The sequence below is a fragment of the Kitasatospora sp. NRRL B-11411 genome (assembly GCF_000721345.1).
Lineage (GTDB): Bacteria > Actinomycetota > Actinomycetes > Streptomycetales > Streptomycetaceae > Kitasatospora > Kitasatospora cineracea.
In genome coordinates, this window is the sequence record NZ_JOGH01000085.1 from 1 (window position 1) to 56,399 (window position 56,399).

50 protein-coding genes, 1 tRNA gene, 3 pseudogenes and 1 riboswitch (1 of these 55 running past the window's edge) are annotated in these 56,399 nt (G+C 73.5%); of the genes and pseudogenes, 22 read left to right on the forward strand and 32 right to left on the reverse strand.

Annotated features, from left to right (window positions below):
- Both IH44_RS44675 and IH44_RS0128470 read left to right on the forward strand, forming a co-directional pair.
- Positions 1-124, forward strand: a pseudogene (locus IH44_RS44675) (acetyl-CoA C-acetyltransferase); the annotation flags it as partial.
- Between the two features lie 278 nt (positions 125-402).
- Positions 403-1,362, forward strand: a complete 960-nt coding sequence (locus tag IH44_RS0128470) for a hypothetical protein (RefSeq protein ID WP_051817421.1) — start codon at positions 403-405, stop codon at positions 1,360-1,362.
- Positions 1,363-1,465: 103 nt separating this feature from the next.
- Here the strand turns inward: IH44_RS0128470 and IH44_RS0128475 are convergent, their stop codons facing one another.
- Together IH44_RS0128475 and IH44_RS0128480 are read right to left on the reverse strand one after the other, a co-directional pair.
- Positions 1,466-1,804, reverse strand: coding sequence for a hypothetical protein (locus IH44_RS0128475; RefSeq protein WP_051817422.1), 339 nt, complete (start codon positions 1,802-1,804; stop codon positions 1,466-1,468).
- A 51-nt stretch (positions 1,805-1,855) separates the two neighbouring features.
- Positions 1,856-2,725, reverse strand: a complete 870-nt coding sequence (locus tag IH44_RS0128480) for a Bax inhibitor-1/YccA family protein (protein ID WP_030462619.1) — start codon at positions 2,723-2,725, stop codon at positions 1,856-1,858.
- A 169-nt stretch (positions 2,726-2,894) separates the two neighbouring features.
- Here IH44_RS0128480 and IH44_RS41560 point away from each other — a divergent pair.
- Positions 2,895-3,340 (forward strand): annotated as a pseudogene (locus IH44_RS41560) (peptidylprolyl isomerase).
- Positions 3,341-3,402: 62 nt separating this feature from the next.
- Here the strand turns inward: IH44_RS41560 and IH44_RS0128490 are convergent.
- Positions 3,403-5,967, reverse strand: a complete 2,565-nt coding sequence (locus tag IH44_RS0128490; protein ID WP_030462620.1) for an ABC transporter permease — start codon at positions 5,965-5,967, stop codon at positions 3,403-3,405.
- A gap of 61 nt (positions 5,968-6,028) precedes the next feature.
- Complete coding sequence (locus tag IH44_RS0128495) at positions 6,029-6,802, reverse strand: ABC transporter ATP-binding protein (RefSeq protein ID WP_030462621.1); 774 nt, start codon at positions 6,800-6,802, stop codon at positions 6,029-6,031.
- 386 nt (positions 6,803-7,188) lie between these two features.
- On the opposite strand from IH44_RS0128495, the gene IH44_RS46750 reads away from it, so the two are divergent.
- Positions 7,189-7,270, forward strand: a tRNA-Leu gene (locus IH44_RS46750).
- A 57-nt stretch (positions 7,271-7,327) separates the two neighbouring features.
- Here IH44_RS46750 and IH44_RS0128500 read toward each other — a convergent pair.
- Together IH44_RS0128500 and IH44_RS0128505 are read right to left on the reverse strand one after the other, a co-directional pair.
- Complete coding sequence (locus tag IH44_RS0128500; RefSeq protein ID WP_030462622.1) at positions 7,328-8,944, reverse strand: FAD-binding oxidoreductase; 1,617 nt, start codon at positions 8,942-8,944, stop codon at positions 7,328-7,330.
- Positions 8,945-9,138: 194 nt separating this feature from the next.
- Complete coding sequence (locus IH44_RS0128505; protein WP_157852499.1) at positions 9,139-9,555, reverse strand: hypothetical protein; 417 nt, start codon at positions 9,553-9,555, stop codon at positions 9,139-9,141.
- Between the two features lie 317 nt (positions 9,556-9,872).
- Between IH44_RS0128505 and IH44_RS0128510 the strand changes: the two genes are divergently transcribed.
- The 5 genes from IH44_RS0128510 to IH44_RS0128530 all read left to right on the forward strand — a co-directional run bounded on the left by IH44_RS0128510 (position 9,873) and on the right by IH44_RS0128530 (position 17,685).
- The gene (locus IH44_RS0128510; RefSeq protein ID WP_030462624.1) at positions 9,873-11,216 is read left to right on the forward strand and encodes a sugar phosphate nucleotidyltransferase; all 1,344 of its coding nucleotides are present in this window, start codon (positions 9,873-9,875) and stop codon (positions 11,214-11,216) included.
- 116 nt (positions 11,217-11,332) lie between these two features.
- A complete protein-coding gene (locus IH44_RS0128515; RefSeq protein WP_030462625.1) occupies positions 11,333-12,025 on the forward strand; it encodes an SDR family oxidoreductase in 693 nt (230 codons plus the stop codon).
- 7 nt (positions 12,026-12,032) lie between these two features.
- Complete coding sequence (gene glgX / locus IH44_RS0128520; protein ID WP_051817423.1) at positions 12,033-14,168, forward strand: glycogen debranching protein GlgX; 2,136 nt, start codon at positions 12,033-12,035, stop codon at positions 14,166-14,168.
- Positions 14,165-16,339 carry an AGE family epimerase/isomerase gene (locus IH44_RS0128525; protein ID WP_030462627.1) on the forward strand — a complete coding sequence of 725 codons (2,175 nt, stop codon included), beginning with the start codon at positions 14,165-14,167 and terminating at the stop codon, positions 16,337-16,339. The genes glgX and IH44_RS0128525 overlap by 4 nt, the downstream gene beginning before the upstream one ends.
- A 95-nt stretch (positions 16,340-16,434) precedes the next feature.
- On the forward strand, positions 16,435-17,685 hold the full coding sequence (locus tag IH44_RS0128530) for an IS701 family transposase (protein WP_051817424.1): 1,251 nt from the start codon (positions 16,435-16,437) through the stop codon (positions 17,683-17,685).
- Positions 17,686-17,769: 84 nt separating this feature from the next.
- Here the strand turns inward: IH44_RS0128530 and IH44_RS0128535 are convergent, their stop codons facing one another.
- The 9 genes from IH44_RS0128535 to IH44_RS0128575 all read right to left on the reverse strand — a co-directional run bounded on the left by IH44_RS0128535 (position 17,770) and on the right by IH44_RS0128575 (position 25,395).
- Positions 17,770-18,597, reverse strand: coding sequence for an SDR family NAD(P)-dependent oxidoreductase (locus tag IH44_RS0128535; protein ID WP_030462629.1), 828 nt, complete (start codon positions 18,595-18,597; stop codon positions 17,770-17,772).
- A 72-nt stretch (positions 18,598-18,669) separates the two neighbouring features.
- Positions 18,670-19,044, reverse strand: coding sequence for a nuclear transport factor 2 family protein (locus tag IH44_RS0128540; RefSeq protein WP_030462630.1), 375 nt, complete (start codon positions 19,042-19,044; stop codon positions 18,670-18,672).
- A gap of 41 nt (positions 19,045-19,085) precedes the next feature.
- Positions 19,086-20,294 (reverse strand): MFS transporter, encoded by a 1,209-nt coding sequence (locus tag IH44_RS0128545; RefSeq protein WP_030462631.1) that lies wholly within the window; start codon positions 20,292-20,294, stop codon positions 19,086-19,088.
- Positions 20,295-20,441: 147 nt separating this feature from the next.
- Positions 20,442-21,629, reverse strand: coding sequence for a low temperature requirement protein A (locus IH44_RS0128550; protein ID WP_051817425.1), 1,188 nt, complete (start codon positions 21,627-21,629; stop codon positions 20,442-20,444).
- A gap of 94 nt (positions 21,630-21,723) precedes the next feature.
- The gene (locus IH44_RS0128555; RefSeq protein WP_030462633.1) at positions 21,724-22,170 is read right to left on the reverse strand and encodes a VOC family protein; all 447 of its coding nucleotides are present in this window, start codon (positions 22,168-22,170) and stop codon (positions 21,724-21,726) included.
- Between the two features lie 7 nt (positions 22,171-22,177).
- The gene (locus tag IH44_RS0128560; protein WP_030462634.1) at positions 22,178-22,549 is read right to left on the reverse strand and encodes a nuclear transport factor 2 family protein; all 372 of its coding nucleotides are present in this window, start codon (positions 22,547-22,549) and stop codon (positions 22,178-22,180) included.
- A 48-nt stretch (positions 22,550-22,597) separates the two neighbouring features.
- Complete coding sequence (locus IH44_RS0128565; protein ID WP_030462635.1) at positions 22,598-23,401, reverse strand: ester cyclase; 804 nt, start codon at positions 23,399-23,401, stop codon at positions 22,598-22,600.
- A 21-nt stretch (positions 23,402-23,422) separates the two neighbouring features.
- A complete protein-coding gene (locus IH44_RS0128570; protein WP_030462636.1) occupies positions 23,423-24,970 on the reverse strand; it encodes a GMC family oxidoreductase in 1,548 nt (515 codons plus the stop codon).
- Positions 24,970-25,395, reverse strand: coding sequence for a hypothetical protein (locus IH44_RS0128575; RefSeq protein WP_030462637.1), 426 nt, complete (start codon positions 25,393-25,395; stop codon positions 24,970-24,972). Before IH44_RS0128575 ends, IH44_RS0128570 begins: the two co-directional genes overlap by 1 nt.
- A 320-nt stretch (positions 25,396-25,715) precedes the next feature.
- On the opposite strand from IH44_RS0128575, the gene IH44_RS0128580 reads away from it, so the two are divergent.
- From IH44_RS0128580 to IH44_RS0128610, 7 genes are all read left to right on the forward strand, one after another.
- A complete protein-coding gene (locus IH44_RS0128580) occupies positions 25,716-26,552 on the forward strand; it encodes a type 1 glutamine amidotransferase domain-containing protein (protein ID WP_030462638.1) in 837 nt (278 codons plus the stop codon).
- Between the two features lie 100 nt (positions 26,553-26,652).
- Positions 26,653-28,317: a thiamine pyrophosphate-binding protein gene (locus IH44_RS0128585; protein WP_030462639.1), complete on the forward strand. Its 1,665-nt coding sequence runs from the start codon at positions 26,653-26,655 to the stop codon at positions 28,315-28,317.
- Between the two features lie 53 nt (positions 28,318-28,370).
- The gene (locus tag IH44_RS0128590) at positions 28,371-28,907 is read left to right on the forward strand and encodes a DJ-1/PfpI family protein (RefSeq protein ID WP_030462640.1); all 537 of its coding nucleotides are present in this window, start codon (positions 28,371-28,373) and stop codon (positions 28,905-28,907) included.
- 43 nt (positions 28,908-28,950) lie between these two features.
- Positions 28,951-30,966 carry an alpha-1,4-glucan--maltose-1-phosphate maltosyltransferase gene (locus IH44_RS0128595; RefSeq protein WP_081967183.1) on the forward strand — a complete coding sequence of 672 codons (2,016 nt, stop codon included), beginning with the start codon at positions 28,951-28,953 and terminating at the stop codon, positions 30,964-30,966.
- Position 30,967: 1 nt separating this feature from the next.
- A complete protein-coding gene (locus IH44_RS0128600) occupies positions 30,968-32,428 on the forward strand; it encodes a phosphotransferase (protein WP_081967184.1) in 1,461 nt (486 codons plus the stop codon).
- A 35-nt stretch (positions 32,429-32,463) separates the two neighbouring features.
- Positions 32,464-34,671, forward strand: coding sequence for a 1,4-alpha-glucan branching protein GlgB (gene glgB / locus IH44_RS0128605; protein WP_051817426.1), 2,208 nt, complete (start codon positions 32,464-32,466; stop codon positions 34,669-34,671).
- Complete coding sequence (locus IH44_RS0128610) at positions 34,661-36,016, forward strand: phosphomannomutase/phosphoglucomutase (protein WP_030462643.1); 1,356 nt, start codon at positions 34,661-34,663, stop codon at positions 36,014-36,016. Before glgB ends, IH44_RS0128610 begins: the two co-directional genes overlap by 11 nt.
- An 81-nt stretch (positions 36,017-36,097) precedes the next feature.
- Here IH44_RS0128610 and IH44_RS0128615 read toward each other — a convergent pair whose 3' ends face one another.
- Positions 36,098-37,453: a helix-turn-helix transcriptional regulator gene (locus IH44_RS0128615; RefSeq protein WP_232795123.1), complete on the reverse strand. Its 1,356-nt coding sequence runs from the start codon at positions 37,451-37,453 to the stop codon at positions 36,098-36,100.
- 229 nt (positions 37,454-37,682) lie between these two features.
- On the opposite strand from IH44_RS0128615, the gene IH44_RS46755 reads away from it, so the two are divergent.
- Together IH44_RS46755 and glgA are read left to right on the forward strand one after the other, a co-directional pair.
- Entirely contained in the window at positions 37,683-37,838 is a 156-nt protein-coding gene (locus IH44_RS46755; protein WP_157852500.1) for a hypothetical protein, read from the forward strand.
- 49 nt (positions 37,839-37,887) lie between these two features.
- A complete protein-coding gene (glgA, locus tag IH44_RS0128625) occupies positions 37,888-39,078 on the forward strand; it encodes a glycogen synthase (RefSeq protein WP_030462645.1) in 1,191 nt (396 codons plus the stop codon).
- A 23-nt stretch (positions 39,079-39,101) separates the two neighbouring features.
- Here glgA and IH44_RS0128630 read toward each other — a convergent pair whose 3' ends face one another.
- Complete coding sequence (locus IH44_RS0128630; RefSeq protein WP_081967185.1) at positions 39,102-40,361, reverse strand: cation:proton antiporter; 1,260 nt, start codon at positions 40,359-40,361, stop codon at positions 39,102-39,104.
- Positions 40,362-40,546: 185 nt separating this feature from the next.
- Between IH44_RS0128630 and IH44_RS0128635 the strand changes: the two genes are divergently transcribed.
- Entirely contained in the window at positions 40,547-40,999 is a 453-nt protein-coding gene (locus tag IH44_RS0128635) for a hypothetical protein (RefSeq protein WP_030462647.1), read from the forward strand.
- A 203-nt stretch (positions 41,000-41,202) separates the two neighbouring features.
- On the opposite strand, the gene IH44_RS0128640 is transcribed toward IH44_RS0128635, so the two are convergent.
- The 7 genes and pseudogenes from IH44_RS0128640 to IH44_RS0128670 form a co-directional block, all read right to left on the reverse strand.
- On the reverse strand, positions 41,203-42,570 hold the full coding sequence (locus IH44_RS0128640; RefSeq protein ID WP_030462648.1) for an NAD(P)/FAD-dependent oxidoreductase: 1,368 nt from the start codon (positions 42,568-42,570) through the stop codon (positions 41,203-41,205).
- A gap of 459 nt (positions 42,571-43,029) precedes the next feature.
- Entirely contained in the window at positions 43,030-43,965 is a 936-nt protein-coding gene (locus IH44_RS0128645) for a Ppx/GppA phosphatase family protein (RefSeq protein ID WP_030462649.1), read from the reverse strand.
- A gap of 146 nt (positions 43,966-44,111) precedes the next feature.
- Positions 44,112-44,639: pseudogene (locus tag IH44_RS0128650) on the reverse strand (DUF501 domain-containing protein); the annotation flags it as partial.
- A 41-nt stretch (positions 44,640-44,680) separates the two neighbouring features.
- On the reverse strand, positions 44,681-45,121 hold the full coding sequence (locus tag IH44_RS0128655) for a septum formation initiator family protein (RefSeq protein ID WP_232795124.1): 441 nt from the start codon (positions 45,119-45,121) through the stop codon (positions 44,681-44,683).
- A gap of 87 nt (positions 45,122-45,208) precedes the next feature.
- Positions 45,209-46,489: a phosphopyruvate hydratase gene (eno, locus tag IH44_RS0128660; RefSeq protein ID WP_030462652.1), complete on the reverse strand. Its 1,281-nt coding sequence runs from the start codon at positions 46,487-46,489 to the stop codon at positions 45,209-45,211.
- Positions 46,490-46,779: 290 nt separating this feature from the next.
- Complete coding sequence (locus tag IH44_RS49530; RefSeq protein WP_030462653.1) at positions 46,780-47,445, reverse strand: transglycosylase family protein; 666 nt, start codon at positions 47,443-47,445, stop codon at positions 46,780-46,782.
- A 3-nt stretch (positions 47,446-47,448) separates the two neighbouring features.
- Positions 47,449-47,647: riboswitch (cyclic di-AMP (ydaO/yuaA leader) on the reverse strand.
- A 232-nt stretch (positions 47,648-47,879) separates the two neighbouring features.
- A complete protein-coding gene (locus IH44_RS0128670; RefSeq protein ID WP_030462654.1) occupies positions 47,880-49,124 on the reverse strand; it encodes a cytochrome P450 in 1,245 nt (414 codons plus the stop codon).
- Between the two features lie 156 nt (positions 49,125-49,280).
- Here IH44_RS0128670 and IH44_RS0128675 point away from each other — a divergent pair, with 156 nt between their 5' ends.
- A complete protein-coding gene (locus IH44_RS0128675) occupies positions 49,281-49,700 on the forward strand; it encodes an SDR family NAD(P)-dependent oxidoreductase (protein ID WP_081967186.1) in 420 nt (139 codons plus the stop codon).
- Positions 49,701-49,715: 15 nt separating this feature from the next.
- Here IH44_RS0128675 and IH44_RS0128680 read toward each other — a convergent pair whose 3' ends face one another.
- From IH44_RS0128680 to IH44_RS0128705, 6 genes are all read right to left on the reverse strand, one after another.
- On the reverse strand, positions 49,716-50,711 hold the full coding sequence (locus IH44_RS0128680; protein ID WP_030462656.1) for a MazG family protein: 996 nt from the start codon (positions 50,709-50,711) through the stop codon (positions 49,716-49,718).
- A 74-nt stretch (positions 50,712-50,785) separates the two neighbouring features.
- A complete protein-coding gene (locus IH44_RS0128685) occupies positions 50,786-51,661 on the reverse strand; it encodes a JmjC domain-containing protein (RefSeq protein WP_051817430.1) in 876 nt (291 codons plus the stop codon).
- Positions 51,662-51,716: 55 nt separating this feature from the next.
- Complete coding sequence (locus IH44_RS0128690; RefSeq protein WP_051817431.1) at positions 51,717-52,586, reverse strand: JmjC domain-containing protein; 870 nt, start codon at positions 52,584-52,586, stop codon at positions 51,717-51,719.
- Positions 52,587-52,684: 98 nt separating this feature from the next.
- Positions 52,685-52,888 (reverse strand): hypothetical protein, encoded by a 204-nt coding sequence (locus IH44_RS0128695; RefSeq protein WP_030462659.1) that lies wholly within the window; start codon positions 52,886-52,888, stop codon positions 52,685-52,687.
- Positions 52,889-52,979: 91 nt separating this feature from the next.
- Positions 52,980-53,390, reverse strand: a complete 411-nt coding sequence (locus IH44_RS0128700) for a hypothetical protein (protein ID WP_030462660.1) — start codon at positions 53,388-53,390, stop codon at positions 52,980-52,982.
- 183 nt (positions 53,391-53,573) lie between these two features.
- The gene (locus IH44_RS0128705; protein WP_030462661.1) at positions 53,574-54,605 is read right to left on the reverse strand and encodes a helix-turn-helix domain-containing protein; all 1,032 of its coding nucleotides are present in this window, start codon (positions 54,603-54,605) and stop codon (positions 53,574-53,576) included.
- Between the two features lie 161 nt (positions 54,606-54,766).
- Between IH44_RS0128705 and IH44_RS0128710 the strand changes: the two genes are divergently transcribed.
- Both IH44_RS0128710 and IH44_RS0128715 read left to right on the forward strand, forming a co-directional pair.
- Complete coding sequence (locus IH44_RS0128710) at positions 54,767-54,946, forward strand: hypothetical protein (protein WP_030462662.1); 180 nt, start codon at positions 54,767-54,769, stop codon at positions 54,944-54,946.
- A gap of 45 nt (positions 54,947-54,991) precedes the next feature.
- Positions 54,992-55,258 (forward strand): response regulator transcription factor, encoded by a 267-nt coding sequence (locus IH44_RS0128715; RefSeq protein ID WP_051817433.1) that lies wholly within the window; start codon positions 54,992-54,994, stop codon positions 55,256-55,258.
- Positions 55,259-55,272: 14 nt separating this feature from the next.
- Here IH44_RS0128715 and IH44_RS0128720 read toward each other — a convergent pair whose 3' ends face one another.
- Both IH44_RS0128720 and IH44_RS41565 read right to left on the reverse strand, forming a co-directional pair.
- Entirely contained in the window at positions 55,273-55,896 is a 624-nt protein-coding gene (locus IH44_RS0128720) for a SurA N-terminal domain-containing protein (protein ID WP_051817436.1), read from the reverse strand.
- 135 nt (positions 55,897-56,031) lie between these two features.
- Positions 56,032-56,399: part of a hypothetical protein coding region (locus tag IH44_RS41565; protein WP_030462665.1), annotated on the reverse strand (this coding region is incomplete at its 5' end). Its footprint extends 284 nt past the window's final position; the window shows 368 of its 652 annotated nt.

Consider the following 56,399-nt stretch of genomic DNA (forward strand, 5'->3'; position numbering starts at 1 on the left):
CGGCGCCCGCATCACCACCACCCTGATCAACTCCCTCCAGTGGCACGACAAGCAGTTCGGCCTGGAGACCATGTGCGTCGGCGGCGGACAGGGCATGGCGATGGTCATCGAGCGCCTGAGCTGAGCGGAGTGACGCGCGTCTCATCCATTCGGAGTGACACTGCGTGATTGAGGGCCGGATCACACCGAGGGTGCGATCCGGCCCGTTTTTCGGCCTTCCGGGGCCGAATTGTCGACGCACCGGATTGGATCAACTCCGCAGCGTAGAAAGGTATTACCTAACAATTTGAGGACAAGTAGGAAAGTCCACAACAAATCCGACATCAGCCACTGCAGTAACGGCCGCCGATACGGCAGTGTGGAGACGTAACCCCGTTCCGCTCCTCGTTGGGAGTACGTTCCGTGAGCGCCGTCTTCCTCTCCCTGCTGCTGGTACTGATCGTCCTGACCACCGCCGTCCTGCTCCACCTCCGCACGCTGGCACGGAAGTTGGACGCCCGGCAGCCAGCCCCGCAGGTGGACGAGGCGCTGATACGCCGCGCCGTCGCCGAGGCCCTGGCCGCCGACCGGGAGCGGGAGATCACCGAGGCCCGGGCGTTCTGGGCCGAGCAGGAGGCGCGCGCCGCCGAGGACTCCCCGCTGTTCGACACCCCGTTCACCACCATCGGCGAGGACTGGCCGATCTTCTTCCCGCGCCCGACCGGGCCGCAGGAGGCCGCCGACAACAACGGCGTGATGGACCCGGAGTTCGGCGAGGCGCTGCGGCACGCGCTGGAGGACCTGATCAAGGACGGCCCGGCGGACGGCGGCCCGGCCGGCGGCGCCCTCGGCGGCCACCCCGCGCACCCCGCGCACCCCGCCCATCCCGCGCACCCCGCCCACCCCGCGCAGGGCGGCGGCTTCCCGGCCCCCGGCGACAACGGCGACGTGCAGGCCCGCCGGGAGGCCGACCTGCTGGCCACCGGCCTGGAGGCCGGGCTGCTGGACGCCGAGGCGGAGCCCGCGACCGCGCCCGACCCGCGCCGGCACCCCTCGCACCCCGACTTCGTGCCCAGCCCGACCCCGTCCCGCGAGTGGACCGACGACCGGCTGGCCGCGCTCGCCGAGGAGCGGATCGGACTGACCGACGTCCGCCCCGGCCCGCTGGGCACCCTGGACGTGTACGCCTTCGCCGACGGCACCACGCTGTGCGTCGCCCCTGGTGACCGGGAGGCCGCCTACCGGCTGATCGACGCCGTCCGGGCCGGCGAGGACGTCCGGCTGCTGGGCGGGTCCCGGTTCTCCGGCTCGTACTCGCTGACCTTCTCCACCGACGACGAGACGGTCTACGTGCTCGCCGACCGGGTGGTCGCCTCGATCTGAGGCCGCCCACGCGCCCGCGACGGGGCGCCGGAGCGCACGGCAAGGGGTTGCCCGTGCCGCTCCGGCGCCCCGTCGGCGTTCTGACGGTCCGTCAGGGGGCGCGTCAGGCGGTGAGCCGGTCGGTGTGTTCGACGTCGGCCAGCGCGGCGGCCAGTTCCTGCGGGTGGCCGTCGCCCACGGCGAGCGCCAGGTCGTGCCCGGTGACGGCGAGTTGGTCGCCGACCGCGAACGCCCCGCTGTCGGGCACCTCCAGCGCGGGCAGGCCCTCCAGCGCGCGGGCCCGGTCGGCCAGCCGGCGGGCCAGCGCGAGCCCGGCGGCGGCCCGGGAGGGGTGGCCGGGGACGGCGTTCAGCAGGCGGCTCTGCGGCATCGCCCGGAAGCGGTCGGCGAGCCGGTCGACGGCGTCGGTCAGCCGCGCGGCGGCGGGGAGGTGCTCGGACATGCCCCGAGCGTAGGGCCTGCCGGGCCCCGCAACGGCCGCGGCGGGGCGCGGTCAGTCGTCGCCGCGCAGGATGGCGATCAGGCGCAGCATCTCCAGGTAGATCCAGACCAGCGAGAGGGTCAGGCCGAAGGCGGCCCGCCAGGCCTCCTTCTCGGGGGCGCCCCGCCGGATGCCCTCCTCGATCTCGGCGTAGTCGAGGGTGAGGAAGAAGGCGCCGAGCGCGATGCCGACCAGGCCGACCACGATGCCCAGCGGGCCGGAGCGCAGGCCGAAGTCGGCGCCGAAGAGCACGGCGACCATGTTGACCAGCATCAGCAGCACGAAGCCCATGGCGATCGTGAGGCCGATCCGGGTGTACCGGGGGGTGACCCGGATCCGGCCGCTCTTGTAGGCGATCAGCGTGGCCGCGAACACCGCGGCGGTGCCCAGCACGGCCTGGATGGCGATGCCCGGCAGGAAGGTCTCCAGGGCCATGCTGATCGCGCCGAGGAAGAAGCCCTCGAGCGCCGCGTAGGCCAGGATCAGCCCCGGGTTGACGCTGCGCTTGAAGCTCACCACCAGGCCGATGACCATGGCGACCAGCGCGGCGCCGATGGCCGGCGCGAAGTTGTCGACCGGCACGGTGAACCAGGCCAGCGCGCCGAAGGCGACCAGGGTGAGCAGCGTCATGGCCGTCCGGGCCACCACGTCGTCCATCGTCATCCGGCCGGTCTGGGCCGGTCCCGCGGACGGTGCGCCGTACATCGCGGCGAGCTGGTCGTCCGTCAGCGGCGGCTGCTGGCCGGCGTACGGGCCGCCCGCGTACGGGGAGCCGTACGCGGGTTGGCCGGGCTGAGCGGCCGTCTGCGTGCCGAATCCCGCGTACTGGTTGTCGCGGGTGAAGGACCCCTCCCGCGAGAAGACCGGGTTCCTGCTTCTCATCACATTCCCTCCGGGGCGGCACGGCACCACCCACACAGGGGACAAGAGTAATGGTTTGGCAAAGTATTCCGCGTCGGTCGTGAGGATGATCCCGTGTCGCCTGCGCGGGGGGCCGCCGAGCGGGCAGGGTGGGGGGCGCAACTGACGCTTACCCAGAAAGGCGGCCCCGATGGCCGAGGAGCTGTACGCCGTCCTGAAGACCAACAAGGGCGACATCGAGATCCGGCTGCTGCCGAACCACGCCCCCAAGACGGTCAAGAACTTCGTGGAGCTGGCGACGGGCGAGCGCCAGTGGATCGACCCGAACACCGGGCAGCCGAGCAACGCGCCGCTGTACGACGGCACGGTCTTCCACCGGGTCATCGAGGGCTTCATGATCCAGGGCGGCGACCCGCTGGGCAACGGCACCGGCGGCCCGGGCTACAAAACGGTTCGCAGTTCTTCATCACGGTCGGGCCGACCACCTGGCTGACCGGCAAGCACAGCATCTTCGGCGAGGTCACCGACCCGGCCAGCCAGAAGGTCGTGGACGCGATCGTCGGTGTGGAGACCGGGCGCAACGACCGCCCGGTCGAGGACGTGGTGATCGAGAAGGTCGTCATCGAGACCCGCTGACCGGCCGGCACGCGGAAGCCGCCCGTCCCCGCGGAGGGGACGGGCGGCTTCCTGACGCCGGGTCAGTCGGTCTTGATGCTGGTCAGGATGTCCATCCGGGAGGCCCGGCGGGCCGGCCAGAGGGCGGCGACCATGCCGACCAGGGCGGCGAGGCCGAGGAAGAGCAGCACGCTGCCGTACGGGATCACGGTGGTCAGTCCCTTCAGTTCGGAGGCGAGGGTCCGGGTGGCGGCCCAGGCCAGGAAGCAGCCGAGCAGGACGCCGACGAAGGCGCCGAAGACCGAGATCACCACGGACTCCAGGCGGATCATCCGCTTGATGCCGCGCCGCTCCAGGCCGATCGCCCGCAGCATGCCGATCTCGCGCTTGCGCTCGAACACCGACATGGCGAGCGTGTTGATCACGCCGAGGACGGCGACGATCACCGCCATGCCGAGCAGGCCGTACATCAGGTTGAGCATGGTCGAGATGATCCGGCTGAACTCGTCGACCATGTCCTTCATGGTCCGGACCTCCATCACCGGGTTGCGGCCGGTGGCGTCCTTGATCGACTGCTTCAGCTCGGCGCTCGGGCCGTCGGTGCCCTTCACCAGGATCTGCTGGACCAGCGGGTGGGCGTCGTGGCGCTCGATCAGCTGGTTGGGGGCCACCACCGGGGAGACGCCGTCGTTGCGCTCGAAGACGCCGCCGACGGTGAGCGTGACGGCCTCGCCCTTGCCCGTGGTGGCGGCCAGGGTGGAGCCGGCCGAGAGGTGGTGGGTGGTGGCGAACTCGTCGTTCACCAGCACCTGGCCCTGCTTGAGCGCGCCGGTGGAGCCGGAGGCCATGGTCAGGTTGACCAACTGGTCGAAGGCGTCTGCGTCGTAGCCCTCGATCGCCTTGGCCTGGTCGGAGCCGTCCAGGTGCCACCAGACGTTGTCGACCTGGCTGACCGCCTTGACGCCCTTCGCCCCGGCGACCAGGCCGGTCAGGTCGGGGGACAGCTCGCGGCCGTTGGCCATGCCGACCACGTAGTCGGCCTTCATCGAGCCGGCGACCATCGAGGTGACGGCGCTGGTGACCGAACTGCCGATCACGGTCAGCGCGGTGACCAGGGTCAGGCCGATGGTCAGCGCGGCCGCGGTGCTGGCGGTGCGGCGCGGGTTGCGCACCGCGTTCAGCCGGGCCAGCTTGCCGGGGGTGCCGAACAGCTTGGCCAGCACCGGGCCGACCAGCGCGATCACCGGCCGCGACAGCAGCGGCAGCAGCACGAACACGCCGATCAGGGTGAGCGGGGCGCCGAGCTCCAGCAGGTGCTGGGCGCCCGAGCCGCTGCCGTTCGCCCCGGCCAGGATCAGGCCCAGGCCGGCGCCGGCCAGCAGCACGCCGATGCTGTTGCGGATCAGCAGGCCGCGCTGGGTGCTGGGCTGCTCGCCGCTGCTCATCGCCGCCACCGGGGGGATCCGGGAGGCCCGGACGGCCGGCAGCAGCGCCGACAGCACGGTGACCACCACGCCGACCACCAGGGTGGCGACCACCGTCACCGGGGCGACCACCAGCGAGCCGGTGGGCATGCCCTCGTCGAAGGCGTGCAGCAGGGACTGCAGGCCCGCGCCGATGCCGATGCCCGCGAGCAGGCCGCCGACCGAGGCGATCACGCCGATGGCGAGCGCCTCCACCAGCACCGACTTGGTGACCTGGCCGCGGCTGGCGCCGACCGCCCGCAGCAGCGCCAGTTCCTTGAGCCGCTGGGCGATCAGCATGGTGAAGGTGTTGACGATGATGAAGATGCCGACGAACAGCGAGATGCCGGCGAACACCAGCAGCATGGTCTTGGTGTTGGCGACCGAGGAGGCGACCATCTTGGTCTGCTCGTCCTTGAGCTCCTGCCCGGTCTGCAGCTCGACGCCGTCGGTGCCGGTCTTCGCCCGGGCCTGCTCCAGCAGTGCCTGCTCGGAGGTGCCGGCCTTGGCGGTCAGCACCACCGAGCTGAACCGGCCCGGTTCGAGCAGTTCCCGCTGGGCGGTGGCGGTGTCCATCAGCACCAGGGTGCCGCCGGAGGTGACCTTGGGGTCGTCGGTGGTGAAGACGCCGGTCAGCACCGCGTCCCGGGCGGCGCCGTTGCCGGCCACCCGGACGGTGTCGCCCACGTGGTAGCCGGCCTTCTCGGCGGCCTGCCGGTTCAGCGCGACCTCGTTCTCGGCGCGCGGGCCGCGGCCCTCGGCCATCGGGTAGCGGGTGTCCGCACCGGCGGCGTCCGGGACGAAGTTGGCGCCGCGGGCGCTCCAGGCCTCGCCGACCAGGTTGCCGTTCTTGTCGGCGACGCCGGTGAAGCCGGAGACCACGCCGCGGGCCCGCTCGGTGCCGGGCAGCGCGGCCAGCTGCTTGACGGTGTCCGGGGTCAGCGAGGTGCGGTCCTCGGGCTGCGCGTCGCCGTCGGCGGGGCCGCCGTCGTCCGCGCCGGAGGCGGAGACCAGCACCGAGACGTCCGAGAAGCTGGTGGAGTAGCTGTTGCGCATGGCCTGGCCCATGGTGTCGGAGAACACCAGGGTGCCGGCCACGAAGGCGGTGCCGAGCAGCACGGCCAGTACCGTCATCAGCAGGCGGCCCTTGTGGGCCAGCACGTTGCGCAGTGCGGTGCGATACATGGGGTCAGTCCTGGGGAGTGGGTGCGGTCGGTTCGACGTGGCTGACGGGTCTGACGGGGCGTCAGCTGGTGCGGCCCTTGGCGTCGAAGCGACGCATCCGGTCCAGGACGGTGTCGGCGGTCGGCCCGAACAGCTCGTCGACGATCCGGCCGTCGGCCAGGAACACCACCCGGTCCGCGTACGAGGCGGCCACCGGGTCGTGGGTCACCATCACCACGGTCTGGCCGAGTTCGCGCACCGAGTTGCGCAGGAAGGAGAGGATCTCCGCGCCGGAGCGGGAGTCCAGGTTGCCGGTGGGCTCGTCGGCGAAGATGATCTCCGGCTTGGAGGCCAGCGCCCGGGCGCAGGCGACGCGCTGCTGCTGGCCGCCGGAGAGCTGGGCCGGGCGGTGCGAGAGCCGGCCGGACAGGCCGACGGTCTCCACCACCCGGTCCAGCCAGGCCCGGTCGACCTTGCTGCCGGCGATGTCCATCGGCAGCGTGATGTTCTCCAGCGCGGTCAGCGTGGGCAGCAGGTTGAACGCCTGGAAGATGAAGCCGATCTTGTCCCGGCGCAGCCGGGTCAGCTGCTTGTCCTTCAGCCCGACCAGCTCGGTGTCGCCGATGGTGGCCGACCCCGAAGTGACTTTGTCCAGCCCGGCCATGCAGTGCATCAGCGTCGACTTGCCGGAGCCGGAGGGACCCATGATCGCGGTGAACTCGCCCCGCCCGAAGGAGACCGAGACGTCGTCGAGCGCCACGACGCGGGTCTCGCCCTCGCCGTAGACCTTGTTCAGGCCGGTGGCGCGGGCCGCCGCCAGGCCGGTGTGGGCTGCGTACGCGGTCGAGGTGCTCACGGTGGGGACTCCTGTCCGGAGGGTCGGTGTTCGGCACGGCGCGACCGGACCGGAAGACTCCTCCGACCGCTACTCCATCCTCACGGCCGCCCGGCCCCGCCCACGTCGCTCCGCCGAACGGTTGCCCCACCACCGCCAGGCGTACGGCCTCCGCCGCCGTCTCCTCCTGCGGTATGACCCCGCCCCCGACCCCCGCCCCGGGCCCCGCGCCGGGGGCGGTCCGGGGGCGGTCCGGGGCCCGGGGTGGCCGAGAACCGCCGCCCGGTGGCCGAAATGCCGGACGCTTCGTCAGATGGCATGGAAGCATGACAACTTCCGCGCCGGGAAATATGCGAAACACTCGCCCGGCCGACTAGGCTCAGTGCCTGAGTTCGCCGCGCTCCCAGGCCCAGATGGTGGAACGCAGACACGGGCAGCTTAAAACTGCTTGGCCGCGAGGCCGTGCCGGTTCGAATCCGGCTCTGGGCACTCTCCTGCCCGTCCTCCGTCACTCCTGGTGACCGGAGGAGTGCGGACCTCCCCCGGTCAGCCGGCCGTGATCGACAGGGCGTGGTGGAAGGCGCCGGTCGGATCCCAGGTGGCCTTCACCCGCTGCAGCCGGGGGTAGTTGTCCTTGTAGTAGAGCGTCTGCCAGGGCACGCCCGAGGTGTTCCACTGCGGGTCGGTGAGGTCGACGTCCGGGTAGTTGATGTAGGAGCCGTCGTTGGCCGCGTTGCTGACCGGCACGCCGCCGGTGGCGGCGTACACGTCCCGGTAGAGCGAGCCCATCCAGGCCAGGTGGCGGGCGTCCTGGGCGGGGTCGGGCCAGTAGGTGGTGAAGTTGGCCTTCAGGATCGAGTCGCGCTGCGGCATCGCGGTGGCGTCGGGGGCGACGGTGTTGGCCCGGCCGCCGTAGGAGTAGAGCAGGATCGAGCTGTGCCCGTCGTAGCCGGGGTCGGAGAGGTAGCGGTACAGGGTGGCGATCTGGCCGTCGTCCCAACCCCGGCGCAGGTAGGCGCCCTTGGACTTGGTGCGGTTGAACGCGCCGGTGTCGTACGGGTCCTTGAGGGTGGCCTTCAGCCACGGCGAGGTGGACTGGCTGCGGGCGGCGGGTGCCCGGACGCCGGCCGCGACCGCGTCGAGGTAGCGGGTCATCAGGTCGGCCGCGTCGGGGAGGGTGTTGTCGATCTGGGCGCTGAGGGTCACGGTGCCGACGGCGGCGTTGCCGAGGATCAGCACGCTGTGCAGGCCGGCGTAGGGCGAGCCGTCGGCGCTGTTGGCGGCGTGCCAGGCGCCGTGGTTGCGGACGACGGCGGCGAAGTCGGCCGCGTCCAGGTCGCTCCACTTCCACACCGCGGCGGCCTTCAGCAGGGTGGCCGGGGGCTTGGGCAGCAGTCCGGACGGGTCGGTGCCGGTGGCGCCGGGGGTGCGGAACCAGTAGCGGGTGACCACGCCGAAGTTGCCGCCGCCGCCACCGGTGTGCGCCCACCACAGTTCGCGGTTGGGGTCGCCCTGGTCGCTGGTGGCGACCACCGCGCGGGCGGTGCCGGAGGCGTCCACCACGACCACCTCCACCGCGTACAGGTGGTCGACGATCGCGCCGTGGGCGCGGCAGAGCGCGCCGTAGCCGCCGCCGGTGACGTGGCCGCCGACCCCGACGGTCGGGCAGGTGCCGCCGGGGACGGTGACGCCGTGGTCGAGGTAGAGGGTGCGGTAGACGTGGCCGAGGGTGGCGCCGGCCTCGACCATGAAGGCGCGGCGGGCCGGGTCGTAGCCGACCGCGGTCATCTCGGATATGTCGATGAGCGTGCGCACCGCGGGGTCGTCGACCAGCCCGTCCAGGCAGTGGCCGCCGCTGCGGACGGCGATCCGCCGCCCGTTCTGCACCGCCTCGGTCACCACCGCGACCACCTGCGCGGTGGTGTACACCACCCGCACCGAGTCGGGCTGTCCGACGAAGCGGCCGTTGTAGCTGCGCGAGGTGAGGTCGAGGTAGCGCGGGTCGCCGGGCGAGACGGTGCGGGCGGCCGGGGTCGGCACCGCGACCGAATCGACAGCGCTGTTGACAGAGTCGGCGGCATAGCTGTCAATCACGGGGAGCGCCACGGTGCCGCCGAGTGCGGCGGCCACTCCGAGGAACCCGCGACGGGTCGTTTCAGCCAAGGTCAACACCAAGCCCTTTCCCGTTGTCGCGGCCGTCCCGCCGAATGGCCGGAATGCGCGCGATCGGACCGAATACCGGGCACGATACGCAGCCCCGCAGACGGGATGTCGCCCACCGCGTACCGGGTGCGGTACTGCGTCACGTGCGGTGGGCGACTATCGAATACCGGGATTTTCGGAGGTGCGAGTTCCGGTCAGTACTGCGCGGTGTGCAGGATGGGCCAGCCGCGGTCGCGGGCCAGTTCGGTCATCAGCGGGTCGCGGCCGACCACCCGCGGGTTGCCGACCACCCGCAGGATGGTGAGGCCCTCGCGGCGGTCGCCGTAGGCGAAGCACTGGGCGGCGTCCAGCCCGAGCCGGGCCATCGCCTCCACCACCACCTCGGAGCCCGCGGCGTCGGGCGAGTCGGCGTACAGCACCAGATCGGCGGCGAATCCGGTGCCCGAGGTGGTCGGGCGGCCGGCGGCCGGCCAGTCGGCCGCATCGCCGGGCGGGTCGCCGGGCGGCGGTCCGCCGGCGATGCAGACCAGCAGGTCGCCGGCCGAGCGGTGGCGGGCCGCCGCCTCCAGCACGGTGAGTACCGAGCCGGCCGACAGCAGGTTGTGTCTCACGTCGAAGAATGCCGCGCGGCGGCCGCTCCGGTTGATCACGCTCCCCCGTTCCCGTACTGCTCTCGCTCTGTTCGCGCGCGGAGCGCGACCGACCGGGATAATCATGCCGCAAGCATTTGCAGTCGTGAAGTCTCAACTTTGCCGACGACCGAATTCCTATTCCCGAAAGAATAATATTCCTTTCGGAATCGATCCACCCCCGACCACCGCCCCGGTAGATGACATGTGCACGTCCATTAACTTTACAGCTCCCTTGACACGATTTGACACCTGGTGTTGTATCTGCTTCGACAAGGTCGCCTAGCAGGGGAAGCGAGATGGCCGAGCGAGACGGCGGGACGGTCGGGATCATCCTGGCCGGCGGACGGGGAGAACGCGCGAAGCCCATCACCCTCGAGTCCGCGGACTACATCCGGAGCAAGGCGCTGATCCCGTTCGCGGGCCGACGGCTGATCGAGTGGGTCGTCGACGCCTGCCGGGACCAAGGCATCCGCCGCTTCTACGTGGTGGCGCAGGGCCTGGAGAACCGCAGCCAGATCAAACTGCTGCTGGGCCACGGCGAGCAGTACGGGGTGGAGGTGCGCTACTCGCGCTCCAGCTTCGACCGCTACAACGTCGGGTCCGGCGCCGCCACCCTGCACAACCTGGAGCAGTGGGACCTCACCGGGCGGGCGCTGGTGCTCCCGGTCGACTCGGTCTTCGACTTCTCCCTGGCCGAGCTGGAGGCCACCCACGAGGAGAGCAACGCCGTGGTCACCGTGGCCGCGGTGGCCCGCAGCCCGCTCGAGGTGGCCGGCAAGTACGGCGCGATGCGCACCGGGGCCGACGGCCTGGTCTCCGGCTTCGTCGAGAAGCCCAGCCTGGCCCGGGTGCACGAGGTCTTCCCGGAGGCGACCAGCGACAACTGCGCCCTGGTGCCCACCAACGCGGGCATGTACCTGGTGGACTGCCGCCGGCTGCGGCTGGCCGCCCGGGAGCCGCAGCTGATGCGGCAGGCCCAGCAGCGCCTGGACTGGGGCGGCGACCTGCTGCCCTGGCTGGTCGGGCACGGCCGCACGGTGGCCGCGCACCACATCGCCCGGCTCGGCGACCTCGGCAACGTCGAGGACTACCTGGCGACGCTGCGCCAGGTGCTGTCCGGCGACTTCCACCAGATGAACCGGCTGATGCCCGAACCGCACAACGACCGCCCGCGGTACTGGATCCACGAGAGCAGCCTGCACACCAAGGACGACGCCTCCGGCACCACCCTCGCCGACAAGATCGCCAGCGGCGACGTGGTGATCGGCCCGGGCGTCCGGATCGGCCGGCACGTCACCGTCGGCTCCGGCGTCCGGCTGGAGCACGCCGACATCGGCGACGGCGCCGAACTGCGCGAGGGCGCCCGGCTGAGCGGGACCTCGCTCGGCGACTCCTCGCTGGTCGGCCCGTACGCCCGGATCAGCGACTCCTACATCGGCCCGATGGCCGACATCCGCTCCACCCGGGACGACCCGGTCCGGATGGACGGCTACTGCGCGGTCGGCGACGGCGTGCACGTCCGGCAGGGCACCCGGCTCACCGGCGTGAGCATCTACCCGCGGCTGCGGGTGCCGGCCCTGGCCAACCTGCCCTCGGGCACCCGACTGACCAGCTCCGACGACATCCTGCGCTGGATCTGAGCGCACCCCGACGGTCCGGCGCGGCCCGAGCACCCCGAGCACCCCCGAGCACCCCGAGCACCCCCGAGCGGACCCGGGCAGGACCCGGGAAGCCCCCCAGAGACGAGGAGCAAGCGATGGACAACCCCGTGGCGGTGATCGGCGGCTCGGGACGGCTGGGCCGCCTGGTCGCCCAACGACTGCTGGACCGCGGCGCGCCGGTCCGCGCGATCGGCCGCAGCGTGCAGCACGCCCGGCGCAGCCTGCCGCCCGGCGCGCTCTTCTTCGAGGGCGACGTCCGCCGGCCGGAGACCCTGCGCGAACCGCTGGCCGGCGCCTCGGCCCTGGTCTACTGCGTCGACCCGGGCACCGCCGACAGCGGCCCGGACCGGCCGGAGACCACCGCCTACCAGGGCGTGCGCAACGCCCTGGCGGCCGTCGCGGAGGGCGGCCACCGCCCCCGGGTGGTGCTGGTCAGCCAGATCCACGCCACCCACCTGGCCCACCCGCTGAACGCCTACGGCCGGGTGCTGGAGTGGCGGCTGGCCGGCGAGAACGCGGTCCGCGACTCCGGCCTGCCGTACACCGTGATCCGGCCGGGCTGGCTCACCGACACCCGGGAGGCCGGCGAGCGGGTCCGGCTGGAGCAGGGCGACCTGGGCTCCGGCCAGGTCTCCCGGCCGGACCTGGCCGAGGCCTGCGTCCAGGCGCTGCTCCACCCGGCCGCGGACGGCGTCACCTTCGAGATCTTCAACGAGCCCGGCAGCGCCTCCCCGGCGTGGAGCGAGGCGTTCGCCGGGCTCCAGGGCGACCGGACGCCGGTGGGCTGACGACGACATGAGCCAACACCACGAGGCCCGCAGGGCCGCGATCGAGGCGGCCGCGATCGGACCCGGCCGCGCCCAGCCGCTCGGTGCCACCCTGGACGCCGACGGGGTCAACTTCTCGCTCTACTCCGAGCACGCCACCCGGGTCGACCTGCTGCTCTTCGCCCACCACGAGGACCTGGCCCCGGCCCGGGTGGTCCCGCTCGACCCGGAACGGCACCGCAGCTACCACTTCTGGCACTGCCACCTCTCCGGCCTGACCGAGGGCCAGGTGTACGCGTACCGGGTCGACGGCCCGCGCCGCACCAGGGAGTCCGGCACCTTCTTCAACCCGCGCAAGGTGCTGATCGACCCGTACGCCCGGGCCAACGTCAACTCGCTGTGGGACCGCACCCGGGCGGTCGGCACCGAGGACAACTGCGCGTACTCGATGCGCAGCATGGTGGTCGACCTGGACGGCTACGACTGGGAGGGCGACGAGCCGCTGCGCACCCCGCTGGCGGACACCGTGATCTACGAGCTGCACGTCGGCGGGCTCACCGCCTCGCCGTCCTCGGGGGTGGCCCATCCCGGCACCTTCAACGGGGTGGTGGAGAAGATCCCGTACCTGAAGGAGCTCGGCGTCACCGCGGTCGAGTTGCTGCCGGTCTTCGACTTCGACGAGCGGCAGGTGCTGCGGATCGGGCCGAACGGCGCGCCGCTGCACAACTACTGGGGCTACGACCCGTTCGGGTTCTTCGCGCCGCACACCGGCTACTGCTCGGACCCGTGCGAGTGCACCCACATCACCGAGTTCCGCGACATGGTGAAGGCGCTGCACCGGGCCGGCATCGAGGTGATCCTCGACGTGGTCTTCAACCACACCTCGGAGGGCAACGAGAACGGCCCGGTGATCAGCTTCCGCGGCCAGGCCAACGAGGTGTACTACCACCTGTGGCCGCAGGACCGCCGGCACTACATGGACTTCACCGGCTGCGGCAACGCGATCAACGCCAACCACCCGGCGGTGGCCAAGTTCGTCATCGAGTGCCTCGAGTACTGGGTGACCGAGCACCACGTGGACGGCTTCCGGTTCGACCTGGCCTCGGAGCTCTCGCGCGGGGCCGGCGGCTACGAGATGGACGTACCGCCGGTGCTGTGGGGGATCGAGCTGTCCGGGATCCTCTCCGAGTCGAAGATCATCGCCGAGCCGTGGGACGGCGGCGGCCTCTACCAGGTCGGCCGCTTCCCGGGGAAGCGCTGGGCCCAGTGGAACGGCCCCTACCGGGACGACGTCCGGCGCTTCGTGCGCGGCGACGCCGGCCTGGTCGGCACGGTGGCGACCCGGCTCGGCGGCTCGCCCGACCTGTTCGGCAAGGACGGCGAACTGCCCACCAACAGCATCAACTTCATCACCTGCCACGACGGCTTCACGCTCAACGACCTGGTCAGCTACGACGAGAAGCACAACTGGGCCAACGGCGAGGCCGACGCGGACGGCGCCCACGAGAACTTCAGCTGGAACTGCGGCGTGGAGGGCCCCAGCGACTCGGCGGACGTCGAGCGGCTGCGGGTGCGGCAGATCAAGAACCACGCCGCCGTGCTGCTGCTCAGCCGGGGCGTGCCGATGCTGCTGGCCGGCGACGAGTTCCGCAACAGCCAGGGCGGCAACAACAACGCGTACTGCCAGCACAACGAGACCGCGTGGCTGGACTGGAACCAGGCCGAGAAGGAGACCGAGGTCCGGGACTTCTTCCGGAACATGACCGCGCTGCGCCGGCGCTTCCGCGCGGTGCGCGAGGCCCGGTTCTTCTCCGGCCGCACCAACGCCCGCGGCCTGCCCGACGTCACCTGGCACGGCACCCGGCTGGAGCAGCCGGGCTGGGACGACCCGCAGGCCCGGGTGCTGGCGCTGACCCTGGCCGGCTTCGAGGGCGACCCGGACCTGCACGTCATCCTCAACATGTTCCACCTGGGCCTGGACTTCGAGCTGCCGCCGGTCGACGGCCACCGGTGGGCCCGCCTGGTGGACACCGCGCGGGGCCCCGGCGAGGACGTCCTCGCCCCCGGCGCCGAGGAGCCCGTCCACGGTCACGGCTTCCACGCCCAGGGCCGCAGCGTCGTCGTCCTGGTGGCGCTGCCCGACGAGGGAGGAACGCACCGATGAACGCACCCGACACCCGGCGGATGTACTCCGACAGCATCGCCGGCTACGTCACCAGTTACGACCCCGCCCACGACCGGTTCGGCCTGCGGACCTCGGACGGGCGCGAGTTCACCATCCACCTGGACGGCTTCCTGGGCTCGGAGATCGTCCGCAACCTCGGCGACGGCCCGCGCGACACCGGCGCGGCCACCCGCGACATGCTGGCCGAGGGCCGGTACGTCTTCGTCTACGGCCTGTTCTACCGCTGGGACGGCGGCGAGCGGATCGAGGCCCGGCAGATCACCTTCCCGGAGACCAGCCGCGGCAACTACGTCTTCGAGCACCCCAAGTGGTGGGTGCAGCAGGCCGCCGAGATCGCCGACTTCTACCTGCGCGGCCACTTCCCGGACGGCCCCGGCAAGGACGGCCGGTACGACTGGCGCAGCTTCCGCACCCGGCTCACCCTGAGCGGCACCCACGTCCCGGACTTCACCGGCGCGGACGTGCGGCAGGAGACCGACACCATCTCCCGGCTGGTCTACGGCCTGGCCACCGCCTTCATGCTCACCGGCGAGGAGCGGTTCCTGAACGCCGCCGAGTCCGGCACCGAGTACCTGCGCGAGCACATGCGGGTCGTCGACGACGCGGAGGGCGTCGTCTACTGGTACCACGGCATCGACATCGGCGGGGCCGGCCAGCGCAAGGTCTACGCCTCGGAGTTCGGCGACGACTTCGACGCCATCCCGATGTACGAGCAGATCTACGCGCTGGCCGGGCCGACCCAGACCTACCGGATCACCGGCGACCCGCGGATCCTCGACGACATCGACCGCACGGTCGCCCTGTTCGAGCGCTTCTTCCGGGACGAGGAGCAGGGCGGCTTCTTCTCCCACCTCGACCCGATCACCATGGACCCGCGGGCCGACTCGCTCGGCCCCAACCGGTCCCGGAAGAACTGGAACTCGATCGGCGACCACGCCCCGGCGTACCTGGTCAACGCCTACCTCGCCACCGGCCGGGAGGACTTCTCGAAGCTGCTGGAGGAGACCGCCGACACCATCGCCGAGCGCTTCCCGGACGAGCCGGCCAGCCCGTTCGTCCAGGAGCGCTTCCACGGCGACTGGAGCCCCGACCGCTCCTGGGGCTGGCAGCAGAACCGCGCGGTGGTCGGCCACAACCTCAAGATCGCCTGGAACCTGACCCGGATCCGCGCCCTGCACGACAAGCCCCGCTACTCCGAACTGGCCGAGCGGATCGCCGAGTTGATGCCGCCGGTCGGCAGCGACCAGCAGCGCGGCGGCTGGTACGACGTGGTGGAGCGGGTGGCCGACCCGGACACCGGCGCCCACCACCTGGTCTGGCACGACCGCAAGGCCTGGTGGCAGCAGGAGCAGGCGATCCTCGCCTACCTGATCCTGGCCGGCGTCTCCGGCGACCCGGAGCACCGCCGGCTGGCCCGCGAGTCGGCCGCCTTCTACAACGCCTTCTTCCTCGACTACGACGACGGCGGCGTCTACTTCAACGTGCTGGCCAACGGCATCCCGTACCTGGTCGGCACCGAGCGGCTCAAGGGCAGCCACTCGATGGCCGGCTACCACGCGCTGGAGCTGTGCTACCTGGCCGCCGCCTACACCGGCCTGCTGATCACCTCGGCGCCGCTCACCCTGCACTTCCGGCCGCAGCCCGGGGCCTTCCCGGACCGCCTGCTGCGGGTGGCGCCGGACCTGCTGCCGGCCGGCTCGGTCCAGCTCTCCCGGGTGTGGGTCGACGACGAGCCGTACCAGGACTTCGACCCCAAGCAGCTGACCGTCCGGCTGCCGCTGAGCAGCCGCCCGCTGAAGGTCCGGGTGGAGGTCGAGCCGGCCGACATGCGGCTGCGGGTCTCCAGCGACTTCGACGGCAAGACCGCGCACATCCACTGCGAGGGCGTGATCGACCGCGAGGAGCTGGAGAAGTTCCGCCGCTGCCTGGCCGAGGCGCTGTCGGTGGAGCCCCGCCGGGTGGAGTTCCACCTCTGCAAGGTGACCGAGATCGGCCGCCCGGCCATCAACGAACTGCTGTTCCAGCGCGCCAAGATGGGCCTCGAGGTCGACTTCGTGATCGTCGGCTGCAGTCTCCCCGAGGTCACCCAGGCCCTGCTGGCCACCGACGCCTTCCTGGTCGACGAGGACCGGACCTGCGTCACGGACTGACCCGCCGCCCCGCCCCCGCCGTGCCCCACCCGGCGGGGGCGGGGCCCGGCCCGACCGCCATCGCGCCAGAACCTCACCCAAGGATCGATGTGTCCATGATTTCGAACCTCCGTGCACCGCACGCCGGCCTGCGGCAGGACGGAATCTCCGCGTACTGCCACGAACTCTTCAGCTGCTTCGCCCGCTCCGACCAGCGGCGCTGGGGCGAGGTCTACCTCCGCGGCCTGCGCCAGGCGGACGGCCGCAAGACTCCCGCCAACATCTCCGAGCAGGTGCTCGGCCGACGCACGGTGCAGCCCATCCAGCAGTTCGTCAACCAGTCCACCTGGGAGGTGGGCGACGTCCGCCGCCGGCTCGCCGAGCTGGTCGCCGCGGCCGCCGCCCCGCTCGCCTGGGCCGTCGACGACGTGGTGTTCGCCAAGAACGGCACCCGCTCGGCCGGCGTCGCCCGCCAGTTCGTCCCCGCCGAGGGCCGCACCATGAACTGCCAGCTGGCCCTGGCCACTTCGCTGGTCCTGCCGCACGGCGCCCAGCCGGTCGCCTGGCAGCTGGCGCTGCCCCGGCACTGGGACACCGACCGGGCGCTGCGCACCCAGGCCCACCTCCCCGAGGAGGCCCGGCACCTGCCGCGCTGGCGGCTGCTGCTCGACTCGGTCGACGAGATGCTGGGCTGGGACGTGCCCGGTGCCCCCGTGCTCGCCGACTGGAGCAGCGAGAAGGAGGTCGAGCCGCTGCTGCTCGGCCTGGAGGAGCGCGGCCTCGGCTACCTGGTCCAGGTCGGCGCCGGCACCGTGCTGCCCGCCTGCGCCACCGGCGCCCAGCGGGCCCTGCCGGTCACCCACGGCGCCCAGCCGGTGCGCCGGGCGCCCGCCACCGTCCGCCGGCGGGCCGCCGAGCTCGCCGACGAGCCGGTCCCGCAGGGCGACCGCGCGGTGCTGGCCTGGCGGGAGGGGCCGGCCGCCCGGGTGCGGCACTCGCAGTTCCTGGTGGTGCCGCTCTCCGACGGGCGCGGCGCCCGCCGCGGCCGCTTCGCCGAGCTGGCGCCCGCCGCCCCCCGCCACCTGGTGGTCGAGTGGCCGTTCGGGCGCTCCCAGCCGCGCACCTACTGGGTGACCGACCTGCCGGTGCACCGGCTGCCCGAGCTGGTCGCCCTCGCCGAGCTGCGCGGCCGCTCCGCCGACACCGTCGAGCGGCTGCACCGCGACTACGGCCTCGGCGACTTCGAGGGCCGGTCCTACCGCGGCTGGCACCACCACGTCACGCTGGTCGCCGCCGCGCACGGCTACGACCTGCTGGGCCGGCTGGCCGGCCTGGAGGCCGCCCACGAGTCCTCGGCCACCGGCTGACCGGCGCCGCCGGCACCTCGGGGGCGGCCCGGCGGGCCGCCCCCGAGCGCCGGGTCCGGGGCGGACGCCCACCGGGCCCCCGGCTCAGCGCGCCGCGTCGAACGGCACGCCGGTCAGCTGCTCGCTCAGCGCCCGCAGCCGCGCCCGCGCGCCGCTCTCGTACGCCTGGTTGCTGGCCCGGGCCTCGGTCGAGCGGTTGAAGTACCGCCCGGTGACGCCGTCCAGGGCCGGGTCGGTGACCAGCCGCAGGGTGTGCCGCACGCCCTCGGCGACGGTGCTCTGCGGGGTGTAGAGGTTGACCACCATCTTGGTCGGCATGTACGACGCCGGGTGCAGCGCGTTGACCGTCACGCCGGTGCCGGCCAGTGCCTCGGCCAGGTCGAAGGTCAGCATGATCTGGGCCAGCTTGGCCTGGCAGTACGCCTGGACGCCGTCCCAGCCGCGGCGCAGCATCACGTCGTCGAAGTTGACCGGCGCCTGGCCGGCCGAGGTGACGTTGACGATCCGGGCCGGGGCGGAGCGGGCCAGCAGCGGGGCGAGGCGCACCGACAGCACGTACGCGGCCAGGTAGTCGACCTGGAAGGTCAGCTCGTGGCCGTCCCAGCTCTCCTGGCGGTCGAGTTCGACGCCGATGCCGGCGTTGTTGACCAGCGCGTCGAGCCGTTCCAGGCCGGCCGCCCGCTCGGCGAGCTTGTGGATGTCGGAGAGCCGGGCGAAGTCCGCCAGCAGGTAGCTGATCCGGTCGTTGCCGGTCTCGGCGCGCAGTTCGGCGAGCAGGGCCTCGCCCCGCTCCCGGCTGCGGCCGTGCAGCACCAGGGTGGCGCCGCGGGCGGCGAGTTCGCGGGCCATGGCGCGGCCGAGGCCGTCGGTGGCGCCGGTGATGAGGACGGTCTGTTCTTCGATGGGGGTCACAGCAGCCTCCGTGGTCTGGAGAAGGGCGCTGCCCGGAAGCGCCGTCGGTGCTTCCGGGCAGCGGATGGTCGATCAGACGATCGGGTGGCCACTGGCGGTGGTCTCCGGGACGTTCTCCTTGACGTCCCAGTGCTCCGCGATCAGGCCGTCGGCGATGCGGAAGACGTCCACCACGGCCATGCCGCGGTCGCCGTCCTGCGCGGTGAAGTGGCTGTGCACGAAGACCAGGTCCTGGTCGGCGGCGATCCGCCGGATCGTGAACCGGCCCTGCGGGACCTGGGTCTTGAACCCGGCGACGAACTCGACCACCGGCTTGCGGCCGTCGGGCAGGTTGGGGTTGTGCTGGACGAGGTCCTCGGCGAGGAAGCGGTCGGCCTCGTCGGTCTCGCCGTCGTTCCAGACGGTGGTGAGGTACTGGGTCACCAGCTGCTTGTTGTGCTCGGACATCTCGGACTCTCCCGTTCGTGGGTTTCGGTGGTGCCTGGTGGTCAGGAGGTGGATGGTGCGGGGACCGGCTGCTCGGCCGGAGCCGGGGCCGCCGGGGTCTTGGTGCCGCGGCCGGACAGCACGTGCGCGCCGGCTGCCGCGATCAGCATCAGCAGGGCGAGCCCGGGCATCAGGGTCGCGCCGACCGAGGGCAGGAAGGTGGAGCCGATCAGGCTGCCCAGGCTCATGCCCAGGTACAGCGCGGAGGCGTTCAGCGCCAGGATCAGCGCCGGGTGGGCGGGCAGCACGGCGATCAGCCGGGCCTGCTGCGGGGCCTGGTACATCTGGCTGAAGAAGGCCCAGACCGCGAACAGCAGCAGGCCGGCGACCGCCGCCTTCGGGGTGACGACCAGCAGGGCCAGGGCCGCGCCCAGGCCGACCAGCGACACCGTGATGGTGCGGGTGCCGCCGAGCTTCTCGCTGATCCGCGGCGCCAGCCCGTTGCCGATCACGCCGACGACGCCGAAGGCCATCAGGGTGCCGGAGACCATGCCGGCGGTGGCGTCGAAGCGGGCCGCCAGGTAGGCGCCGGCCACGCCGTACACGGTGAACTGGGCGGCCATGAACAGCAGGGTGGTGGTGACGGTGGGCAGCGCGCCGGGGGTGCGCAGCGCGGCCCGGTACGCCTGGGCGGTCGGCGGTTCGCCGGCCGGCAGGTCCGGGACCAGCACCGCCACCAGCACCAGGGCCAGCGCGGAGAGCGCGCTGACGCCCAGCAGGGCCGGGCGCCAGCTCATGGTGGAGCCCAGGAAGGAGGCGAGCGGGACGCCGAGCACGGAGGCGGCGGTCATGCCGGCGAACACCGTGGCCAGCGCCCGGTGGCGCCGCTCCGGTCCGACGATGGCCGCGCCGGCCGCCGAGGAGGCCGGTCCGAAGATCGCCGCGCCGATCGCGCCGAGCACCCGGGTGAGCGTCATGGTGGTGTAGTCGGGGGCGACGGCGCTGAGGCCGCCGCCGACGGTGAGCAGCGCCAGGCCGAGCAGCAGGACCTTCTTGCGGTCCATCCGGCGCAGCAGGGCCGGTGCCGTCGGCGCGCCCACCGCGAAGGTGAGGGCGAACACGGTGACCAGCAGGCCGACGCTGGCCGGGGCGACCTCCAGGCTCTTGCCGATCGGGGCGTTGAGGCCGACGACGGCGAGCGAGATGGTGCCCAGGCTGAAGTAGCCGAGTGCCAGCGCGAGCAGGGCAGGGGTGGGGTTTCGAGGATTCACGGGACCTCGTTTCGCAGGTGGATTCCGGTGCGCGGTGAGCAGGTTCGGGTGACGGCATCGGCCGGGCGTGCCCGCGTTCAAAACGCTAGCCAGGCGGCCCGGGCCGGGTGCTCGGACCGCGCCCCCGCGGGGCACTGTGAAAGGTCGTCAGCGGTACTGCGTCAACTCGTGACCGGTGGGAACGGGACGGTGGAACAGCAGCGGCACCGGGCGCCCGGTGGCCACCAGCCAGTGCTCCAGGCCGCTGACGGCGACCAGCAGGACGGCGGTCGCCCCCAGGGTGGCGATCGCGGGCAGGAACGGGGCCCCGGCGGCCAGGCCGAGCAGGCACAGTCCGGCCCCGATCCGGGTCGCCGAGGCGGCGCCGAACATCCGCCAGCGGGTGTAGCCGAAGGTCAGGGCGAAGATCGCGGCGCCGATCGGGAGCAGGGCCGCGCTCGGGTCGTGCGGGACGCCGGTGGGGTGGGCGACGGTGTTGCCGGTGCCGACCGCGACCAGCAGCAGGCCGAGCACCAGCACCAGGTGGCCGTAGCTGAGCACGTCGCGCACCACGGTGGCCGGGGTGCGGTGGGTGCGCATCGCGTGCTCGACGGCGGGCGCGGCGAGGTGGAAGTACAGCCACCACAGCGCGCCGCCGATCACGAAGCTGAGCACCAGGGCGGCGATCAGCGCGGCGGTGAGCGCCCCGGCCGAGGCCCGGGCGCCGACCGCGAGGATGTTCTCGCCGAGCGCGATGATGATGAACAGGCCGAAGCGCTCCGGCAGGTGGGCCGCGCTGTAGGTCATGGCGTGCAGCCGGCGGCTCATCACCGCGGGCAGCACGGCCTCGGCCAGGATGGCGCCGGCCCAGATCGCGGCCCGGGCCGGGCCGCTGGCGAAGGCCCCGGCGGTCAGCGCCAGCGCGAACACCACGCCGACCGAGTACGGGTGGATGGTGCGGGCGAAGGGGCGGTCGCGCCGGGTGGCCTCGCCCATCAGCAGCCGCAGCACCAGGTACGAGCCGGCGAACAGCGCCGCGCCGGCGTGCCCGGACATCGCGCGCGGCGCGGCCACGCCCATGCCGTAGGTGGCCAGGCCGGCGGCGAGCAGCAGCAGCCGTTCGACGTGGGTCTCCTCGACCATGGTGACGGCCAGCGCGACGTCCACCCAGGCCCACCACAGCGGGGTGAGCATCAGCAGGGCCTGGCCGAACGTCGCCCAGCTGGGCGCGTGGCCGAGGATGTGGGTGGTCTGGCTGACGCCGAAGGCGAGCACGATGTCGTAGAACAGTTCCGCCCAGGTGGCCCGGGAGCGGGTGCCGTCGGCGGCGTGCTCGTGGGGGTGGTGGTGGAACATCTCCTCACCCTCTCTGCCCGGGCGGGGACGTCCGGGCGGTACGGGCAGTGGCCGGCCCGGCCGCCGCGGGGGCGGGCGGGCCGGCCGGTGGGGGTCAGGCGTCGTACCGGGCCAGCTCCTCGGGGCTCTGGTCGGTGTAGCCCTGGCTGACCTCGATGACGACGCCGTCCGGGTCGGTGACCCAGACCGTGCGCCAGCCGGGGATGTACTCGTCGAAGCCGAGCGGGCCGAGCGAGACGCTCAACCCGCCGTCGGCGCCGGCCAGGAAGGCGTCCACGTCGTCCACCTGGAAGGCCAGGTGGCGGACCGTGCCGGGGTTGGCCGGGCCGTCCTCCTTGGCGGCGGGGGCGGGCTCGGCGTCGCTGGCGAACAGCTCCAGCCAGGCCTCGCCGCGGCGCAGGAAGACCACCTGCCAGCCGTCGCCGGCCACCACCCGGGCCCGGCGGAAGCCGAACCAGCGGGTGTAGAACTCCTCGGTGGCCGCCTGGTCGCGGCAGTTGAGGCCGACGTGCGCCCAGCGCAGTGCGGCGGGTGCGGTCATCGCGGCCTCACTTCCCGAGCACGGGGGCGAACGGCGCGCTGTCGTGGAAGTTCGCCATGTAGACGATCTCGCCGCCGACGACGCGGAAGTAGTTGCACACCCCGGCCTCGACCTCCACGCCGGCGTGGGTGCGCCCGGTGATCCGCGAGACCACGGCCGCCTGCTCGCCGTCGATCACCACGTGCACCGGCTTGTTGGCGAACTCGGCGTAGGTCTGCGGGAATCCGCGCATCATCTCGCGCAGCGTCTCCCGGCCCTCGACGTGTCCGGCGAGCTGCTCGTCCATCACCGTGTCGGCGGCGAACAGGTCGCACCACGGGTTCCAGTCGCCCGCGTTGGCGAGCTCGTAGTAGCGGTCCACGACACCCCTGGTGTCCATGGGTCTCCTCCTGGGTCTGGGGGTGAACTCGGTGGGTGGGGGCGGGTGTTACGGGAGCTCGACGCCGAGCTGGGCCATCAGGCCGGCGGTGTCGGCCTGCACCCAGCGCTCGACGACCTTGCCGTGCTCCAGCCGGTAGACCTCCAGGCTGGTCCAGCTGACCTCCTTGCCGGTCGGCTCGATCCCGAAGAACGGGCCGACGTGCCGGCCGGTGAAGGTGATGTGCATGATCACCTTGTCCGGGTCGGCCGGGTAGAGGGCGTCCAGGTGGGCGTGGAAGTCGAGCGCCCGGTGGGCGCCGATGATGATGCCCTTGAGCTCCTCCAGGCTGGTCACGCTCCAGGCCGGGTTGTTGTCCCGGAACTCGGGGCCGAACAGCTCGTCCAGGTCGTCGTATCGGTGCGCGTTGACCGCGTCGCTGACCCGCTGCACCACGGCGGTGTTCTCGGCGCCGCGGGCCAGCTGCTCCTTCAGGCCGAGCAGGTCGTCCTGCGCCCAGCGCTCGGCGAGCAGGCCGTCCTCGGCGCGCCAGATCTCGGTGGTGGTCCACTCGACCGGCCGGCCGGTGGCGGGGATGCCGAGCAGCTCGCCGCGGTGGGTGCCGGTGAGCTTGACCCGGGTGACCACGCGGTCCCCGGCGGTGAACGCCTCCTGCAGTTCGCCGCGCAGGTCGAGCGCGTCGTGCGCGGCCTTGAGGGCCTGCTGGTAGCTCTCCAGGCTGCTGATGTCGAAGCCCGGGTGGTGGTCCCGGAACGCGGGGTCGATCACGGCGGCGATGCCGTCGGGGTCGTTGCGGTTCAGCGCGTCCAGGAAGCGCCGGTACAGGTCGAGGTTGTCCTGCTGGTCTGCCATCGTCGGCCTCCGGTCGGGGGGTCAGGGACGGTTGAGGATCAGGTCGGCGGCCTTCTCGCCGATCATCACGCTGGGGGCGTTGGTGTTGCCGGCCACCACGGTCGGCATCACCGAGGCGTCGGCGACCCGCAGGCCGTCGATGCCGTGCACTCGCAGGTCCGGGCCGACCACGGCGTCGGGTCCGGGGCCCATCCGGCAGGTGCCGGCGGGGTGCCAGAGCGTCGTGGCGTTGGCGCGGACGTACGCGCGCAGCTCCGCGGTGCCGACGGCTCCCTTGCCGGGGCCGTACTCCTCCCCGCGGAAGTCGTCGAAGGCCGCGGTGTGGGCCAGTTCCCGGGCCAGCCGGACGCCTTCGACCAGGACGTCCAGGTCGGCCGGGTCGCTGAGGTAGCCGGGCCGGACCACCGCGGTGGAGCGCGGGTCGGTGTCGCGCAGGGTCACCGTGCCGCGGCTCGCGGGCAGCAGCGCGATGGGCGCGAAGGTGAAGCCGGGGCCGGCCCGCAGTGCGGCGGGGGCGTCGGCGGGCAGGAACTTCACCGGCCCGAAGGTGAACTGCAGGTCCGGTCCGCGCGCGGGGTCGGCGGCGGCGGTCCGGGTGAACAGGCCCGCCTCGGAGAGCGGCGCCCCGGGCGGCAGTTCGCGCAGCGACTCGTAGCAGACCGGCGCGAACAGGTGGTCCTGCAGGTTGCGGCCCACCCCGGGCAGGTCGAGGAGCACCTCGACGCCCGCGGCGCGCAGCTGGTCGGCCGGGCCGATGCCGGACAGCAGCAGCAGCTTGGGGCTCTCGAACGCGCCCGCGCAGACGACGACTTCGCGGGTCGCCCGCAGGGTGTGCGTCCGGTCGCCCTGGAGGTACTCGACGCCGACCGCGCGGCCGTCCTCGACCAGGATCCGGGTCGCCTGGGCGCCGGTCTGCACGGTGAGGTTGGGGCGGGCCAGGGCCGGCCGCAGGTACCCGGTGGCGGTGCTGGAGCGGCGGCCCTGCGGGGTCCGGGTGTGCTGGTAGTGGAACCCGAAGCCCTCCTGGTGCTCGGCGTTGTAGTCGCCGTCGCCGCCGTGGCCGGTCTCCCGGGCCGCGGCGACGAACGCCTCGGCCAGCGGGGTGGGTTCGGCCGGCGCGGCGACCTGCACCGGGCCGCCCTCGCCGCGCCAGGCGGAGGCGCCGCCGGCGTAGTCCTCCGAGCGCCGGAAGTGCGGCAGCACGTCCCGGTACCCCCAGCCGGGGTTGCCCAGGTCGCGCCAGCCGTCGTAGTCGCGGCGGCTGCCGCGCACCCACATCAGCGCGTTGACCGCGCTGCAGCCGCCGGCCAGGCGGCCGCGGGCGACCGGGATCCGGCGCCCGTCGACGCCAGGTTCCGGCTCGGTGGCGTAGCCCCAGTCGACGGCCGTGCTCCAGTCGGCGGTGAGCAGTTCCAGCAGCGCGCCGGCGTCGGTGCGGTGCAGTTCCTCGCGCCCGGGCCAGCCGCCGGCCTCCAGCAGGACGACGTCCGCGGAGCCGTCCTCGCTGAGCCGGGCGGCCACCGCGGCGCCGGCCGAGCCGGCGCCGACCACCACGTAGTCGGCTGCCATCAGCCGGCGTCCCCGACCGGGGTGAGGGTGCCGACCCGGTAGCGGACGATCCGCGGCGCGCCGGTGGCCGGGTCGCGGGCCAGCTGCCAGCTCTGCTGCACCCGGAACACCTTCCGGTGGCCCTCGGCCAGGTGCTCGGCGGCCCAGACCACGGTCAGCTCGATGCCGACCAGGCCGTCCGCCTCGGTGGCGGTGAACTCCTCCAGGGTGTGGCTCTGGTCGGCGAAGGCCCCGCCGACCACGGCGTACCAGTCCCGGAAGTCGGCGTGCGAGCGGAGCGTGCGCTCCGGGAACGCCATCTCCAGGCCCTCGTCCGCCACCAGCGGCAGGAGTTCCTCCACCGGCTTGTGGCTGCTCAGCAGGTCGAACCAGTTCTGTGCGAATTCCCTGATTTCCGGGTTCTTCCCGGAGTTCGTCTCGGGCATTTCCGCTTCCCCTTTCCGCAATTCGTGAGCGCGGCTGACAGGGACGCTAGAATCCGGCCCGCCGGAGCGTCAACGGCCCGCCGCGCCCTTCCCCGCACTGTGCGAAGTCCCCTCCCGTCCTTCGGCAACTCGGCTGCTCGAAGGCGTCCCGGCCGGCCCGGGGGCCGGACCGCGGGACATGCCGAAGTGCTTTCGCCGACTTCGCAGTGTCCCGGCGGACGGGGCTACGACCCTGGCGCGAATTCCGCGGCGGCTGTTAGACAGAACCGCCGCCGACTTCCGGCGGGAATTCGCAAGGCAATCGAAGGAGAACACCGCCGATGGCGAAGAAGCGAATCCTCATCGTGCTCTCCGAGTACGGGTACTGGGGTGAGGAGCTGGTCGGGCCGCTGGAGACCTTCGACCGGGCCGGCTACGAGGTCACCTTCGCGACCCCGACCGGCAAGCGCCCCGCGGCCCTGCCGCCGAGCATGGACCCCGAGTACATCGACCCGCCGCTGGGCCGCTCGGTGACCAGCACCGAGATGGCCGAGAAGGTCAAGGTCCTGGACCGCTCCAGCCGGCTGGACGAGCCGCTGGACCTGGCCTCCTGGCTGCCGGACCGCCCGTACCGCAGCCGCAGCGACTTCCTGCGCGCCTGGGAGGGCTACCACACCCGCCGCGAGCAGGTGCGGGAGCAGATCGCCGAGCGCTACGACGCGCTGCTGATCGTCGGCGGCAGCGGCCCGATCGTCGACCTCGCCAACAACTGGCGGATCCACGACCTGATCCTGGCCTTCCACGCCCTGGACCTGCCGATCGCCGCCGAGTGCTACGGCATCGCGGCGCTGGCCTTCGCCCGCGAGCAGGACGACCGGGTCAGCATCCTGCGCAACAAGCACGTCACCGGGCACTGCATCGAGTACGACTACAAGGACGGCACCGGCTTCATGGGCACCGACTTCGTGATCGGCCCGCCGCCGTACCCGCTGGAGTACATCCTGCGCGACGCGACCCTCCCCGACGGGGCCTTCCACGGCAACTTCGGCAAGGAGACCTCGGTGATCGTCGACTACCCGTTCATCACCGGGCGGTCCACCCCGGACTCCTACCTCACCGGCCAGAAGCTGGTCGAGGTGCTGGAGCACGGGCTGCGCCAGTGGGGCTTCACGGCCTGACCCGCGCCGGCCGCGGGGAGCGGGGCGGGCGCCCGCCCCGCTCCCCGCGGCCCCACTCCCCCCGTACCGGAAGACCCAGCGCACACGAGGAGGAACAGCCATGGCCAGCAGGCCCGCACGGGTGGCGATGCTCGAACAGTTCGAGGCCGACGGCGTCACCCACATGTTCGGCAACCCCGGCACGGTCGAGCAGGGGTTCCTGGACGAGCTCCGCAACTTCCCCGGCATCCAGTACGTGCTGGCCCTCCAGGAGGCCACCGTGGTCGGCCTGGCCGACGGCTACGCCCGGGCCACCCGCCGCCCGGCCCTGCTCCAACTGCACTCCGGCGTCGGCCTCGGCAACGGCATCGGCATGCTGTACCAGGCCATGCGCGGCCACGCCCCGCTGGTCGTCCTGGTCGGCGAAGCCGGGCTGGCGTACGACGCCATGGAGGCCCAGATGGCCGCCGACCTGGTCGCCATGGGCGAGCCGGTCACCAAGTGGGCGACCCGGGTGGTCGACCCCCGCTCCACCCTGCGGGTGCTGCGCCGCGCCTTCAAGGTCGCCGCCACCCCGCCGTACGGCCCGGTGCTGGTGGTGCTGCCGGCCGACGTGCTGGACGCCGAGACCGACGAGCCGGTGGTGCCCACCTCCTACCTGGAGACCGCGGCCGTCCCCGCCCCGGAGACCGTCGAGCGCGCCGCCGACCTGCTGGCCGGCGCCGAGCGGCCGCTGGTGGTGGCCGGCGACGGCGTGCACTTCTCCGGCGCCCAGGCCGAACTGGCCCGCCTCGCCGAGGTGTGGGGCGCCGAGGTGTGGGGCGCGGACTGGTCCGAGGTCAACCTGCCCGCCGAACACCCTGCCTACCGCGGCCAGTTGGGCCACATGTTCGGCGCGTCGAGCCGCCGGGTCACCTCGGCCGCCGACGCGGTGCTGATCGCCGGCACCTACGCCCTGCCGGAGGTCTACCCGGCCCTGGACGGGGTGTTCGCCCCCGGCGCACCGGTGGTCCACGTCGACCTCGACAGCGGCGCCATCGCCAAGAACTTCCCGGTCGACCTCGGCATCCTCGCCGACCCCCGCCAGTCGCTCGGCCGGATCGCCGACGCCCTCGACGCCCGGCTGACCCCCGATCAGCACCGCCGGGCCGCCGGCCGGCTGCGCGACTGGGGCGCCGAGCAGGCCGCCGCCCGCGCCGAGGCCGACGAGCGCGACGAGCGCGAGGCCGCCGGCACGCTCACCGCCGCCGGCTTCGGCCGCGAGCTCGCCGCACGGCTCCCCGCCGACGCGATCCTCTTCGACGAGGCCCTGACCTGCTCGCCCGGCCTCTTCCGCCACCTGCCGCCGAACACCCCCGGGGAGTGGTTCCAGACCCGCGGCGGCTCGCTCGGCGTCGGCATCCCCGGCGCGCTCGGCGCCAAGCTCGCCCACCCGGAGAAGACCGTGGTCGGCTTCACCGGCGACGGCGGCTCGATGTACACCTTCCAGGCCCTGTGGACCGCCGCCCGCTACGGCATCGGCGCCCTCTTCGTCATCTGCAACAACGGCCGCTACAAGCTGCTCGACCAGAACATCGCCCAGTACTGGGACAGCCAGGACATCGAACCGCACGCCCTGCCCGACCTGTTCGACCTGACCCGCCCGGAGATCGACTTCGCCGCGCTCTCCCGCTCGCTGGGCGTCCCCGCCGTCCGGGTCGACAAGCCCGACCAGGCCGGCCCCGCGATCGCCGAGGCGCTGGCGAGCGGCGGACCGTTCCTGATCGACCTGGTGGTGGGCCGGTGAGCACCGCCACCGAGCCCGGCGGCCGGCTGGCCGGCCGGAGGATCGCCGTGCTGATGGAGAGCGACTTCTACGAGCCCGAGATCCTCTACTACCAGCGCCGGTTCGCCGAGGAGGGCGCCACCGTCCACTTCCTCACCCGGCTGTGGGGCAACGACCGGCTGGTCTTCCGCGGCCACGAGCACGGCATGCCGTTCGAGGTCAGCGAGTCCTTCGAGGACGTCGACGAGTTCGGGCTGCGCCAGTACGCGGCGGTGATCGTCCCCTCCGGGATCGTCGCCGACCGGCTGCGCTACACCGAGGACGTCGACCGGCTGCCGCCCGCCGCGCTGTTCCTGCGCCGCGCCTTCGCCGACCCGGCGATCGTCAAGGGGATCATCTGCCACGGCATGTGGCTGGCCGCCCCGGTGCCCTCGGTGATCCGCGGCCGGCAGGCCGTCGTCCACAACAACCTGCTGGGCGACCTGCGGAACATGGGCGGCGTCTTCGTCGACCGGGACGTGGTGGTCGACGACGACCTGGTGACCGCCCGCACCGGCAACCACTGCCACCTGTTCGCCCGCACCATCATCGACCGGATCGGCCACCGCTGATCCCGCTCCCCCCGCGCGTCCCGCCACCGAGAGGAGTTCCGCCATGCCCGCCCGTACCGCCGTGTTGTCCCCCCGTGCCGCCTCAGCAGTCCGCCACCGGCCGGAGCCAGTCGGGCGGATCCCGGTGCTCGACGTCAGACCGGCCGTCGACGGCGGCCGCCGGCCCGCCAAGGCGGTCGAGGGCGAGACCTTCGAGGTGTCCGCCACCGTGTTCCGCGAGGGCCGGGAGGCGGTCGCCGCCAACGTGGTGCTGCGCGGTCCCGGCGGCCGCCGCGGGCCGTGGACGCCGATGCGCGAACAGGCCCCCGGCACCGACCGCTGGAGCGCCCGGGTCACCCCCGCCGTCCCCGGCCGCTGGACCTACACCGTGGAGGCCTGGAGCGACCCGGTCACCTGCTGGCGGCGCACCGCCGCGGTCAAGGTCCCGGCCGGCGTCGACGTCGAGGTCACCCTGGTCGAGGGCGCCGAACTGCTGGAGCGGGCCGCCGGGAACGTCCCGCAGGGCCGCGGCCGCGGCGTCCTGCTCGGCGCCGCCGCCGCGCTCCGCGACCCGGCCCGCTCCCCGCTGGAGCGGCTGCTGATCGCCCGCCGTCCCCGGGTCACCGCCGTCCTGGAGCGCTACCCGCTGCGCGAACTGGTCAGCAGCTCACCGGAGTTCGAGCTGGTGGTCAGCCGCAAGCGGGCGCTGTTCGGCTCCTGGTACGAGTTCTTCCCTCGCTCGGAGGGCGCGGTGGTCGACCCGTCCGGGGTCGAGCCGCCGGTGTCGGGCACCTTCCGCACCGCCGCCGAACGGCTGCCCGCGGTGGCCGCGATGGGCTTCGACGTGGTCTACCTGCCGCCGGTCCACCCGATCGGCCGCTCCTACCGCAAGGGCCCGAACAACAGCCTGGCCGCGGGCCCGCACGACGTCGGCTCGCCGTGGGCGATCGGCTCGCCGGAGGGCGGCCACGACGCCGTCCACCCGGACCTGGGCACCATCGAGGACTTCGACCACTTCGTGGCCGAAGCCACCGCGCTGGGCCTGGAGGTCGCCCTCGACTTCGCCCTGCAGTGCTCGCCGGACCACCCCTGGGTGCGCGAGCACCCGGAGTGGTTCACCCACCGCCCGGACGGCACCATCGCCTTCGCCGAGAACCCGCCGAAGAAGTACCAGGACATCTACCCGGTCAACTTCGACCGGGACTTCGACGGGATCGTCCGCGAGACCCTGCGCGTCCTGCGGTTCTGGATGGGCCACGGGGTGCGGATCTTCCGGGTCGACAACCCGCACACCAAGCCGGTCAACTTCTGGGAACGGGTGCTGGCCGACATCGCCCGCACCGACCCCGACGTGCTGTTCCTGGCCGAGGCGTTCACCCGGCCCGCGATGATGCACACCCTCGGCAAGATCGGCTTCCACCAGTCCTACACCTACTTCACCTGGCGCGACACCAAGGCCGAACTCACCGAGTACCTCACCGAGTTGACCGGCGAAGCCGCCGCCTGGATGCGCCCCAACCTCTTCCCCACCACCCCTGACATCCTCCCCGAACAGCTCCAGACCGGCGGCCCCGCCGCGTTCGCCCTGCGCGCCGTCCTCGCCGCCACCCTCTCCCCCAGCTACGGCATCTACGCCGGCTACGAGCACTGCGAGGACCGGGCCGCCCACCCGGGCTCGGAGGAGTACCTCGACTCCGAGAAGTACCAGCTGCGCCCCCGCGACTGGACCCGCACCGACACCCTCGCCCCGCTGCTCACCGCGCTCAACCGGCTGCGCCGCCGCCACCCCGCCCTCCAGCAGCTGCGCGACCTGCGCTTCCACCCCACCGACAACGACCGGATCCTCGCGTTCTCCAAGACCGCCCGCACCGAGGACGGCACCGAGGACCGGGTCGTCGCCGTGGTCAACCTCGACCCGCACCACGTCCAGGAGGCCACCGTCACCCTGGACCTGCCCGAGGACACCAAGGTCCGGGACGAGCTGACCGGCGAGCTCTACCTCTGGGGCCGGCGCAACTACGTCCGGCTCGACCCGGCCGTCGCCCCCGCCCACCTGCTCACCCTGCGTCAGGACGGCTGAGATGACCACCGCCGTCTGCGAGTCCTGCCTGGCCACCGAACCCGGTCCGGCCCTCCGGGGCGACGCGCTGCTCCGCCCGATGCTGCCCGCGCTGCTGCCCTGGCTGGTCACCCGCCGCTGGTTCACCCACGAGAGCGGCTGCCTGCAGGACCTCGTCCCGGTCACCGACACCGTGCTGGAACGGCCCGGCGGCGAAGCCGTCCTGGTGCACGCCCTGCTCACCGCCGTCCACACCTCCGGCGCCGCCCGCCGCTACCAGCTGCTGCTGGGGCTGCGCCCCCGGCTCGCCCCGCGCCTGAACGCGGCGGTGGTCGGGCAGGCGGTCGGCGGCCGCTGGGACGGCTGGTGGATCTACGAGGCCACCGACGACCCCGAGCTGATGTCCCTGCTGCTGGAGCGCACCCGGACCGCCCGCCCCGGCGAACCCCGTCTCACCCTGACCCGCCCCGGCTCCCTGCCCGACAGCCTCACCCCGCGCCCGCTGAAGGCCGAACAGACCAACAGCGCCGTGGTGTTCGGCAACCGACTGATGCTCAAGCTGTTCCGCCAGCCGCAGCCCGGCCCGCACCCGGAGGCCGAGGTGCTCACCGCCCTCACCGCCGCCGGCAGCCGCAGCACCCCCGGCCTGCTCGGCCGCCTCACCGTCGACGACCACGTGCTCGGCGTGCTCCAGGAGTTCCTGCCCGCCGACGGCGACGGCTGGGAGCTGGCCGTCCGGCACGCCACCGACAGCCTGCGCGGCCGCGAGGGCGCCGCCGGCCTCGGCGGATTCGGCGCCGACGCCTACGCCATGGGCGAGTCCGTCGCCCGCACCCACCGCCTGCTCGCCGAGACCTTCCCCCGCCGCCACCTGACCGAGAAGCAGGTCTGCGGCATCGTCGGCCGGCTCGACGACCGGCTGCGCGACGCCGCCTGCCGGGTCCCCGAGATCGTCCCGCACACCGGGCGGATCACCGAGATCTACCGGGACTTCGCCCGGGCCGCCTGCCAGGGCCGCGGCCTCGACGGCCAGCGGATCCACGGCGACCTCCACCTCGGCCAGGTGCTGCGCACCCAGACCGGCTGGAAGGTCATCGACTTCGAGGGCGAACCCGGCGGCGCCGCCGACGACCAGGGCCGCCCGCAGCCCGTCCTGCGCGACGTCGCGGGCATGCTGCGCTCCTTCGAGTACGCCGCCGAGCACGCGCTCGCCGCCCTGCTCGCCGAGGACGCCGAACTCCTCGACCCCGCCGACCGGCTCCGCCACACCCGCCGCGCCCGGGCCTGGTCGCTGCGCGGCCGCCGGGCCTTCATCGCCGGCTACGCCGCCGGCGGCCCGGTCGACCCCTACTGCCACCCGGCGGTGCTGCGCGCCTTCGAGATCGACAAGGCCGTCTACGAGGCCGTGTACGAGACCCGCTACCGCCCCGACAAGCGGTTCATCCCGCTCAACGCGATCCAGCGGCTGGCCGCCGGCCGCTGAACCGCCCGCCCGAACCCCGAGAGGACGCCACTCCCGTGACCGTGCAGCTGACGGCCCCGCTCCTGCTCCCCGAGGCCCCGCCGCCGCCCGACGACGCCGAACGGCTGCTCGCCGGCACCCACCACGACCCGCACGCCGTCCTCGGCGCGCACCCGGTCGGGGACGGCGTGGCCGTCCGGGCGCTGCGGCCCGGCGCGGAGAGCGTGGTGCTGGAGACCCCGCTCGGCGAGGTCGCCCTGGTGCCCGGCCCGGACGGCCTGTTCACCGCCCTGCTCCCGATCACCCGACTGCCCGACTACCGGCTGCGGGTGACGTATCCGGGCGGTGAGCCGCTGGTGCAGGAGGACGGCTACCGGCTGGCCCCGACGCTGGGCGAGCTGGACCTGCACCTGATCCGCGAGCTGTGGACCGTGCTGGGCTCGCACCTGCGCACCGTGGACGGCGTGGCGGGCACGGCGTTCGCGGTGTGGGCGCCGAACGCGGTCGGGGTGCGGGTGATCGGCTCGTTCAACCACTGGGACGGCACCGCGCACCCGATGCGCTCACTGGGCTCCTCGGGCGTCTGGGAGGTGTTCCTGCCCGACGTCGGCGAGGGGGACCGCTACAAGTACCAGATCCTCACCCGCCACGGACACCGCCTGGAGAAGGCCGACCCGCTGGCCCGCGCCACCCAGTGCCCCCCCGACACCGCCTCCGTCGTCACCACCTCCCGCCACACCTGGCAGGACACCGAGTGGATGGAGCAGCGCGCCCGCACCGTCCACCACCGCGCCCCGATGTCGGTCTACGAAATGCACCTCGCGTCCTGGCGCCCCGACCTGACCACCTACCGCCAGATCGCCGAGGCCCTCCCCCGCTACCTGACCGAACTCGGCTTCACCCACGTCGAGTTCATGCCCGTCATGGAACACCCCTTCGGCGGCTCCTGGGGCTACCAGGTCTCCGGCTTCTACGCCCCCACCGCCCGCCTCGGCACCCCCGACGACTTCCGCCACCTCATCGACACCCTCCACCAGGCAGGCATCGGCGTACTCGTCGACTGGGTCCCCGCCCACTTCCCCAAGGACGACTTCGCCCTCGCCCGCTTCGACGGCGAACCCCTCTACGAGCCCGCCGACCCGCTGCGCGCCGAACACCCCGACTGGGGCACCCTGGAGTTCGACTACGGCCGCACCGAGGTCCGCAACTTCCTGGTCGCCAACGCGGTGTACTGGTGCGAGGAGTTCCACGTCGACGGCCTGCGCGTCGACGCCGTCGCCTCCATGCTCTACCTCGACTACTCCCGCGAGAACGGCGCCTGGACCCCCAACCGGCAAGGCGGCCGCGAGAACTGGGACGCCGCCTCCTTCCTCCAGGAGATGAACGCCACCGTCTACCGGCGCTGCCCCGGCATCCTGACCATCGCCGAGGAGTCCACCGCCTGGGAAGGCGTCACCCGCCCCACCGACACCGGCGGCCTGGGCTTCGGCCTGAAGTGGAACATGGGCTGGATGCACGACTCCCTGGCGTACATCGCCAAGGAACCCGTGCACCGCAAGTACCACCACAACGAGATGACCTTCTCGATGGTGTACGCCTACTCCGAGAACTACATTCTCCCCATCTCCCACGACGAAGTCGTCCACGGCAAACGAGCCCTCGTCTCCAAGATGCCCGGCGACTGGTGGCAGCAGCGCGCCGACCACCGCGCCTACCTGGGCTTCATGTGGGCCCACCCCGGCAAGCAACTCCTGTTCATGGGACAGGAGTTCGCCCAGGGCGCCGAATGGGACCACGAACACGGCCCGCAGTGGTGGGTGCTGGACGACGACTGGCCCGGCGCCGCCGGCCACCGCGGCCTCCAACGCCTGGTCGCCGACCTCAACCACACCTACCGCGCCACCCCCGCGCTGTGGGAGCAGGACACCGTCCCCGACGGCTTCCGCTGGCTGGACGGCGACGCCGCCGACGAGAACGTCATCGCGTTCGTGCGCCGTGCGGCGGACGGCAGCCCGCTGGTGGCCGTCAGCAACTTCTCGCCGGTCGTCCGGCACGGCCGGCGGGTCGGGCTGCCGCTGCCGGGCCGTTGGCGGACCGTGCTGGACACCGACGACGCCCGGTACGGCGGCAGCGACGCCGCCGCCGGGAACCGCCGGCCCGAGGCCGAACCCGTCCCGTGGCACGGCCAGGACCACAGCGCCCGGCTGACCCTTCCCCCGCTGGCCACCGTCTGGCTGACACCCGAGGAGCATCATGGAGCCTGAACTCGCCCGCCGCCTGGTCAAGGCCTACGACGTCCGCGGCCTGGTGCCGCAGGAGCTGGACGAGGCCGCCGCGTACCGGATCGGCGCCGCCTTCACCGAGCTGACCGGGGCCGCCGAGATCGCGGTCGCCCACGACATGCGCGACTCCTCGCCCGCCCTGGCCGCGGCCTTCACCCGGGGCGTGCTGGAGCAGGGCGTGGACGTCCTGGACGCCGGCCTCGGCTCCACCGACTACCTGTACTTCGTGTCCGGGCGGCTCGGCGTGCCCGGTGCGATGTTCACGGCCAGCCACAACCTGGCGGCGTACAACGGGATCAAGCTGTGCCGGGCGGGGGCCGTGCCGATCGGCGAGGGCAGCGGCCTGGAGCGGATCCGGGCCGCGCTGGTCGACCCGGCGCCGGTCGCCGCCGATCCGCTCCCGGGGGTCCGGCGGGCCGAGAGCCTGCTCGACGAGTACGCCGCGCACCTGCGTTCGCTGGTCGACCTCTCGGGGCTGCGGCCGCTGAAGGTGGTGGTGGACGCGGGCAACGGCATGGCCGGGCTGACCGTGCCGCTGGTGCTGGACCACCCGCTGCTCGAGGTCGTCCCGATGTACTTCGAGCTCGACGGCAGCTTCCCGCACCACGAGGCCGACCCGATGAAGCCGGCCAACGTCGCGGACCTGAAGGCCCGGGTCCGGGCGGAGGGCGCCGACCTGGGGCTGGCCTTCGACGGGGACGCCGACCGCTGCTTCGCGGTCGACGAGCGCGGCGAGGCGGTGCCCGCCTCCTCGGTGGTCGCGCTGGTCGCCGCCCGGCTGCTGGCCGGCGAGCCCGGGGCCCGGGTGGTGCACAACCTGATCACCTCGCGGTCCGCGGTCGAGGTGATCGAGGAGAACGGCGGCGTGCCGGTCCGCTCCCGGGTCGGGCACTCCTTCGTCAAGGCGCTGATGGCCGAGCACCGGGCGGTGTTCGGCGGCGAGCACTCCGGGCACTACTACTTCCGGGACTTCTGGTTCGCCGACACCGGCATGCTGGCCGCCCTGCACGTCCTGGCCGAACTGTCGGCCGCGGACCGGCCGTTGTCGAAGCTGGTCGCGGGCTTCACCCGGTACGCCACCGCGGCGGAGACCAACCTGGAGGTCGCCGACCCGGCCGCCGCGCTGGCCGCGGTGGAGCGCTCGCTCGGCGACAGCGCCGTCCTGGACCGGCTGGACGGCCTGACCGCCGCCTTCTCCGACGGCGCCTGGTTCAACCTGCGCGCCTCCAACACCGAGCCGGTGCTGCGGCTGAACGCCGAGGCCCCCGACGGCGGCCGCCTCGACGACCTCCGCGACCGGGTGCTGCGGATCGTCGCCGGCGCCTGAACCGGCGGTCCGGTCCCGGGGGCAGCCGCGCCGGGACCGGACCGCCCGCGGACCCGCCGCACCCGGCGGGTCCGCGGGCGGCTACTGGCTGAGCTGCCGCGGCGAGGACGCCTCGGCCGTGCTGGGCAGCGCCCGCAGACCGACGCTGGTCAGCGCCCGCTGGTAGGCGCTCATCGCCTCGTCCGGCCGGCCGAACCGCTGCCAGAGGTCGCCGGCCTGCCGCCAGACCTCCGCCGCGCCGCGGTTGGCGGCGAGCTGGCCGAGCTGCCGCTCGACCGCGCGCAGCGTGGCCACGCCGCTGTCCGGGTCGCCGCCGAAGAACTGGGCCTCGGCCAGCAGCACCCGGGCCTTGGCGGCGTCGAACCGCGGCTCGGCCCGCAGCAGCCCGAGCGCCCGGTTGGCGTGCGCCGCCGCCTCGTCGAACCGCCGCAGCTGGATGTCCAGTTGGGCCAGGCTGGTCTCGCTCCAGGCCTGCTCGGTGGCGGTGCCGGCCTCCAGCAGCCCGAGCTGGGACTCGTCCAGCAGGGTGCGGGCCCGCTCCAGGTCGGGCGGCTCCGTCTCCAGGATGAGCCGCCCGTACACGCCCTTGAGCAGGGCCAGGTGCCGGACGTTGTCGGTCTCGGCCATCATCATCAGCGCCCGCTCGGTGAGGCCGAGCGCCTCGTCCACCCGCCCGCGCGACTTGGCGACCAGCGCGGCGTTCCAGTACACCGAGCCGCGGGCGACCCGCGAGCCGGTCTGCTCGGCGACCACCAGCAGCCGGGCCGCGACCAGGTTGGCCTGGCCCAGGTCGCCGCGCTCGCGGTAGCAGCCGATCAGGGTGGCGCCGAGCTGGATGTGGTCGTCGGTGACGTCCAGGCCGAGCGAGTCGAGCTTGCGCATCGCCCGCTCGCCCACCTCGACGCTCATGACGTGGTCGCCGGACTCCCGGTAGCAGCGGCACAGCGCCACCGCGAGCTGGGCCCACTGGGCCGAGCCGGCCACCATGACCGGGTCCTCGAAGAGCGTGGTGAGCAGTTGGATCGCGGCCTCCAGCCGGCCCAGCTTCTCGAACGCCAGCGCCTGGCCGAGCCGGGCCCGGTGGACCATCGCGTCGCTGAGCAGCGGCGCCGAGGCCAGCGCCTCGCTGAAGGACTGCAGCGCCTCCCCGTTGGAGCCGTTGCGCAGCGCCATGTCGCCGAAGGCCACCTTGAGCTCGAGCTCCTTGATGGTGGCGTCGTCGTGCCCGGTGCGCAGGTACTCCACCGAGCAGCCGACCCGCTCGGCGAGGCTCTTCAGCACGGCCTCCGACGGGGCCCGCTTGCCGGTCTCGATCAGGGACACGTAACTGACCGAGATGTCCTCGGAGGCGAGGTCCTGCTGGTTGAGCCCGCGCTTGAGCCGGAGCTCGCGCAGGCGCTGACCGATTCCACCCGCCACGCTCTGAGTCTGGTCCACGTCGTCCACCTCCAGAGTGCCATTTGACTGCCATTTTTACAGGACGGCGAGCGGGCCGCCAAGGAGTTGTCGATGCCTTCGTTCTCGGCTGTTCTCGGACTGACCTGACGTTGTACCGGGTGTCGAGGTCTCCCCGGAGGCGGTCCATTGACAGCTTCTGTCAATCCGGATTGACTCTAGGTGTCAATTCGAAGCGGCCCACGGAGGGCCTGCCCAGGAAGGCACTGCCATGTCCAAGAGCCTGATCGCCCGCCTCGCCGCCGTGCTCGCCGCGACCGGCCTCGCCCTGGTCCTCGGCCCGCTCGGCGTCGGCCACCCCTCCGTCCCGGCCAAGGCCGTCCCTGCGGCCGCCGCCACCCCCGACGGGGACGGCGACTGCTGCTGACCCGCGCCCGGCCCCCGGAACCAGCGCACCAGCCCAGAAGGGATCCGCCATGCGCGTCTCCGTCCTGACCAGGGAGTACCCGCCCGAGGTGTACGGCGGTGCCGGCGTCCACGTCACCGAGCTGACCCGGGCGCTGCGCCGCCGCGTCGAGGTGGACGTCCACTGCTTCGGCGAGCCCCGCCACGAGGAGGGCACCCGCGCCCACGCCGTCCCCGAGGCGCTGCGCGGCGCCAATCCCGCGCTCGGCTTCCTCGGCGCCGGCCTCGGCGCCGCGGCCGCCTGCGCCGGCGCCGACCTGGTGCACAGCCACACCTGGTACGCCAACGGCGCCGGCCAGGTCGCCGGGGTGCTGCACGGCGTCCCGCACGTGATGACCGCGCACAGCCTGGAGCCGCTGCGGCCGTGGAAGGCCGAGCAGCTCGGCGGCGGCTACGCGCTCTCCTCCTGGCTGGAGCGCACCGCCGCGCTGTCCGCGGACGCCGTCATCGCGGTCTCCCGCGCGATGCGCGCGGACGTGCTGGCGGCCTACCCGGAGATCGCGCCCGAGCGGGTCCACGTGATCCACAACGGCATCGACGCCGACGCCTACCGGCCCGACCGCTCCCCCGCGGTGCTGGAGTGGTTCGGCCTCGACCCGGACCGGCCGATCGTGCTGTTCGTCGGCCGGGTCACCCGCCAGAAGGGCCTGCAGCACCTGCTCCGGGCGGCCTTCGAACTGCGCCCGGAGGCCCAGTTGGTGCTGTGCTGCGGGCAGCCGGACACCCCGGAGATCGCCGCCGAGGTGGACGCCCTGGTGGCCGGCCTGGTCCGGCGGCGCGACGGCGTGGTCCGGATCGACGGGATGCTCGACCCGCTGAGCCTGCGCCGGCTGCTCAGCTGCGCGGCGGTGTTCGTCTGCCCCTCGCTGTACGAGCCGATGGGCATCGTCAACCTGGAGGCGATGGCCTGCGGGACCGCCGTGGTGGCCACCGCGGTCGGCGGCATCCCCGAGGTGGTCGAGCACGGCCGCACCGGCCTGCTGGTGCCGTACGAGCCGCGGAACGACGCGACCGGGGAGCCGGCCGACCCGGCCGCCCTGGCCCGCGGCCTGGCCGCGGCCGTCAACGCGCTGCTGGAGTCCCCGGGGACGGCGGAGAAGTTCGGCCTGGCCGGGCGGGAGCGGGCGGTCCGGGAGTTCTCCTGGGACCGGGTCGCCGAGCGCACCCTCGACGTCTACGGCAAGGTGCTGGCCGCCCGCTGACCGCCGCCCGGCGGGGCCGGCGCTCAGCCCGCCGGGGCGGGCACCGGCTCCGCCGCGGCCCGCGGCCGCTCGCGCAGCAGCAGGAGCGCGGGCCCGGCCAGCACGGTGGCGGCGACCGCGACCAGCAGCAGCGCCGCGTACGGCCGGGGGCCGATCAGGCCGGCCTGCCGGCCGGCGGTGAGCAGGACGAGTTCGGTCAGCCCCTTGGTGTTCATCAGGACGCCGAGCCGCAGGCTGTCCCGCCAGGGCAGCCCGCCGCGCCGTCCGACCGCGGCGGCGGGCAGCACCTTGGCCGCGGTCGAGGCGGCGAGCACCGCCCCGGCCAGGGCGAGGAAGCCGGGGTCGGCCAGGTCGGCGCCGAGGTCGACCTGCTGGCCGGCGCCGAGGAAGAAGCAGGGCAGCAGCACGGTGGCCAGGGTGCCGAGCCCGGCGGCGGCGGTGGCGGGCAGTTCGCCGTGCGGGCCGCGGGCGGGCGGCCAGAGCAGGCCGAGCACCAGGCCGCCGAACAGCGTGTGCAGGCCGAGCCCGGAGGAGAGCGCGGCGGCCAGGCAGACCGCGCCGAGCAGCGGGGCGGCGCCGGGGCGGGTGCCGGGCGGGGTGCGGTTCGCGGTGCGGGCGCGGCGGCGGGCGAGCAGTCCGGCGCCCGCGACCCCGGCCAGGGCGAGGGCCAGGCGGCCGGCCGGCAGGGTGCCGGCCAGCCAGAGGGCGAGGGCGAGCAGCGCCCAGCAGGCGCCGTCGCCGACGGCCGCGGCGGCCAGGCCGAGCCGGCCCTCGGGGGTGTCGTCCAGGCCGCGGTCGTGCAGCAGCCGGGCCAGCACGGGCACGGCGGTGACGCCGAGCGCGGCGGCCAGGAAGACCGCGAAGGAGCCGGGTGAGCCGTGCGGTCCGACCCCGCCCGAGCGGACCAGCCAGGGGGCGAGCACCAGCCCGGTCGCGGCCGGCACCGACACCGACACCGCGGCCAGCGGCAGCGGGGAGCGGCCTCCGGCGTCCCGGCGGGTCCGGGTCTCCGCCGCGAGTCGCGCGCCGATCTCGAAGGCGTAGAGGGAGAGGGCGAGTTGGGCCAGGCCGTCGAGGACGGTCAGCGGCGAGCCGGTGAACAGCTGTCGGTGCAGGTCGGGCAGGACGCGTCCGAGCAGGGACGGTCCGAGCGCGATCCCGAGCGCGATCTCGCCGATCACCGCCGGCTGGCCGAACCGCCGGGCGAGCCGGGCGGCGCCGAGGCCGAGGGCCAGGACGGCGGCGAAGGCGAGGAGGAACCGGGTGGTGGGATCCAAGGACATCTGCAGCCCCCAATATTTACTTAAGAATTGACAGCCAGAAATCTAGGTCGTCACATCCGGGCCGTCGACGGGACGCCACCGACCGGACCGCACTGTGGAAAGTCCGCCGGGACACCCCCGTACTTGAACGGAATGTTCACAACGAATCCTTGACCACACCGCGTTCGCCGGCGCATCCTGGGGCCATGGCCGACACCGCTCCCCGATCCCCGTCCCCCGCCGACCCGTTCGCGCCGCCCGACCCCGCCGCCGCGCGGGCCGGGCGGGTGTACGCCGCGCTGTTCCGGATCGCCGAGCGGCACGCCGCCGGGGACGGGCAGCGGCAGCGGCAGGTCAACCCGGCGGTGCTCGCCCCGCACGAGGCGGTGCGGCTGGTGGCGTTCCTGCTCAGCGGGGCGGCGCTGGCCGAGGAGGACGAGCCGGAGGTCGACCGGGACGACATCACGGCCGCGCTGACCCTGCTGCCCCTGGTCCGGGCCGAACTCGACGAGCTGGAGGCCGGGTTGCTCACCATGGCCCGCGGCCGCGGGATGACCTGGCAGGACATCGCCTTCGGCCTCGGTCTGGGGACGCCGCAGGCGGCCCGCCAGCGGCACGAGCGGCTCACCGACCGGACGGCGCCCGACGGGGCGTCCTGACGGATCGCCGGGAGGCGTGCGGCGCCCCGGGAACGCCCGAAGGCCCCCACCCGGTGGAGGGTGGGGGCCTTCGGGACTGCTGTGCTGTACTCCGCCCGGTGGCGGGGCCGGCTGAGCACCACGGAGGTCGTGGTCCGGCGGCGCTGCCGGGCGGAGGGCCTCCGACTCGAACCCGACCTGTGTCGGGTCTGGTCGCTTCCTGCTTACTTGCTGGCGGCGAGTTCCTTCTCGGGCGCGGCCGCGGCGGCGGGCTTCGGCGCGGGGGCGGTCGCCTCCTGGAAGGCGTCGAAGGGCTTCTCCATCTCGGAGAGGCCGACCGTCTCGCGCTTGAGGAACATCGCCAGGGTCCAGTCGGTGAAGACCCGGACCTTGCGGTTCATGGTCGGGACCATCGCGCCGTGGTAGCCGCGGTGGAACCACCAGGCCAGGCGGCCCTTCAGCTTGATCTTGCCGAAGAGGATCGCCACGCCCTTGTGCAGGCCGAGGCCGGCCACCGCGCCGAGGTTCTTGTGCTTGTACTCGGCCTGCGGGAAGCCGCGCATGCCCGCGATGACGTTGTCACCGAGGACGGCGGCCTGGCGCACCGCGTGCTGCGCGTTCGGCGGGCACCAGGCGCCCTCGCCCGAGGCGAGGTCGGGGACCTGGGCGTTGTCGCCGGCCGCCCACACGTAGTCGAAGCCCTGGACCTGGAGGGTCGCCGCGGTGTCCACGTGGCCGCGCGGGCCGAGCGGGAGGCCGAAGCGGTTGACGACCGGGTTGGGCTTGACGCCGGCGGTCCACACGATGGTGGAGGCGTCGAACTCCATGCCGTTCTTCAGCACCACGTGCTGGTCGACGCAGGAGTCCATCGAGGTCTCGATGTAGACCTCGATGTTGCGCTCCTCCAGGCGGCCCTTGGTCCACAGACCGAGGTCGGGGCCCATCTCGGGGAGGATGCGGTTGGCCGCCTCCACCACCACGAAGCGCATGTCGTCACGGCTGACGGTCTTGTAGATCTTGGCGGCGTCGCGCGCCATGTCCTCGATCTCGGCGACGGTCTCGATGCCGGCGAAGCCACCGCCGATGACCACGAAGGTCAGGGCCTTGCGCCGGACGTCCTCGTCCGTGGTGGACTCGGCCTTGTCGAGCTGCGCCATGACGTGGTTGCGGAGGCTGATCGCCTCCTCGACCGTCTTCATGCCGATGCCGTGCTCCGCCAGACCCGGGATCGGGAAGGTGCGGGACACCGAGCCGGTCGCCACGACCAGGTACTCGAAGGGCAGTTCGTAGGAGTCGCCGGCCGCGGGCTGGATGGTGGCGACCTTGCGGGCGTGGTCCACCTCGGTCACGTGACCGGTGAGCACCTCCGCCTTCTTCAGGGCGCTGCGCAGCGGTGCGACGAGGTTGCGGGGCGCGACGTTGCCGCCGGCCGCCTCGGGAAGGAAGGGCAGGTACGTCATGTACGACCGCGGGTCGACGACCGTGACGGTCGCTTCGCCGTAGCGCATCTTTTTGAGGATGCGCATCGCGGCATACAGGCCGACGTAACCACCGCCGACAATGAGGATGCGAGGACGCTCCGTGGTGCTCATATCCGAAAGTATCCACCCCCGCCTGACGGGCCGTTCGTGAGGCCCGTCACAAGCTCCTGGACACCTGGTGCTACACTACGCGCCCGCACTTCGCCCCCCGGAGGCCCGTTCCGGGCCCGCCGACCGCCCTCCGCGACCGGGACGGCACTCAGTGCCGCGCTGAGCAGCAACGATCCCGGTGCCGCACGGGTTCCCGAGCGGGGTTTCGATTTCTCCGGGATGAACGCCAGGTTGCCTGCGATCCCATGAACAACCCGCCAGCGGCACCTTCGGTCCCACATTTCGGACGGAGCGGACACCCAGGTGGGTCGAAAGGCTGGATTGCCATGTGAAGAAATTCACGAAGGTTCTTCGGCCGACACGCCGCAAGCCCCCCGAAGGGCCCCGGGAAGGGCCCGGAAGGCCCTTCCGCGGACCTCCGGACCCCGCTCCCCGCAGGGCCCCGCCCGGGGTGCCGGGTCAGGCGATGGACCAGGCGATCCCGTCGAGGATGTCGTGCTCGGAGACCAGCAGTTCGGCGGCCCCGGTGCGCTCCATGATCTCCAGCAGCACCAGCGCGCCCGCCGCGATCACGTCCACCCGGCCGGGGTGCATGACCGGGACGGCGGCCCGCTCGGCGTGCGAGGAGTGCAGCAGCCACTGGGCGGTCTCCCGGACCTGCGCGACGTCCAGCACCGCGTGGTGGATCCGCTCGGAGTCGTACCCGGGCAGTTCGAGGGCGATCCCGGCCACCGTGGTGACGGTGCCGGCCAGGCCGACCAGGGTGGCGCCGGAGTCCAGCGGGACGGCCTGCGCGACGGTGTCCAGCGCGGCCCGGATGTCGGCCCGGGCGGCCGCGATCTGCGCCTCGGTGGGCTGCCCGCCCGCGAAGTGGCGCTCCGTCATCCGCACGCAGCCGATGTCCATCGAGTACCCGACCCGCACGTCCCGCTCGCCGAGCACGAACTCGGTGGAGCCGCCGCCCAGGTCGAACACCAGGTAGGGCGGGCGGTGCGGGCCGCCGAGCAGTTCCCGGGTGGCGCCGGTGAAGGAGAGCCGGGCCTCCTCGTCGCCGCTGACCACGCTCGGCGTGACGCCCAGGATCTCCTTGACCCCGGCGGTGAACTCGGCGGCGTTCTCGGCGTCCCGGGACGCGGAGGTGGCGACCATCCGGATCCGGTCCGGGGTGACCCCGTGCGCGTCGATGACCTCGGCGTACTCGCGGCAGGCCGCGAAGGTGCGGGCCAGCGCCTCGGGGTGCAGCCGGCCGGTGCGGTCGACGTCCTGGCCGAGCCGGACGATCAGCATCCGCCGGTCCAGGTCGGTGATCTCGCCCGTGGCGGGGTCGAGGTCGGCGATCAGCAGGCGGATCGAGTTGGTGCCGCAGTCGATCGCGGCGACCCGGGTCGGGCTCACGACTCGTCCTCCTGTTCGGCCTGTCCGGCCTCGGCGGCGGCCTTGCGGGCCGCCCGCTCGGCACTCAGTGCCTCCTTGGCGGCGATCACCGCGTCGTGGTCCTGCGCCGCGGCCTTGGCCCGGTTGCGGGCGACCCGGGCGCCGGCCGCCTCGACCTCGGCGTCGCTGACGCACGGGCCCTTGGCCCACCACTGCTCCAGCATCCCGATCGCCTCGTCGCCGAGCGGGTTGACGCCCTCCCCGGCGGCCAGCGAGTGGCCGACCAGCACGTGCAGGCACTTGACCCGGTCGGGCATGCCGCCGGCGCTGGGGAAGCCCTCCAGCACCTCGATGGCGTCCCGGCGGGCGATGTAGTCCTCGTGCGCCCGCCGGTAGGCGGCGGCGAGCTCCGGGTCCTCGGCGAGCCGGGCGGTCTGCTCCTTCATCACGCCGTCCGCCTCCAGGGTGCCGATCAGCGAGGCGGCCTTGGGGCAGGTCAGGTAGTAGAGCGTCGGGAACGGCGTGCCGTCGGGCAGCCGGGGCGCGGTCTCCACCACGTCCGGGTTGCCGCACGGGCAGCGGTGGGCGACGCCGCGCAGCCCGCGCGGGACCCGGCCGAGCTGGGCGGCGATGGCGGCGACGTCGCGCTCGGACACCTCGGGGGCGTCGGACGCGGGAGGGTTCTGGTTGCTCATCAGGTCAGGAGTCTGTTCGTCCGGGGGTGGGTGAGGGGTCGTCAGGGGGCCGGCTGCGGCGCGGGCGCCGCGGCGTCGGCGGCGTCCACCGAGTCCCAGAGGGCGGCGTACCAGGGCTTGGCGGCCTTCGGCGGGCCGGCCGCGGCGTCCGCCGAGGAGGGCTTGGCGCCGGGCGCGGGCGGCGGGGAGACCGAGACGAACGGGGTCTCGCCGGGCAGCGCGTAGTGCAGCCGCTCGCGGGCCTGCGCCTTGACGTACTCCGGGTCCTGCCAGCGGGCCTTCTCCCGGCGCAGCTCGTCGACCTGCTGGCGGGCGTGCTCGGCCTTGGCCCGCTGGTCGGCGATCTCGCCGCGCTGGGCGATGTACTGCCGGGCGGGGTAGGCGAGTATCGCCACCAGCGAGCACAGCACGAGGACCAGCACGGTGGCCCGGCTGGTGAAGCGCGGTCGCGCCGCCAACCCGGGAATCCTCCACTTGGCCATCTGCTCGCCCCTCCTGCGCATGCCGGTGCCCCGGCCCCACCCTACGCGGTGGGAGCCGGGGCACCGGTCACAACAGGCTCAGTGCCTTCAGCCCTTGAAGCGGGGGAAGGAGGAGCGGCCCGCGTACTCGGCGGCGTCGTCGAGGATCTCCTCGATGCGCAGCAGCTGGTTGTACTTGGCGACGCGCTCGGAACGGGCCGGGGCGCCGGTCTTGATCTGGCCGCAGTTGGTGGCGACGGCGAGGTCGGCGATGGTGACGTCCTCGGTCTCGCCGGAGCGGTGCGACATCATGCAGCGGTAGCCGTTGCGCTGGGCGAGCTCGACGGCGTCCAGGGTCTCGGTGAGCGAGCCGATCTGGTTGACCTTGACCAGCAGCGCGTTGGCGGTGCCGGTCTCGATGCCCTTGCGCAGGCGCTCCGGGTTGGTGACGAACAGGTCGTCGCCGACCAGCTGGACCTTGTCGCCGATCGCGTCGGTGATGGCCTTCCAGCCGTCCCAGTCCGACTCGTCCAGCGGGTCCTCGATGGAGACCAGCGGGTAGTCGGCGACCAGCTCGGCGTAGTACGCGATCAGGTCGGCGGAGGAGAGCGCCTTGCCCTCGAACTGGTAGGCGCCGTCCTCGAAGAACTCGGAGGCGGCGACGTCCAGGGCGAGCGCGACGTCCTTGCCCGGGGTGTAGCCGGCCTTCTTGATGGCCTCGGTGATGAGGTCGAGGGCCTCGCGGTTGGAGTCCAGGTTCGGGGCGAAGCCGCCCTCGTCGCCCAGGCCGGTGGAGAGCCCGCGCTCCTTCAGCACGCCCTTGAGGGTGTGGTAGACCTCGACGCCCCAGCGGACGGCCTCGGAGAAGGACTCCGCGCCGATCGGGGCGATCATGAACTCCTGGATGTCGACGTTGGAGTCCGCGTGCGAGCCGCCGTTGAGGATGTTCATCATCGGGACGGGCAGCACGTGGGCGTTCGGGCCGCCCAGGTAGCGGAACAGCGGCAGGTCGCTGGCCTCGGAGGCGGCGTGCGCCACGGCGAGCGAGACGCCGAGGATGGCGTTGGCGCCGAGCGAGGACTTGTCCGGGGTGGCGTCCAGGTCGAGCATGGCCTGGTCGATGAGGCGCTGCTCGGTGGCGTCGTAGCCGACCAGCTCGGGGCCGATCTGCTCGATCACGGCGAGGACGGCCTTCTCGACGCCCTTGCCGAAGTAGCGGTTCTTGTCGCCGTCGCGGAGCTCCAGGGCCTCGAAGGCACCGGTGGAGGCACCCGACGGGACGGCCGCGCGACCGGTGCTGCCGTCGTCGAGACCGACCTCGACCTCGACCGTGGGGTTGCCGCGGGAGTCGAGGATCTCACGGGCTACGACGACATCAATGGACGGCACGAGGCATCTCCTAGCGGAAGCGGATGTGTGGTCGTTACGACCAGAGCCTAGCCGCACAGCGCCCCGCGGCCACGCCCGGCCGGGCCCCGTCTCACGGTGTGGCCCGGCTACTCACTGGTAGTTCACCTGTTTGACGGCCGTTCCACCGCTCCCGGTGGCGCGAACTGCTCGGCGCGCGCCGGGAGCGGACGGAGCGTCAGGGGACGCGGCCCTCGTCAGGGCGGCGGCGGAGCCTCGTCAGGCTCCGGTCCTCGCGTCCCGGATGCCGGACCCGGAACGGGTCGGCGGCGTCAGAGCGCGAGCACCTGGCCGGGCACGATCAGGTCGGGGTCGGCGCCGATCAGCTGCTGGTTGGCCCGGTAGATCCGCTCCCAGCCGCCGGAGACCCGCTGCGCGACGGCGATGCCGGAGAGGGTGTCGCCGTCCTGGACGGTGTAGCCGCCGGCGGCGTTCTGCGGGGCGTCGTCCCGGGGGGCCGCCTGGGGCCGGGCGGCGGGCTTCCTCGCGGGCTCGCGGGGTGCGGTGGGGCGCTCCTCGGAGCGCGAGGCGGTGTCGGCGGAGACGTCGGCGGGGGCGCCGCCCTTGGCGAGTCCGGCCCGCTTGGAGCAGACCGGCCAGGCGCCGGGGCCCTGGGAGGCGAGCACCCGCTCGGCCACCGCGATCTGCTGGGAGCGGCTGGCCTGGTCGGCGCGGGCCGCGTACTGGCCGCCGCCGAAGGCGCGCCAGGTGGAGGAGGTGAACTGCAGGCCGCCGTAGAAGCTGTTTCCGGTGTTGGTGCTCCAGTTGCCGCCGCTCTCGCACTGGGCCACGCGGTCCCAGGTGTCGGCGGAGGCGGCTGCCGCTCCGGTGGCGGCGAGCAGTGGCAGTGCCAGGCCGATCGAGGCCGCGCCGGCGGCGACGACGACCTTCTCGGCCTTGGTACTACGGCGGTGGCGAGCAGTGTTGGTGAACAGCACGGGACATCCTCTCCGCACGCCTGCGAGGTGAGCTGTCGGGTTCGGACCGGGAGGCTGGCCCGGCCGCCGGACGGTTCGGACGCGGTTGCGCCCGCTGCCCGGCGGCTTCACCCCAAGCCGTTGGGACCACGGCGTTCACACTGGTTCCCCCACTCCTGTCCGGTACCTGGTCGGTGGCCCGAGGACGCGGCGGACAGGACTCGGCGTGCCGCGATCGGGGCCCGCAGCTGCGGGCATGTCGGAGAGTAAGCAAAGCTGACGAGCAATCACAAGCTCATATCACCATGATCACGCCGAAATCACGGATGATTTCTCCACGTGCACGAACGATCCAGGTATGTCCGGGTTCGTCCCGGACGGGCGTGCGACGCGCGCCCCCGCCCCGGCGCGTCGTCGGCCCTGCGCGGCGGCGTGTCGCGGGTGCTGAAACGGCGTCAGCGGGGCGTGAAGGAGACCGGGAGGTCGCGCAGACCGCGCATGATCAGCCCGCCCCGCCAGCGCAGCTCGGCCGGATCGGCGGCCAGCCGAACGTCCGGCAGCCTGGTCAGTAGGCTGCCGATCGCGCGCTGCCCCTCAAGCCGGGCCAGCGGGGCGCCGATGCAGTAGTGGATGCCGTGTCCGAAACCCAGGTGCGGATTGTCCTGGCGGGCCAGGTCGAGGGTGTTCTCGGCGGCGAACCGGGCCGGGTCGCGGTCCGCCGCGGCCAGCACCACCAGCACCGGGTCGCCGACCGGGACGTCCACCCCGCCGATGGTCAGCGGCGCGGTGGCGAACCGCCAGGTCGCCAGCTCCACCGGGCCGTCGTAGCGCAGCAGTTCCTCGATCCCGGTCTCCAGCAGGGCCGACTCGCCGCGGCCCAGCGACTGCTGGAGCAGCGCGCGCTGGTCCGGGTTGCGCAGCAGCGCGTACATGCCGTTGCCGATGAGGTTGATGGTGGTCTCGAACCCGGCGAAGAGCAGGATGAAGGCCATCGCCGCGGCCTCGTTCTCGGTCAGGTGCTCGCCGTGGTCACTGGCCCGGATCAGGCCGGAGATCAGGTCGTCGCCGAGGTCGGCGCGCTTGCGGTGGATCAGGTCGGCCAGGTAGCCGCGGATCTGCTTGACGGCCCGGCCCACCCCTCCCCTCTTACCGCCGGTGTGGCGGATCATCATCCCGGCCCAGTCGCGCAGGTCGTCCTGGTCCTCGGCCGGGACGCCGAGCAGGTCGCAGATCGCGTAGATGGGGAGCGGGAAGGCGAACTCGTGGATCAGGTCGGCCTCGCCGCGGGCCGCGAAGGAGTCGATCAGCCGGTCGGTGATCTCCCGCACCCGCGGCTCGAACTCGGCCACCCGGCGCGGGGTGAACGCCTTGGAGACCAGCCGGCGCAGCCGGGTGTGGTCGGGCGGGTCGATGTTCAGCAGGTGGGTCATCAGGTCGGCCTGCCGCTCGCCGGGGATGCCCACCCGGCCGCTGCGGTGGGCCTGTTCGCTGTGGTGCGCCGGGTTCTTGGAGAGCCGGGCGTCCGCCAGCGCCTGCCGGGCGTCCGCGTAGCGGGTGACCAGCCAGGCGTCCACCCCGCTCGGCAGGGTGGTGCGGTGCACCGGGGCGTGTTCCCGCAGCCAGGCGTACGCCGGGTAGGGGTCGGCCGCGAACTCCCAGGTGAAGAGTTGCGGGTGGGCGGCGTGGGGCTGGTCTGGCATGTCTTGACCGTATCTGGAAGGACCACCGCGTGAGTCTGGTCACCTGGTGGGTAATCCCTGTTGCGGAGCGTCGGGGCGAGCCTACGATCCTCCGATAACCACAGTGGGCGGCGTGCGGGCCGGCCCCGGGTTCGCCCTCGGAAAGGGGAGCAGGCCATGCGAGTAGCCGGTGCAGTGGTGGTCATCGCGGTGCTCGACGGAGGTTCGGGGGCCGACCTGGCCCGCCGGTTCTCCGCCGCCGGCGCCGCCGGGCTGCTCATCGCCGACCTGCGCCCCGGCATCGCCGAGGACCTGGCCGCCGAACTCGACCGCCCCGGCTGCCCGGTGGTCGGCGTCTCCGGCGACGTCCACCACCCCGCGGACCTCGCCGCGCTGGTCGACACCGCCGTCAAGCACCTCGGTCCGATCGACCTGTTCGCGGTGGCCGGCCCGGACGGCGAGCGGATCGTCCAGCTCGCCGACCTGCCCGGCCACCTCGACCCGCTGGCCGAACTGCTCACCCTGGTCGGCGAGGCCATCGGCGAGGTCGTCCCGCCCCAGCGCCGCCCGGTCGCGGACGTCCCGCTGGCCGGCTAGGCGCCGTCCCCTTCCTCACTCCTCGGGCAGGCCCTCCGCGGAGCGGACCGCCGCACGGTAGCGGCGGGCCGCCGCGCGCAGCGCCGCGTCCACGTCCACGCCCCGGTCGTAGCCGCGCTGCGCGATCGCCAGCAGCAGTTGCCCGGCCGACTCCGCGGTCAGTTCGGCGGGCAGCTCGTACGGTGCGTCCGGCACGCCGGTGAACTCCGCCCGGCGCACCCGCGACACCAGCTTCGCCGCGTACGCCAGCGCGGGCAGGCCGGCCGGCACGCCGTCCAGCACCGATTCGCGCTGCTTCTCGGCGGCCTTCAGCTGCTCCCAGTTGGCCTCGGTCTCGGCCGAGCCGGAGACGCTCACGTCGCCGAACACGTGCGGGTGGCGGTACATCAGCTTGTCGACCAGGTCGCCCGCGACGTCGTCGATCGAGAACGGGTCCGCGGCGTCCTCCTCGGCGATCCGGGAGTGGAAGAACACCTGGAGCAGCACGTCGCCGAGCTCCTCCCGGAGCGTCTCCCGGTCGTCCTCCTCGATCGCCTCGACCAGCTCGAACGCCTCCTCCACCAGGTACTTCACCAGGCTCCGGTGGGTCTGCTCGGCGTCCCAGGGGCAGCCGCCGGGCGAGCGCAGCCGGTCCATCACCGCGACCAGGTCGAGCAGCCGGGCCCCCGGCAGGTCGTACGAGCCCGGCAGCACCTCGATCTCCGGGTGCTCGCCGGCCTCCTCCACCGCGATCCGGGCCAGCGCGTCGGTCAGCCCCGGGTCGCCGTCCGGGCTCTCCAGCCAGAGCGCCGGGGCCTCGGCCAGCAGCCGGCGGGCCAGCGCCGGGGCCGAGCCGCGCTCGACCACCTGCGGTTCGACGCCCGCCGCGCGCAACGCGGCCAGCTGCGGGTGGTCCGCGACACCGGCCAGCACCTTCGGGGCGGACCGGAGGGCCTCCCAGGCGGGCCAGGACAGCAGGCCGGGGGCGATGCGGTGGGTGGTGGTCAGCAGGGTCAACTTCGGAGTCTCCACGGGGTCGAACCTACCGGGCCGGGCCCGCCGCGCGGGGCGCCACCGGGCACCTGCCCGCGGCCGGCTCCGGCCGGTCAGGCCGCGGGCTGGAGCATGACCTGCCGGGTGACGGCCAGCAGGTCGGCCGGGGTCAGTTCGGCCAGCAGCTGCGCGGCGTGGTCGAGCAGCCGGGCGGCGGCCCCGGTGAGCGCGGCGTCGTCCAGCGGGCGGCCGGGCAGCTCGCAGCTGTCGGCGAGCAGGCTCTGCGCGACGGTGTACAGGTTGGCGCTGGCGACCTCCCGGACGGTCAGCGACAGGTGGGCGGACGGCGCGCCCTCCTCGGCGCGGGCCCGGTGCGCGAAGCCGCGCGGCACGTACAGCACCTCGCCGGGCCGCAGGACGGTGTCCAGCAGCACCTCGCCCGGGTCGCCGTCCTCCCGCTCCGGCACCCAGTTGCCGTCCGCCGGGCCGCCGTGCACCCACCAGCGCTTGGCGCCGGAGAGCTGCACCACGAACACGTCCGCGTCGTCCCGGTGCACCGGGCGGCCCTGGGTGCCGGGCGGGGTCAGGAAGTAGAACGCCTCGACCTGGCGCCCGAGTTCGGCGGCCAGGCCGCGGCACAGGGTGCGCACCCCGTCGTGCCACTGGTCGACGTAGCGCAGCAGCAGGGTGGCCTGCTCGTCGCGGATCAGGGCGCGCACGGCCCGGCCGTCGGCGTAGCCGCCGACCAGTTCGCCGAGCACCACCCGGGGCGGGCAGAACCGGGCGTCGGGCAGGTGGGTGTCGCGCTGCACCAGGCCCAGGTAGGGGGCCTTCAGCAGGCCGTGGTCGAGCAGCCGGTCGAGTTCGGCGGCGGGCAGCACGTCCACCGGCGGGTGCGCGGGGCGCAGCACGGCCGGGGCGGTGCGCCACAGCGCGGTGCGGAACTGCTCCTCGTCGGCCACGAAGCGGCTCAGCCAGGTGTCGGTCACGGTCGGTTCTCCTCGTGGTGCGGACGGGCCCTCGGGCGGGTGGGATGACGGCGGGTCAGGCGGTGGGGCGGCTGCTGTAGGCGGCCTGCCGGGCGGCGGCGACCAGGTCCTCGGGGGTGGCGGTGGCCAGCCGGGCCCGCAGGTGCTCCAGCAGGTCGGCGCCGGTCTGCAGCAGGGTGTCCTCGTCGATCGGGCGGGCGGGCAGCTCCAGGCCCTCGGAGAGCAGGCTGCGCAGCTGGGTGCGCAGGTGGACGGCGCACGCCTCGCGCAGCGCGACGGTCAGGTGCAGGGACGGGCCGGCCTCGGTGGCGCGGGCGGTGTGGGCGTACCCGTTGGGCACGTACAGCACCTCGCCGGGGTGCACCTCGGTCTCCAGCAGGCACGGGCCCGGGTCGTCCTCGCGGACGGGCTGCCAGCCCGGGTGGGTGGGGCCGCCGTACACCTGCCAGTGCTTGGTGCCGCTGAGCTGGATGACCAGGATGTCGCCCTCGTCGCGGTGCACGGGGCCGTGCCGGCCGGGCTGCGAGTAGAACAGGAACGCCTCGGTGAGCCGGCCCAGTCCCTCGGACAGGCCGGCGGTCAGGGCGCGGACGCCCGGGTGCCAGTGGTTGAGGTAGCGCAGTTGCAGGGTGGCGTCGCGGTCGCGGATCAGGGCGCGGACCCGCTCCGGGTCGAGGCAGCCGTCCAGGGTGCGGCCGGCGATGATCCGGGGCGGGCAGTAGTCGGCCTCGGAGACGGTGCCGTCGGCGGTGAACAGGCCGGCGTACGGGTTGCGCAGGGTGCCCTCGTCGATGATGTCGAACAGGCCCTGGACGGTGAGCAGTTCGGTGGGCGGGTCGGCGGGGCGGAGCAGGACCGGGCCTTGGCGCCAGTGCGTGCGCAGGAAGGTCTCGGGGTCGTCGACGCAGCGGGCCAGCCAGTCCATGGCCGTGGTTCCTCTCCGGTACGGGGGTGGGTGGTGCGGGGCGCTCGGGGCGCCGGCGGCGTGACGGCCGCCGGCGGCCCCGGGAGGTGGAGCGGTGGTCAGATGACGTCCGGGTAGCACTCGCCGCAGCCGTTCGGGGTGGCGTGGCCCGCGGCCGTGACGGTCCCGGCCTCGGCGGCCTGCGCGGCGGCGGCCGGCGCGAACACCGCACCGCCCACCGCGGCGGCCACCGCCACCGACAGCGCGGCCTGACGGGCCAGCGCGGCGAACTTCGAGGTCGACTCAGAGGTGGTGACGCCCATGACGGAACTCCATTCGGGAAAGGGGTGAAAGGGATTTTTCGGTCGGCGCGGGGCAGTCGTCGCCCCGGCGCGGGCCCGGGGGGTGGTGCGGTCAGGCGGTCGGGATGCGGAGCGCCAGCGGTTCGGCGCCGGGGCGGCACTTGAGGTGGCAGCCGCAGCCCGGGGGCAGCAGCAGCCACTGGCCGGGGCGCAGGCGCAGGCCCTGGTCGCTTCCCGGGGTGGGCCGGACCTGGCAGGCGCCGTGGTGCTGGAAGAGCAGCAGGGCGCTGCCCTCGCCCGGGGTGAGTTCACCCGCGGGTTCCACGGCCCGGCCCAGGAGCCGGCGCAGGGTGTCGGCCCAGCGGGCCGCCCGGTGCGCCGGGGCGGCACCGGACGGTTCGCCGTCCGGGGGGTCGCCCTCGGTCCACAGCAGGGCCGGGCCGCTGCCGAGCCGGCGGTGGAGGAAGGCGGCGACTTCGCGGGCCGGGTCGGCCGGCCTGGCCTCTTCCGGTCCCCACTGCATCGCGTTCGCCTCCGTTCCGCCGTCCCGGTGGGGCCCGGTGTGCCCCGCTGAGAACAATGGTGCGGCGCGGCGCGGTCGGCGGACAGTCACGGGAAAGCGGTCCCGGGGGTCAGGTCCCGGGGGTCAGGTCCCGGGACCGCGTGACACGGCGGGGCGGCGGTTCAACGGACGTCCGGCCGCGGTTCAGTCGTCGAGCAGGCCGGCCCGGGCCACGGCGACCCCGGCCTGGAAGCGGCTCTCGGCGCCCAACTCGTCCATGATGTCGGCGATGTGGCGGCGGGCGGTGCGCAGCGACATGCCGAGGCGGCGGGCGATCGCCTCGTCCTTGAGCCCGGCGGCGAGCATCCGGACGATGGTGCGGTCGAGTTCCTGGGAGACCTGTTCGAGGCCGTCCTCGGCGGCGGCGGCGAACGGGCGGGCCAGCGTCCAGGCCTGCTCGAAGATGTCGCAGAGGTAGGCCAGCAGCGCTTCCTGACGGACCACCAGGGCGCCCGGGGAGCCGTCGCTGAGCGGCAGGAAGGCGAGTTCGCGGTCGAAGGCGATCAGCCGGCCGAACAGCTCGTGCGCGGTGCGGTACTCGGCGCCGAGCGCGGTGGCGGCCTCGACGTAGGCCTGGCTGGGGCCGTGGAAGCGCGCGGTGTGGTGGTAGAGGGTGCGGATCCGCACGCCGCGGCCCAGCAGGGCGCGGTCCCGGCGCAGTCCCGCCTCCATCGCGGCGGGGACCCGGGAGCTGCCGCCGGGCTGGATGGTGAGCACCTCGCTGCGGCAGGCCGCGGAGGCCCGTTCGAGGGCGGCCTGGACGCCGGGGAGGTCGGCGATCACCTCGATCGCGCCGGTGCCGTCCACGGCGCCCCGGTCGGCCTGCCGGTGGTGCGGCAGGAACGCGGACACCAGGGCCTGGCGGTGGGCGAGTTCGGCCCGGCTGCGCTGGATCTCGGCCTCGACCGGGGCGGCCAGGGCGGCGATCGCGCTCTGCGGGGGCAGCGCGTGGCCGCGGGCGGGGTCGGCCGGGTCGGGGTGGATCAGCCGCCAGTCGGCGAGGCGACGCAGCGCGGCGGCGGCGCCGGCCGGGTCCAGCCCCTGGCGTTCGAGGTGCGCGGCGAGGGCGGCCGGGTCGAGCCGGCCGTGCTCCTGCACCCAGGAGTAGGCCGCGACGTCGGCCGGATCGGGGACGAAACCGGCCTCCGGTGCGGGGGTTCGGGGTATTAGGTCCATTTCTGTCCCCAGGTCATCTTGCTGCCAGAGCAGTTGGTGAGGTGTCCGGACAATGGTTCGGACGCGGGCGGGTGGCCATGCTGGTTCCCGGGCGCCGGTGCTCCGATCGGGAACCGGACCGCCGAGAGATCCCCCCTTCCACATCCCAGGAGGACCCTGCCATGAAGCGGTTCGCTCGCACTGTCGCGTTCGCCGGTCTGCTCGCCGCCCTGCTCGGTGCCGCGCCCGTGCTGGCCTCGGCCGCTTCGGCCGCCTCGCCCGCCCCGGTCACCGCGGTGGCCTCCGACGGCGACACCTCCTGGGGCGGCTGCGACCTGCCGCTGTGCAAGCCGCTGAGCTGAGCCGCGCCGCTCCCCCGCCGACCCGCCCCGACGAAGGGACCGCAGATGTCGACCGTTCCGCCCCTCCCCGCCCCGGACCTCACCGACGGCCTCAGCCGGCGCGAGCACCAGGTCCTGGAACTGCTCACCCACGGCGCCACCTACTCGGCGATCGCCCGCCGGCTCCAGCTCAGCCCGCACACCGTCGACACCTACCTGCGCCGGATCCGGGCCAAGACCGGCGCCACCAACCGGGTCCAGCTGGCGCTGCTGGCCCACGACGCCCGGCACCGCGCCCCGGCGGCGGGGGGCGCGGCGGTCCGGGCGCACTGAACGGGCCGGAGCGGTCAGGACGTCCGGACGGTCTTCGGCAGCCAGTCCTCGGTGCTGTCGGCGAGGCCGATCCGGGCGGTGTCCCAGCTGCCGTAGCGCGGGTTGACCTCGATGTGCAGCGCGGTGCCGGCGTCGACCAGCGCCTTGCGGATCGCGGCGTCCCCGTCGGCGCCGCTCGGGTCCTGGCCGCCGGCCAGCTTCATCAGGCCGATCTGCTGGCGGTAGAAGCCGTCGATGTCGCCGGCCGGGACGCCCTGCTTGGCGCGCAGCAGTTCGGCGAGCTTGGCCTCGCTGCCGACGGTCTTGGCGTCCGCGGCCCGGGCCCGGTCGATCTCGCTCTGGCTGACGTCCAGTTGACGGTCGCTCAGGGCGCGGGCGACGACCTTGCCGAGCACCAGGTCGGAGACGGCGTGCCGGGCCAGGCCGGGCTGCTCCTCGGCGGCGGCCCCGCTCTGCGCCGCGCCCGCCCGCACCGCGGCGACCCGGGCGTCGACCTGGGCGATGCTGATCCGGTCGCCGCCGACCACGGCGGCGGCCCCCTGGTGCGCCGGTGCGCCGCCGCAGGCGGTGAGCGCGGCGGCGGCGACCACGGCGCCGAGGGCGGCGAGCGGTCGGCGGGGGGAGCTGGTGCGGATCACTGGGGCCTCCTGGGCGGTGGAGCGCGGTCCGGTGGTGCTCTGCGTACGGCTGGGACGAACAATATTGAGCCCCGCCCCCGGGTGCCAGACCCCCGCGGCCCTCCGGCGCGCCGGAGGGCCCTGACCGGTGTGGCGTCAGGTCGCGTAGGGGTTGTCGGTCGTGGTGCGGTGGCGGCCGAGGTGTTCGAGGTGGGTGCGCAGGCGGCGGACGTCGGGGTGGTGCGGGCCGTGCAGGCGTTCGGTCTCCAGCAGGAGTTCGAGCAGGCCGTGCCAGCCGGTCTCGGGGTGGCCGGTGGCGGCGAGGAGCAGGCCGGTGCGTTCGCGGACCTCGACGGTGTGCGGGGAGTCGGGCGGGAGCGCGGCCAGCACGGCGCGGTACTCGGCGAGCGCCTCGTCGGGGCGGCCGAGGTGTTCGAGGCAGCGGGCGGTGTGCCGGCGGTGGTCGAGGACGGCGGGGTCGCCGGGGGCGGCGGTGGCGGTGAGCTGGCGCAGTTCGGGGAGGG

Excerpts from the sequence above, each read along its gene's own strand:
- IH44_RS0128475 (WP_051817422.1), bottom strand. The coding sequence starts at position 1,804 with ATGTCCGAGCACCTCCCCGCCGCCGCGCGGCTGACCGACGCCGTCGAC.
- IH44_RS0128480 (WP_030462619.1), bottom strand. The coding sequence starts at position 2,725 with ATGAGAAGCAGGAACCCGGTCTTCTCGCGGGAGGGGTCCTTCACCCGC.
- IH44_RS0128490 (WP_030462620.1), bottom strand. The coding sequence starts at position 5,967 with ATGTATCGCACCGCACTGCGCAACGTGCTGGCCCACAAGGGCCGCCTG.
- IH44_RS0128510 (WP_030462624.1), top strand. The coding sequence starts at position 9,873 with ATGGCCGAGCGAGACGGCGGGACGGTCGGGATCATCCTGGCCGGCGGA.
- IH44_RS0128515 (WP_030462625.1), top strand. The coding sequence starts at position 11,333 with ATGGACAACCCCGTGGCGGTGATCGGCGGCTCGGGACGGCTGGGCCGC.
- glgX (WP_051817423.1), top strand. The coding sequence starts at position 12,033 with ATGAGCCAACACCACGAGGCCCGCAGGGCCGCGATCGAGGCGGCCGCG.
- IH44_RS0128525 (WP_030462627.1), top strand. The coding sequence starts at position 14,165 with ATGAACGCACCCGACACCCGGCGGATGTACTCCGACAGCATCGCCGGC.
- IH44_RS0128530 (WP_051817424.1), top strand. The coding sequence starts at position 16,435 with ATGATTTCGAACCTCCGTGCACCGCACGCCGGCCTGCGGCAGGACGGA.
- IH44_RS0128540 (WP_030462630.1), bottom strand. The coding sequence starts at position 19,044 with ATGTCCGAGCACAACAAGCAGCTGGTGACCCAGTACCTCACCACCGTC.
- IH44_RS0128550 (WP_051817425.1), bottom strand. The coding sequence starts at position 21,629 with ATGTTCCACCACCACCCCCACGAGCACGCCGCCGACGGCACCCGCTCC.
- IH44_RS0128555 (WP_030462633.1), bottom strand. The coding sequence starts at position 22,170 with ATGACCGCACCCGCCGCACTGCGCTGGGCGCACGTCGGCCTCAACTGC.
- IH44_RS0128560 (WP_030462634.1), bottom strand. The coding sequence starts at position 22,549 with ATGGACACCAGGGGTGTCGTGGACCGCTACTACGAGCTCGCCAACGCG.
- IH44_RS0128565 (WP_030462635.1), bottom strand. The coding sequence starts at position 23,401 with ATGGCAGACCAGCAGGACAACCTCGACCTGTACCGGCGCTTCCTGGAC.
- IH44_RS0128570 (WP_030462636.1), bottom strand. The coding sequence starts at position 24,970 with ATGGCAGCCGACTACGTGGTGGTCGGCGCCGGCTCGGCCGGCGCCGCG.
- IH44_RS0128575 (WP_030462637.1), bottom strand. The coding sequence starts at position 25,395 with ATGCCCGAGACGAACTCCGGGAAGAACCCGGAAATCAGGGAATTCGCA.
- IH44_RS0128580 (WP_030462638.1), top strand. The coding sequence starts at position 25,716 with ATGGCGAAGAAGCGAATCCTCATCGTGCTCTCCGAGTACGGGTACTGG.
- IH44_RS0128585 (WP_030462639.1), top strand. The coding sequence starts at position 26,653 with ATGGCCAGCAGGCCCGCACGGGTGGCGATGCTCGAACAGTTCGAGGCC.
- IH44_RS0128590 (WP_030462640.1), top strand. The coding sequence starts at position 28,371 with ATGGAGAGCGACTTCTACGAGCCCGAGATCCTCTACTACCAGCGCCGG.
- IH44_RS0128595 (WP_081967183.1), top strand. The coding sequence starts at position 28,951 with ATGCCCGCCCGTACCGCCGTGTTGTCCCCCCGTGCCGCCTCAGCAGTC.
- IH44_RS0128600 (WP_081967184.1), top strand. The coding sequence starts at position 30,968 with ATGACCACCGCCGTCTGCGAGTCCTGCCTGGCCACCGAACCCGGTCCG.
- IH44_RS0128610 (WP_030462643.1), top strand. The coding sequence starts at position 34,661 with ATGGAGCCTGAACTCGCCCGCCGCCTGGTCAAGGCCTACGACGTCCGC.
- IH44_RS46755 (WP_157852500.1), top strand. The coding sequence starts at position 37,683 with ATGTCCAAGAGCCTGATCGCCCGCCTCGCCGCCGTGCTCGCCGCGACC.
- glgA (WP_030462645.1), top strand. The coding sequence starts at position 37,888 with ATGCGCGTCTCCGTCCTGACCAGGGAGTACCCGCCCGAGGTGTACGGC.
- IH44_RS0128630 (WP_081967185.1), bottom strand. The coding sequence starts at position 40,361 with ATGTCCTTGGATCCCACCACCCGGTTCCTCCTCGCCTTCGCCGCCGTC.
- IH44_RS0128635 (WP_030462647.1), top strand. The coding sequence starts at position 40,547 with ATGGCCGACACCGCTCCCCGATCCCCGTCCCCCGCCGACCCGTTCGCG.
- IH44_RS0128640 (WP_030462648.1), bottom strand. The coding sequence starts at position 42,570 with ATGAGCACCACGGAGCGTCCTCGCATCCTCATTGTCGGCGGTGGTTAC.
- IH44_RS0128655 (WP_232795124.1), bottom strand. The coding sequence starts at position 45,121 with ATGGCCAAGTGGAGGATTCCCGGGTTGGCGGCGCGACCGCGCTTCACC.
- IH44_RS0128670 (WP_030462654.1), bottom strand. The coding sequence starts at position 49,124 with ATGCCAGACCAGCCCCACGCCGCCCACCCGCAACTCTTCACCTGGGAG.
- IH44_RS0128675 (WP_081967186.1), top strand. The coding sequence starts at position 49,281 with ATGCGAGTAGCCGGTGCAGTGGTGGTCATCGCGGTGCTCGACGGAGGT.
- IH44_RS0128690 (WP_051817431.1), bottom strand. The coding sequence starts at position 52,586 with ATGGACTGGCTGGCCCGCTGCGTCGACGACCCCGAGACCTTCCTGCGC.
- IH44_RS0128695 (WP_030462659.1), bottom strand. The coding sequence starts at position 52,888 with ATGGGCGTCACCACCTCTGAGTCGACCTCGAAGTTCGCCGCGCTGGCC.
- IH44_RS0128700 (WP_030462660.1), bottom strand. The coding sequence starts at position 53,390 with ATGCAGTGGGGACCGGAAGAGGCCAGGCCGGCCGACCCGGCCCGCGAA.
- IH44_RS0128705 (WP_030462661.1), bottom strand. The coding sequence starts at position 54,605 with ATGGACCTAATACCCCGAACCCCCGCACCGGAGGCCGGTTTCGTCCCC.
- IH44_RS0128710 (WP_030462662.1), top strand. The coding sequence starts at position 54,767 with ATGAAGCGGTTCGCTCGCACTGTCGCGTTCGCCGGTCTGCTCGCCGCC.
- IH44_RS0128715 (WP_051817433.1), top strand. The coding sequence starts at position 54,992 with ATGTCGACCGTTCCGCCCCTCCCCGCCCCGGACCTCACCGACGGCCTC.